The organism is Corallococcus macrosporus (assembly GCF_017302985.1).
GTDB classification, from domain to species: domain Bacteria; phylum Myxococcota; class Myxococcia; order Myxococcales; family Myxococcaceae; genus Corallococcus; species Corallococcus macrosporus_A.
Genome location: NZ_JAFIMU010000006.1, coordinates 1 through 57,671 on the forward strand (window position 1 = coordinate 1; position 57,671 = coordinate 57,671).

At 69.9% G+C, this 57,671-nt stretch carries 40 protein-coding genes and 3 tRNA genes (1 of these 43 running past the window's edge); 15 read left to right on the plus strand and 28 right to left on the minus strand.

The window, feature by feature from the left end:
- Positions 1-92 precede the first annotated feature (92 nt).
- The 10 genes from rplT to JYK02_RS10110 form a co-directional block, all read right to left on the minus strand.
- Entirely contained in the window at positions 93-440 is a 348-nt protein-coding gene (gene rplT / locus JYK02_RS10065) for a 50S ribosomal protein L20 (protein WP_207050691.1), read from the minus strand.
- A 91-nt stretch (positions 441-531) separates the two neighbouring features.
- Positions 532-738: a 50S ribosomal protein L35 gene (gene rpmI, locus JYK02_RS10070; RefSeq protein ID WP_014397248.1), complete on the minus strand. Its 207-nt coding sequence runs from the start codon at positions 736-738 to the stop codon at positions 532-534.
- Positions 739-838: 100 nt separating this feature from the next.
- A complete protein-coding gene (gene infC / locus JYK02_RS10075) occupies positions 839-1,489 on the minus strand; it encodes a translation initiation factor IF-3 (RefSeq protein WP_207051090.1) in 651 nt (216 codons plus the stop codon).
- A gap of 105 nt (positions 1,490-1,594) precedes the next feature.
- On the minus strand, positions 1,595-3,523 hold the full coding sequence (gene thrS / locus JYK02_RS10080) for a threonine--tRNA ligase (RefSeq protein ID WP_207050692.1): 1,929 nt from the start codon (positions 3,521-3,523) through the stop codon (positions 1,595-1,597).
- A gap of 88 nt (positions 3,524-3,611) precedes the next feature.
- Positions 3,612-3,683 (minus strand) — tRNA-Val (locus JYK02_RS10085).
- Between the two features lie 83 nt (positions 3,684-3,766).
- On the minus strand, positions 3,767-4,447 hold the full coding sequence (locus JYK02_RS10090) for a uracil-DNA glycosylase family protein (RefSeq protein ID WP_207050693.1): 681 nt from the start codon (positions 4,445-4,447) through the stop codon (positions 3,767-3,769).
- A complete protein-coding gene (locus JYK02_RS10095) occupies positions 4,444-5,628 on the minus strand; it encodes an AI-2E family transporter (RefSeq protein ID WP_207050694.1) in 1,185 nt (394 codons plus the stop codon). The genes JYK02_RS10090 and JYK02_RS10095 overlap by 4 nt, the downstream gene beginning before the upstream one ends.
- A gap of 153 nt (positions 5,629-5,781) precedes the next feature.
- Positions 5,782-6,165, minus strand: a complete 384-nt coding sequence (locus tag JYK02_RS10100) for a hypothetical protein (RefSeq protein ID WP_242588628.1) — start codon at positions 6,163-6,165, stop codon at positions 5,782-5,784.
- A 5-nt stretch (positions 6,166-6,170) separates the two neighbouring features.
- Positions 6,171-6,974, minus strand: a complete 804-nt coding sequence (locus JYK02_RS10105) for a hypothetical protein (RefSeq protein WP_207050695.1) — start codon at positions 6,972-6,974, stop codon at positions 6,171-6,173.
- 200 nt (positions 6,975-7,174) lie between these two features.
- Positions 7,175-7,507: a PilZ domain-containing protein gene (locus tag JYK02_RS10110; protein WP_120547027.1), complete on the minus strand. Its 333-nt coding sequence runs from the start codon at positions 7,505-7,507 to the stop codon at positions 7,175-7,177.
- 124 nt (positions 7,508-7,631) lie between these two features.
- On the opposite strand from JYK02_RS10110, the gene JYK02_RS10115 reads away from it, so the two are divergent.
- Positions 7,632-8,270, plus strand: coding sequence for a hypothetical protein (locus JYK02_RS10115; protein ID WP_207050696.1), 639 nt, complete (start codon positions 7,632-7,634; stop codon positions 8,268-8,270).
- A 9-nt stretch (positions 8,271-8,279) separates the two neighbouring features.
- Here JYK02_RS10115 and JYK02_RS10120 read toward each other — a convergent pair whose 3' ends face one another.
- The gene (locus JYK02_RS10120; protein WP_207050697.1) at positions 8,280-10,739 is read right to left on the minus strand and encodes a hypothetical protein; all 2,460 of its coding nucleotides are present in this window, start codon (positions 10,737-10,739) and stop codon (positions 8,280-8,282) included.
- A gap of 42 nt (positions 10,740-10,781) precedes the next feature.
- Here JYK02_RS10120 and JYK02_RS10125 point away from each other — a divergent pair, with 42 nt between their 5' ends.
- On the plus strand, positions 10,782-11,525 hold the full coding sequence (locus JYK02_RS10125) for an FKBP-type peptidyl-prolyl cis-trans isomerase (protein WP_207050698.1): 744 nt from the start codon (positions 10,782-10,784) through the stop codon (positions 11,523-11,525).
- A gap of 53 nt (positions 11,526-11,578) precedes the next feature.
- On the opposite strand, the gene JYK02_RS10130 is transcribed toward JYK02_RS10125, so the two are convergent.
- The 6 genes from JYK02_RS10130 to uvsE form a co-directional block, all read right to left on the minus strand.
- A complete protein-coding gene (locus tag JYK02_RS10130) occupies positions 11,579-11,818 on the minus strand; it encodes a hypothetical protein (RefSeq protein ID WP_207050699.1) in 240 nt (79 codons plus the stop codon).
- Complete coding sequence (locus JYK02_RS10135; RefSeq protein WP_207050700.1) at positions 11,815-12,465, minus strand: hypothetical protein; 651 nt, start codon at positions 12,463-12,465, stop codon at positions 11,815-11,817. The genes JYK02_RS10130 and JYK02_RS10135 overlap by 4 nt, the downstream gene beginning before the upstream one ends.
- A gap of 41 nt (positions 12,466-12,506) precedes the next feature.
- Complete coding sequence (locus JYK02_RS10140; protein WP_207050701.1) at positions 12,507-14,618, minus strand: hypothetical protein; 2,112 nt, start codon at positions 14,616-14,618, stop codon at positions 12,507-12,509.
- Between the two features lie 75 nt (positions 14,619-14,693).
- Entirely contained in the window at positions 14,694-14,897 is a 204-nt protein-coding gene (locus JYK02_RS10145; RefSeq protein WP_014397260.1) for a cold-shock protein, read from the minus strand.
- A gap of 134 nt (positions 14,898-15,031) precedes the next feature.
- Complete coding sequence (locus JYK02_RS10150; protein WP_207050702.1) at positions 15,032-16,882, minus strand: M2 family metallopeptidase; 1,851 nt, start codon at positions 16,880-16,882, stop codon at positions 15,032-15,034.
- 45 nt (positions 16,883-16,927) lie between these two features.
- On the minus strand, positions 16,928-17,863 hold the full coding sequence (uvsE, locus tag JYK02_RS10155) for a UV DNA damage repair endonuclease UvsE (RefSeq protein ID WP_242588630.1): 936 nt from the start codon (positions 17,861-17,863) through the stop codon (positions 16,928-16,930).
- 169 nt (positions 17,864-18,032) lie between these two features.
- On the opposite strand from uvsE, the gene JYK02_RS10160 reads away from it, so the two are divergent.
- The 5 genes from JYK02_RS10160 to JYK02_RS10180 all read left to right on the plus strand — a co-directional run bounded on the left by JYK02_RS10160 (position 18,033) and on the right by JYK02_RS10180 (position 35,193).
- Positions 18,033-19,079 carry a DHH family phosphoesterase gene (locus tag JYK02_RS10160; protein ID WP_242588631.1) on the plus strand — a complete coding sequence of 349 codons (1,047 nt, stop codon included), beginning with the start codon at positions 18,033-18,035 and terminating at the stop codon, positions 19,077-19,079.
- A gap of 60 nt (positions 19,080-19,139) precedes the next feature.
- On the plus strand, positions 19,140-19,682 hold the full coding sequence (locus tag JYK02_RS10165) for a DUF3105 domain-containing protein (protein WP_242588632.1): 543 nt from the start codon (positions 19,140-19,142) through the stop codon (positions 19,680-19,682).
- 210 nt (positions 19,683-19,892) lie between these two features.
- Complete coding sequence (locus tag JYK02_RS10170) at positions 19,893-31,991, plus strand: non-ribosomal peptide synthase/polyketide synthase (protein WP_207050706.1); 12,099 nt, start codon at positions 19,893-19,895, stop codon at positions 31,989-31,991.
- Between the two features lie 103 nt (positions 31,992-32,094).
- Positions 32,095-33,990 (plus strand): carbohydrate binding domain-containing protein, encoded by a 1,896-nt coding sequence (locus tag JYK02_RS10175; protein WP_207050707.1) that lies wholly within the window; start codon positions 32,095-32,097, stop codon positions 33,988-33,990.
- Between the two features lie 75 nt (positions 33,991-34,065).
- Positions 34,066-35,193, plus strand: a complete 1,128-nt coding sequence (locus JYK02_RS10180; RefSeq protein WP_207050708.1) for a heparan-alpha-glucosaminide N-acetyltransferase domain-containing protein — start codon at positions 34,066-34,068, stop codon at positions 35,191-35,193.
- Here the strand turns inward: JYK02_RS10180 and JYK02_RS10185 are convergent.
- Entirely contained in the window at positions 35,150-35,641 is a 492-nt protein-coding gene (locus tag JYK02_RS10185; protein WP_207050709.1) for a VOC family protein, read from the minus strand. The genes JYK02_RS10180 and JYK02_RS10185 overlap by 44 nt on opposite strands.
- 144 nt (positions 35,642-35,785) lie before the next feature.
- On the opposite strand from JYK02_RS10185, the gene JYK02_RS10190 reads away from it, so the two are divergent.
- Positions 35,786-37,642, plus strand: coding sequence for a vWA domain-containing protein (locus tag JYK02_RS10190; RefSeq protein WP_207050710.1), 1,857 nt, complete (start codon positions 35,786-35,788; stop codon positions 37,640-37,642).
- A gap of 99 nt (positions 37,643-37,741) precedes the next feature.
- On the opposite strand, the gene JYK02_RS10195 is transcribed toward JYK02_RS10190, so the two are convergent.
- Complete coding sequence (locus tag JYK02_RS10195; protein WP_207050711.1) at positions 37,742-38,338, minus strand: hypothetical protein; 597 nt, start codon at positions 38,336-38,338, stop codon at positions 37,742-37,744.
- 215 nt (positions 38,339-38,553) lie between these two features.
- On the opposite strand from JYK02_RS10195, the gene JYK02_RS10200 reads away from it, so the two are divergent.
- Positions 38,554-39,153, plus strand: a complete 600-nt coding sequence (locus tag JYK02_RS10200; RefSeq protein ID WP_347402463.1) for an expansin EXLX1 family cellulose-binding protein — start codon at positions 38,554-38,556, stop codon at positions 39,151-39,153.
- A 31-nt stretch (positions 39,154-39,184) separates the two neighbouring features.
- On the opposite strand, the gene JYK02_RS10205 is transcribed toward JYK02_RS10200, so the two are convergent.
- From JYK02_RS10205 to JYK02_RS10215, 3 genes are all read right to left on the minus strand, one after another.
- Complete coding sequence (locus JYK02_RS10205; protein ID WP_207050713.1) at positions 39,185-44,728, minus strand: DNA repair ATPase; 5,544 nt, start codon at positions 44,726-44,728, stop codon at positions 39,185-39,187.
- Between the two features lie 40 nt (positions 44,729-44,768).
- Positions 44,769-46,931, minus strand: coding sequence for a hypothetical protein (locus JYK02_RS10210; protein ID WP_207050714.1), 2,163 nt, complete (start codon positions 46,929-46,931; stop codon positions 44,769-44,771).
- 117 nt (positions 46,932-47,048) lie between these two features.
- On the minus strand, positions 47,049-47,861 hold the full coding sequence (locus tag JYK02_RS10215) for a hypothetical protein (protein ID WP_207050715.1): 813 nt from the start codon (positions 47,859-47,861) through the stop codon (positions 47,049-47,051).
- 220 nt (positions 47,862-48,081) lie between these two features.
- Here JYK02_RS10215 and JYK02_RS10220 point away from each other — a divergent pair, with 220 nt between their 5' ends.
- From JYK02_RS10220 to JYK02_RS10240, 5 genes are all read left to right on the plus strand, one after another.
- Positions 48,082-49,140, plus strand: coding sequence for a DNA topoisomerase IB (locus JYK02_RS10220; protein WP_207050716.1), 1,059 nt, complete (start codon positions 48,082-48,084; stop codon positions 49,138-49,140).
- Between the two features lie 101 nt (positions 49,141-49,241).
- Positions 49,242-49,496, plus strand: coding sequence for a hypothetical protein (locus tag JYK02_RS10225; protein WP_207050717.1), 255 nt, complete (start codon positions 49,242-49,244; stop codon positions 49,494-49,496).
- Between the two features lie 12 nt (positions 49,497-49,508).
- Positions 49,509-50,240 carry a 2OG-Fe(II) oxygenase gene (locus tag JYK02_RS10230; RefSeq protein WP_207050718.1) on the plus strand — a complete coding sequence of 244 codons (732 nt, stop codon included), beginning with the start codon at positions 49,509-49,511 and terminating at the stop codon, positions 50,238-50,240.
- Between the two features lie 113 nt (positions 50,241-50,353).
- Positions 50,354-50,551, plus strand: a complete 198-nt coding sequence (locus JYK02_RS10235) for a hypothetical protein (protein ID WP_207050719.1) — start codon at positions 50,354-50,356, stop codon at positions 50,549-50,551.
- Positions 50,552-50,590: 39 nt separating this feature from the next.
- Positions 50,591-51,655 (plus strand): patatin-like phospholipase family protein, encoded by a 1,065-nt coding sequence (locus JYK02_RS10240; RefSeq protein ID WP_207050720.1) that lies wholly within the window; start codon positions 50,591-50,593, stop codon positions 51,653-51,655.
- 12 nt (positions 51,656-51,667) lie between these two features.
- Here the strand turns inward: JYK02_RS10240 and JYK02_RS10245 are convergent, their stop codons facing one another.
- Both JYK02_RS10245 and JYK02_RS10250 read right to left on the minus strand, forming a co-directional pair.
- The gene (locus JYK02_RS10245; RefSeq protein ID WP_207050721.1) at positions 51,668-52,879 is read right to left on the minus strand and encodes a lipase family alpha/beta hydrolase; all 1,212 of its coding nucleotides are present in this window, start codon (positions 52,877-52,879) and stop codon (positions 51,668-51,670) included.
- Positions 52,880-52,940: 61 nt separating this feature from the next.
- Positions 52,941-53,576, minus strand: coding sequence for a pyridoxamine 5'-phosphate oxidase family protein (locus JYK02_RS10250; protein WP_207050722.1), 636 nt, complete (start codon positions 53,574-53,576; stop codon positions 52,941-52,943).
- A 78-nt stretch (positions 53,577-53,654) separates the two neighbouring features.
- Here JYK02_RS10250 and JYK02_RS10255 point away from each other — a divergent pair, with 78 nt between their 5' ends.
- On the plus strand, positions 53,655-54,596 hold the full coding sequence (locus JYK02_RS10255) for a LysR family transcriptional regulator (RefSeq protein WP_207050723.1): 942 nt from the start codon (positions 53,655-53,657) through the stop codon (positions 54,594-54,596).
- A gap of 49 nt (positions 54,597-54,645) precedes the next feature.
- Here JYK02_RS10255 and JYK02_RS10260 read toward each other — a convergent pair.
- The 4 genes from JYK02_RS10260 to murJ all read right to left on the minus strand — a co-directional run.
- Positions 54,646-54,719: transfer RNA gene (locus JYK02_RS10260), tRNA-Met, on the minus strand.
- 78 nt (positions 54,720-54,797) lie between these two features.
- Positions 54,798-54,871 (minus strand) — tRNA-Met (locus JYK02_RS10265).
- Between the two features lie 47 nt (positions 54,872-54,918).
- Positions 54,919-56,931, minus strand: a complete 2,013-nt coding sequence (locus JYK02_RS10270) for a S1 RNA-binding domain-containing protein (RefSeq protein ID WP_207050724.1) — start codon at positions 56,929-56,931, stop codon at positions 54,919-54,921.
- Between the two features lie 227 nt (positions 56,932-57,158).
- Positions 57,159-57,671 carry the 3' portion of a murein biosynthesis integral membrane protein MurJ gene (gene murJ / locus JYK02_RS10275; RefSeq protein ID WP_242588633.1) on the minus strand. 1,125 nt of this gene lie beyond the right edge of the window, so the window shows 513 of its 1,638 coding nt (coding positions 1,126-1,638); its start codon lies off the right edge, out of view; its stop codon occupies positions 57,159-57,161.

The following is a 57,671-nucleotide window of genomic DNA, read 5'->3' on the forward strand; positions in this document are numbered from 1 at the left end:
GACGCCTCAAGCGCCGGGCAAAAAAAAGGGCCGCCCCCTGGTGGAGGCAGCCCGTTTCAGCTTCGGGGGCCGGCGTCACCGCCGGCCGTGTCTCAGGCTGCCTTCGCGATGTTGGCGATGGCGGCAAAGCCCGCGGGGTCCGCGATGGCCAGGTCGGACAGGACCTTGCGGTCCAGGCCGATCTTCGCCTTCGCCAGGCCGGCGATCAGCTTCGAGTAGGACAGGCCCACGGTGCGGGCGGCCGCGTTGATGCGGACGATCCACAGCGAGCGGAAGTTACGCTTGCGCACCGCGCGGTCGCGGGTGGCGTAGTCCAGGGCGCGCTCGACGGCCTGGTTCGCACGGCGGTAGCAGTTCTTGCGACGGCCGCGGAAGCCCTTCGCAAGCTTGAGAATGCGATTACGACGACGACGAGCCTTGAATCCCTTTTTGACGCGCATGACACACTCCTGACTTCTGGAAGGTGGCCCCGGGGCGCTGGCTTCACGCCGCTCCGCCAGGACTCACGGTTGGTTCAAACCCGAGGACGACTCAGGCGCCGTAGGGGAACAGCTCCTTGATGACCTTCTTGGCGTCCATGTCGCGCAGGTGGCCCGTGCCACGGTTGCCGCGCTTCTGCTTGGGCGTCTTGGAGAAGGTGAACAGGTGCTTGCTGAACGCCTTGCCGAACTTCACCTGGCCGCTCTTCTTCACGTGGAAGCGCTTCTTCGCGGCGCTGCGGGTCTTCAACTTGGGCATGATCCCAAACCTTCCTTCTGCTTCCTGTCGGCCGGCAGTCTTCGTGACTGACGGCGGACCGGGGCGCACGGTCCCCGGACGCTTTGGGCGGAAGCCTCTATCACTCTTTTGAGACGACGGGGGTAGGATTTCCTACAGCCGTCGCGGAAACGACCGCGGCGGCGACCGCCGGCCTGCCTTCCTGCTTCTTCCCGGCCGCTTCCACCTGCTGGCGGGCAAGCTCCCGGGCGCGCTGGGCCACCTTCGGGTTGGGGGCCAGGATCATGAACATCTGGCGCCCTTCCATCCGGGGGTTCTGTTCCACCACCGCGATTTCCTTCAGGTCCTTCACCACGTCATCCAGGATGGCGCTCCCCAGCTCCTTGTGGGTGATTTCACGACCCCGGAACTGGATGGTGATCTTCGCCTTGTTCCCCTCCTCCAGGAACCGGCGGGTGTTGCGGACCTTGAACTCGTAGTCGTGCTCCTCCGTCTTGGGGCGGAGCTTCACCTCTTTCAGGTGGACCACGACCTGCTTCTTCTTCGTTTCCGAGGCCTTCTTCTTCTCCTCGTACTTGAACTTGCCGTAGTCCATGATCTTGCAGACCGGCGGCTTCGCCATGGGGGAGATCTCGACGAGGTCGAGACCGTCCGCCTGGGCGCGCGTCAGCGCTGCTTCGAGGGACATGACTCCGAGCTGCTCGGCGTTCGGTCCGACGACGCGGACCTCCCGGGCTCGGATACGGCGATTGGTTCTCTGATCGCGGACGATGGGAGGACCCTCCGACGGCTCGGGGGATGAGGGCGTGCCTCAATCCCCGGAAGTCGCGCACGTAGTCCAGCCCGGACGGGGAGTCAAGTCTCCCCGCACTGCGGCTCAGGGCAGCGTGGCTTCCTTGGTCAGGAGGGCCTCGAAGTCGGCGTACTTCATGGTCTTCAGGTCCTCGCCGCCGTAGCGGCGGGGGGCCACGGCGCCGGACTCCACCTCGTTGTCGCCCACCACCAGGGTGAACGGCACCTTCTGCATCTGGGCCTCGCGGATCTTCGCGTTGAGCGTCATGCCACGCTCGTCCAGTTCCACCCGGAAGCCCTTGGCGCGCAAGTCGTCACGCACCTTGCGGGCGTAGTCCAGCTGACGGTCCGCCACGGTGACGAGGGTGGCCTGCACCGGGGCCAGCCAGGCCGGGAAGGCGCCGGCGAAGTGCTCGATGAGGATGGCGGTGAAGCGCTCGAAGGAGCCGAAGATGGCGCGGTGGAGGACGACCGGGCGGTGCTCGGCGTTGTCCTCGCCCACGTAGGTGAGGTCGAAGCGCTCCGGGGCCAGGTAGTCCAGCTGCATGGTGCCCAGTTGCCACTTGCGGCCGATGCTGTCGGACACGGCGAAGTCGATCTTCGGGCCGTAGAAGGCGCCGTCACCGGGAGCCAGCTCGTACGGGAGCCCCAGCGACTCCAGCGCCGCCTTGAGACCGCCCTCCGCGCGGTCCCAGAGCGAGTCGTCGCCCAGGCGCTGCTCGGGGCGCGTGGACAGCTTCACCGCGTAGGTGAGGCCCACCGCCTTGTAGACGCGGTCCAGGAGCTGCACGAAGCGCCGCACCTCGTCGGTGATCTGGCTCTCCATGCAGTAGATGTGCGCGTCGTCCTGCGCGAACTGGCGCACGCGGGTGAGGCCGCCCAGGGAGCCCGCGGCCTCGTTGCGGTGGAGCACGTCCTGGGTGTGCAGGCGCAGGGGCAGGTCGCGGTAGCTGTGCTTCTTGAAGCCGAAGTACAGGTGGTGCGACGGGCAGTTCATCGGCTTGAGGGAGAAGTCGTGCTCGCCGGACTCGCTGTCGAGCACCAGGAACATGTTCTCCTTGTACTTGCCCCAGTGGCCGCTCGTCTCCCAGAGGCCCTTGTTGAACATCAGGGGCGTCTTGATCTCCACGTAGCCGTCACCGGCCGTCAGCGCGCGCATCCAGTTGGACAGCGTCTGGTAGAGCGCGGTGCCCTTGGGCGTCCAGAAGGCCGCGCCCGGCGAGTACGGGTGGAAGTGGAAGAGGTCCAGCTCCTTGCCCAGCTTGCGGTGGTCGCGCTTGCGCGCCTCTTCAATGCGCGTGAGGTACGCGTCCAGGGCCTTCTTGTCGAAGAAGGCCGTGCCGTAGACGCGCTGGAGCATCGGGTTGCGGTGGTCACCGCGCCAGTACGCGCCGCTGGAGGAGAGGATCTTGATGACGCCGATCTTCCCGGTGCTGGGCGCGTGGGGCCCCAGGCAGAAGTCCACCCAGTCGCCGTGGGTGTAGAGCGTCAGCGTCTTGGCGCCCTTGGCGGCGATGTCCTTGACGATCTCCACCTTGAACTTCTCGCCCTTCTCCTCGAAGAGCTTGATGGCGTCCTCCATGGAGATCTCGGTGCGGACGAACGGCATGTCCTGCTTGAGCTCCGCGTTGGCGGCCGCTTCGATCTTCTCCAGCTCCTCCGGCGTGAAGGGCTTCTCGCGGAAGAAGTCGTAGTAGAATCCTTCTTCCGTCGCGGGACCGATGGTCACCTGCGTGCCGGGGAACAGCTTCTGCACGGCGCTGGCCACCACGTGCGCGGCGTCGTGGCGGATGAGGTCCAGGCCTTCCGGGCTCTTGGACGTGAAGATCTGCAGCTTCGCGTCCTCGTCGAGCGTGCGGGCCAGGTCCATGTCCTGGCCGTTGACCCGGGCGAACAGGGCCGCCTTCGCGAGCCCCACGCCGATGCTCCCCTTCACGAAGTCCGCGATGGTCGTGCCCCGGGCGGTCTGCTTCTGGCTGCCGTCGGGGAGCGTCACCGTGATGGATTCGGACATGGCGGATAAACCCCTGCGCTGGAAAAAACCGCGGGCGGCAGGCTTTTGAGAAAGCCGGCCGCCCGCGAGATGGATCACTTACTGATGATGGGTCGTAGTGGGATCGAACCACTGACCCCTACCGTGTCAAGGTAGTGCTCTACCGCTGAGCTAACGACCCGTCGTGCGGATGGGCGCGGGGAATAACAGCGGGCTCCCGCACCTGTCAAGGAACATGAGCGCGGGGCCTGATCTTCCCCACGTTCACGTCTCCAACAACGCGCGGACGCGTTTCAACACCGCGTCGAACATGGCGGGGGTGAGCCTCCCCGTCTGGGTGTTCTGCTGGCTGACGTGGTAGCTGCCCACGAGCCACAGGCCGTCCGGCAGCCGGAACTCGGCGCCGTGGCCGAAGGCGGGCCGGGGCGTGGGGAGGGCCCCACCCGTCCGGGCCACCGAGGCCAGCGCGGCGTTCCACCCGATGGCCCCCAGGGCGAGCAGCACCCGGCCGGGCAACAGCGCCATCTCCCGGTCCAGGAACGGGGCGCAGCGGGCGATCTCCTCCGGCAGGGGCTTGTTGTCCGGCGGCGCGCACCGGCCGGCGGCGACGATGAAGGCGTCCGTCAGCTTCAGCCCGTCGTCCCGGCGCTCGCTCCGGGCCTGGTTCGCGAAGCCCGCCCGGTGCAGGCCCGCGAAGAGGAAGTCGCCGGAGCGGTCCCCGGTGAACATCCGCCCCGTCCGGTTGGCCCCGTGCGCGGCGGGCGCCAGACCCACGATGATCAGCCGGGCCCTGGGGTCTCCAAAGCCGGGGACGGGCTTCCCCCAGTAGTCCCAGTCGCGGTAGGCGCGCCGCTTCACGCGGGCCACCTCCTCGCGCCAGGCCACCAGCCGGGGGCAGGCCCTGCAGGCGATGATCTCCTGGTGCAGCTTCTCCAGCTTCGTCACGGCGCGCGTGCGCTCCCCTTGTAGAGCTCCGTGCGGCGGTAGCGCTGGAGGACGACGCTCAGGACGACCTTGAGGATGGCGCTGGCCGGGACCGCGAGGAGGATGCCCACGAACCCGAACAGCTCACCGAAGGCGAGCACGGCGATGATGACCGCCACGGGGGCCAGGCCCACCTTCTCCCCTACGACGCGCGGGGTGATGACGAAGCCCTCGGCCAGTTGCCCGATGATGAAGGTCGCGGCCACCACGGCCAGCTGCCACGGCCCCTGCCACGACAGGAGCACGCCCAGCAGCGCCAGCACCACGCCGATGCCCGTGCCCAGGTAGGGCACCATGTTGCCGAAGCCCGCGATGAGGCCAATGGCGATGGCCAGGTCGATGCGCGCCACGGACAGCCCCACCGCGTAGAGCACCGACAGGATGGCGCCCACGGTGAGCTGGCCCTGCACGAAGGCGGACAGCACCTCGTCCACCTCGCGGAAGCGCTGGCTCACCAGCGCCACGGAGCGGCGCGGCAGCAGGTCCTGGATGCGGCCCATGAGGCGCGGGTAGTCCTGGAGGAAGAAGAACGCCAGCACCGGCACCACCGACAGGCCCAGCAGCGTGGCCGCGAAGCGCGCGGTGTTGCCAGCGAAGCTCGCGACGAGCCGCGCCGCCGTGGGGCCCGCGCTCTGGAGCAGCTCGGAGGCCTTCTCTCCCAGCTCCGCGGTGCGCTGGCTCACCAGGTCCGGCAGCGACACGCCCAAGAGCGACTCCACCTGCGGCACCACCTGGGTGCTGGCGCGCTGGAAGAAGCCGGGCAGCTTCGCCGCCTCGTCGCGGAACACCGGCACCAGGTACAGGCCCGCGCCCACCATCAGCAGCGTGCCCGCGAAGAAGAGGATGGACGTGCCCCAGGTGCGGTCCACGCCGCGCTTCTCCAGCAGGGTGACGAGCGGGTTGAACGCGTACGCGCCCGTCAGGGCCAGCAGCACCGGCACCGCCACCCCGCCGAACACGGACAGGAGCGCGAACACCAGCGCCAGTGAGCCCACCATCACGCCGGACCAGACGAAGTCGACCCGGCGGGCCTCCGCCTCATCCAGGGCCGAGGGGTCACCGGCCGGGGGCACGGGCTCCGGGTGCACGACGTGCAGCACCGGGGAGACTTCCGGGGGCTCGGCGGGCTGGGGAACCTTCACCGCGCGCTCACTGCCTCTCTTGCGACGTCCGATGACCGCCTCCTGTCCCCGCCCATCCTACGGCGTCTTCGGCCCCTGATTGCGGTCCATGAATGGGCCCGGGGCGTCGCCTGCCACCTCGTGGTCCAGGGCGCCAGCCGTGACGCGGTTCCCTCAGGGAGACGCGCTGCCGCCTTCGGGGGCCAGGGGCCGGAGCTTGACCTTCAACGTCACCCGCGCCTTCCCGGGCTCGTAGTAGGTCGTGTACGGGTAGAACCCGCGCTTCTTGACCTCCACCTGGTGGAAGCCCGAGTCGGCCAGCCGCAGGCTCCGGGACACGCCGGCGAAGTCGGTGCACGTCCCCTGCTCCACGCCATCCAGCAGCACCTGGGCGTCCGAGGGTTCGCACCGGAGCACCAGGTCGCCGCGCTTGGCCGAGCTGGACGCCATCAGCGATTCCGCGCGGGCGACCGAAGCGGGCTGCTCCTGCTTCGCCGCGCAGCCGCCCATCAGCATGACCGCCACCGCGAGCACCGCGTTGTTCCGCACGCGAGCCATGGGCGCTACTGCGTGACGATGGCGACCCGGCCCTCGGCCAGGAAGCGCGTGTTCGCCTCGGTGAGCGCGCGGGCGCCTTCCGCGCTCAGCACCAGGTCCGAGCCTTGAAGCTGCGCGGCCTTCACCACCAGCGGCTTGTCGCCCACGCGCGCGGCCTTCCTCGCGGCGTCCAGGCTGTCGAACCAGGCCGCGACGCCCGCCGTGCCGCGCGCCTCTTCCGTGAGGACCGTCGCGCCGTAGAGCGCCTTGCCCGACGCGTCCACCAGCCGGGGCGCGAGCACCGGCGTCACGCCCAGTCCGCGCGCGTCCACCACGAGGCCCGTGTACTTCGCGGCGCCATCGTTGAGCACGATGGCCGGCTCCTGCGCGGACGTCAGCGCCGCGGTGAGCACCGCGAGCGGCACCTCCACGTCCATCTCCACGCCGCTGTCGGAGAAGTAGCGCGTGGCCACGACCTTGTAGCCGCGGAGGGCGCCTTCGACGCGGCCCTTCACCTCGTCGCGCGCCAGCTCGTCGCCCACGGTGCGGCCCGCGCTGACGTGGATGCCCTTGGCCTGCTCCAGCAGGTTGCGGAACGCGTCCAGCTTCGCGGCGCGCTCGGCGCCCAGCCGGGCCTGCCCGGGGTTGGCGGCCTTGAAGTCCGGGGCCCCGGCGCCCGTGGCGCGCAGGACCTGGCCCTCCCAGTTGATGCCCGGAGCGCCCACGCCGCGCACGGCTTCAGCGGCGGGTGCGGCGGCCTTCGCGTCCTTGCCCTGGCCCAGCGCCGTCAGCGGCACGACCAGCAACAATCCCCACAGCGAACGCGTCACGGAGCACTCCTCCCGTTGTCGCCGCGAAAGGTCGGCGAGCGCACAGGGAACCTCTCCGGTCATTCAACGGGGTCACTTCGCGCGAAGTCAAGGCGACCCGGGAGACGCACGGATCCGCCAGACGACCTCGGTGCTGCTACCGCGAACCGCCGGTGGCACCGCGCAATCGCGGTGGCACACCTGGAGGGTAATGCTCCGCGTCAGTTGCCGTTGCTGTGGCGGTCCACGTAGGCGTCGATCATCTTGCGGTGCCGCTCGGTGAGCAGCGTGAAGCGCACGCCGGACTGCTCCTTGCGGCCCAGTTCCTTCCACTCGCGTACGACTTCACCCTCGGCGTAGATGATCTCCTCGGAGCCGGGGAGCTGGAACTGGAGGCCCACGCGGCGCGCGTCGTGCTGGGGCTCGATGAGGCGCGAGAGGCTGACGCCTTCCTGGCTGATGTCCGCGGCGCGGGTCATGTACGGCACGCCGCCCATGTACTTGTTGAGGTAGATGTCCAGGGGCGCCCGATTGGCCTTCCGCTTCTCGCTCATTGGCTCATGACCTCCGGCTGCTGCAACAGGCTGCTGCGGGGGTGCAGCGACCTGAAGGCACACTACGTTCAGACGTCATGCGCGCAAGAAAACGGCGCCCTTCAAGCGCGCTAGGCTGGCCTGCATGCGCCGTGTTTTTCCGCTCGCTGGATTCTTCGCGTTGGCCTGTGCCTGCGGACTGCCGGCGCACGTGCGGCCGGTGCCCGCGGGCTCGCTCGCGCTGGAGGCGGGCGTGGGAGGACCGGCCGTCCGGCTGGAGGGCACGCCCGTTCCCCTGCCCCTGTCCACATTGGGCGCGAGCTACGGGTTGAACGACCGGTGGGACGTGAGCGCCCATGCGCACCTCACGCCGCTGCTCCTGGGTGTCGCGGGGATGGATGTAGGGACGACGTGGCTCGCGCTGGAGCAGGACGGCGCGAGGCCAGCGGTGGCGCTCACGGGGCGGGGCTACGTGTTCAGCGACCTGGACACGGGAGCGCTCTTCCACGGCGAAGCGACGGCCGCGGCGAGCTGGCTCCTGCGCGAGCGCTTCCTCACGTACGTCTCCGGATCCGCGCTGTACGACGTGGTGGAGTCGGACGTGCTGTGGTCCCTGGCCGCCGGGACACGGGTGCCCTTCGGTCGCTTCGCGCTCCAGCTCGAGCTGGGCTGGTATGGGCCTGACTACGACGCGTCGGTCGCGGGCGCGGAATGGCTCACGCCGGGAGGCCACGGGGCGTTGGGATTGGTGCTGGGAGGCAGCTATCGCTTCGGCGGTCCGTGAGGGCGCGCATCACAGCGGCGCTGTCACTCGCACGCGGCTGAAGCCCTCCCGGTCGTCCTCGAAGAGCACGACGCCCGCGCTGCCATCCGGACGCGCGACCACACGGGGCCGCGTGAGCTGGTTGGGGGATGCGCCCGTGTCATCGAGCCGCGCCGCTTCGACGATGGCCGTGCTGGAGACCGGTGACATGCGCGCGGCGCCGAGCCCGCTCTTGCCCGGTGACAGGTCCTGGAACACGACGCGCCATTCTCCGTGAACCCAGGCCGCGGAGGGACGGAAGCGGCTGAGGAAGGCACCGGTGTCCGCGCCTCCGGCCACGAGCGGCAGTGGCTCCCAGCCGCCCTGCACCCGCCGCGCACCGCGCACGTCGTGGTGGCCGCGCCGTTCGCGAAGGTCGTCCCAGACGAGCACCGCGCTTCCATCCGGCGCGGAGGTGAGGCGGGGATCGCTCGCCAGGGTTTCCGCTTCGCAGGGCGGTGACACCTGCGTCGCGGCCGGGAACCCCTCCCCTGCCGACACCGCCGCGTACACCTCCCAGTCCCGCTCGCGGTAGTCGATCCACGCCACCGCCCAGCCTTCCGCGGTCCACGTCACCGAGGGTTGAAGCTGCGAACCTTCGTGCCGGTCGGTCACGGTGTTGCCCGAATCCACGCGCGTTGACGCGGTCCACGTGCGGCCACCGTCCTCCGAGCGGGCAAGACGCACCTTGGGCGCGAGCCCTTCACGGAAGTCCGTCCAGGCCAGTGCCACGCGCGCGGTCCCTGGCTGCCATGCGAGCGCCGCCTCCCACTGGGACGCGCTCGTCGCCTCTACCCGTGAGGCCGTGCCGAAGCTCACGGCGCCGTCCGTGGAGGCCGCCGTCCACAGCACTTCCCTCTCCCCTTCACGCGCCTCCTGCCACGCGACGACCACGCTGCCCGAGGGCCCGGCGGCGATCGCCGGACGCAGCTGCCTGCCCGGGCCCGGTGACACCGGATGCGCGGGCGTGAACGTGCGACCATCGTCATCACTGGTCGCGACGTACACCTGGGGCCTTCCCTCCCGCGCATCGCTGAAGACCACGTAGAGCCGTCCCGCGGCGTCGTACGCACCCTCGGGATTCGTCTGCGCGCCCACGTCCACGGGAGCCACCTCCTGCGACGGCAGCCCTTCACCCGCGGGCGTCACCGTCAGCTTCGGCCCGGGCCCCTCCCCCGCGAGCGACAGGTCCGCCGCGATGACGCTTCGCGCATACTTTCCTTCGCGCTTGTCCCCTGAACCCGGCGCCAGCGCATCGCCTGCTTCGCGCAGCCGAGCCTGCCGTGCCTCCAGGGACAGCGACGCGTCCGACTCCGCTGGATCCGCGAACGTCCACGGCCCCACGTCCACCCAGCCCGTCAATGGCCGGCTGCCCACGAAGGCACGCGGCTCCTGATCCGGCGTGCCCTTGCGCGTCACCCAGACCTGACCGTCGAACACGAGGTCGAAGAGGTTTCCGCTCAGCATCGGCGCCGCGCTGTACCGGAAGCCCCGGTACTTCTGCGTGTGGCTCCACCCCGACGAAAGGATGGTGTCCGGCAACCAGCCGCCCTGCGAGTCCTCGATGGTCCAGCCGCTCCAGGCCTCCGGCTGCGTCACCAGCTCCGTGCCCACGTCCTCCAGCCGCTGCAGGAACGGCGCATAGAACGCATCGCGCGAGATGGCCGCGCCCACCTTTCCGAACGGCAGCGTGAACGTCCCTAGCCGCTCCAGCGACGCGGGGCTCAGGTCCAGGTCCTCCTCCTCCGTCTCCGTGAGGTAGACCTTGTCGCTCCGGCCCGCGAGCGTCCCGTCCGGCGCGTACAGCAGCGCCGCGTTGAAGCACTCCGGCCCGGTGGCCACGTACGCGGGCTCGTCCCCGTCCGCGTCCACGTCGCGGAACAGGTCCACCGAGTCCGAGTCGCGGCGCGCATCCACGTACGGCACGTTCGCGGACGTCATCACCCACACGCCGTAGCGCTTCGCGATGCCGCCGAACGTGCGCTCCATGGCCCGCCACGCCGGGTCCCCCAGCGCGAGCGTCAGCGACCGGGCCGCGGAGATGCCCGGGAAGCGCCGCCGGTATTCGTCCGCCGCTCGGAACCACCCCGAGTACATCGCGTTGAACGCCAGCTCCGTGTCGCCCGCCCCCCGCGCCAGCATCGCGCGGCGCCCGGTGAACCAGGCGAGGAGCCCCGCGTCCTCCGGGAACAGCAGGAGATTCGGCCGCGTCGCGGACAGGCACGGCGCGATGCGCACCACGTCCTCGCGGAAGGACGCGTCGAAGTGCTCCAGCGAGGCCGCGTCGTCCAGCGTGAAGGCGTGCCCCACCACGAAGACGCGCACGTTGCCCGTGTCCGTGAAGGACAGGCCGCACACCGTGTCGTCCTCCGGCACGGTCGGCCCGCCACAGGCCAGGGTGGCGAGGGTTCCCAGCAGCACCGCGAACGCGAAGGATGACCGGCAGCGCATGAGCGGCCCTATAGTCCCCCCATTCTCGTGAAAGGCGGAAGCATGCGTATGCAGTGGAAGGCGGCCCTGGTCCTGATGCTCGGTGCTCCGGGTCTGGCCCTGGCCCAGGCCCCGACGAAGCCCTCCAAGCCGGCCGCCGCGCCGGAGGCCCCCGCGAAGGCCGCCCCTGCCCAGGCGCCCCTGGAGCTCAAGACGGATGAGCAGAAGGCCATCTATTCGGTCGGCATCTCGCTGGGCCAAAGCGTGACGGCGCTCGCGCTCACCCTGGAAGAGGTGCAGCTGCTCCAGCGCGGCCTCCAGGACTCGCTCAGCGGCACCGCGCCCGCGGTGGATCCGAAGGAGTACGGCCCGAAGATTCAAGCGCTCGCCAAGGAGCGCATGGCCAAGGTCAACGTCGCCACGCTGGACCGCGCCTCCAAGGAGCCCGGCGCCACGCGGCTGCCTTCCGGCGTCATCTACCGGGAGCTCAAGGCCGGCACCGGCAAGTCCCCCCGCGCCATCGACACCGTGAAGGTGCACTACCAGGGCACGCTGGTGGACGGCACGGAGTTCGACAGCTCCTACAAGCGCGGCATGGCGGTGGAGTTCCCGCTCAACGGCGTCATCCCCTGCTGGACCCAGGGCGTGCAGAAGATGAAGGTCGGCGGCAAGGCGAAGCTCACCTGCCCCGGGAGCACCGCCTACGGCGAGCGTCCGCCCACGGGCTCGCGCATCCCGCCCAACGCCGTGCTCACCTTCGAGGTGGAGCTGGTGGACATCCCCGGCAACACCGCCGTCACGCCGTAGTCCGCTTCCACGGGGGCCCGCATGCGGCGGGCCCCCGCGAAGGCGTCACGGCCCTACGATGGCCGCACGGACCGGCCGCCGAAGGGCGGGTCGGCCAGGATGGCCTGGGCCAGCCGGTCCGCGAAGGCGCGGCCCTCCCGGTGGAAGGACCCGGTCTCCTCCGCGTTCAGGCGCACGCGCACCTCGAACTGGACGATGCCTCCCACCACGACCTCGATGGACAGCGCTCCGCCCTTCTCGCGCAGCACGCGGTACAGGAGCGGACTCTGGAGGAGCACCTCCTCGTCGCTCACGGGATCTCCGCCACCTGCGTGTCCGCCACCGGCGCGTTGATGACCATGACCTCCGGCACGCCGCCGGACGTGTAGCCGCCGAACTTGAAGCAGTCCTTCTCGTCAGGCGTGGTGCACTTCCACACGCCCGGATCCGCGTCCACCGGCAGGCGCGTGCAGACCTTCTGCGCCGCCAGGTCCAGCGTCATCATCCGCAGCGGACCCTCGAAGTTCGCCGCCGGCAGGCCCAGCGCCTGGCCCAGCATCGCGGGGTCATGCTTGCCGTCCGCCGTCTTCGCCTTCTCCACCGCGCCCTGGATGGTGCCGGACGGCGCCGCGAACAGGTAGCAGGCCACGTCGTTGCAGCGGCCGAAGTTCTTCGCGCCCGTCTGCACCACGAACTTCTGGTACGCGCTGTCCGTCATCAGCCACGACACCTTGCGGTCCGGGAAGTTCTTGTCGATGTGCTGATCAATCCCGTAGGGGGCGGCCATCCCGTCCGCCTCCTTGGAGATGGCCTTCTGCGTGTCGTCACAGTTGTCCACCAGCGACGCGGTCGCGGGCGGAGGCGTCGTCGTGTCCGAGGGCTTCGCGCCGCCCTTCGTCGTCGCACAGCCCACCACGGTCGACAGGGAGCCGAGCACCAGCACACGAGAGATGAAATTCACGGTCAATCCTCCAGATAAGCGAAATGGGGAATGGCCGGATATCACAGTGAGGCTTCGGTGGCCCGCAACAAAGCCTCCGCGCTGACGGGGGCGCCGGTGGCGTGCCGCATCCATTCATCCGGGGTGACGGAGCCGAAGGTGGCCATGCGCTCGAACTCCGCGCCCAGCGGGCCGTGCTGCTTCAGGTGCTCTTCAATCTGGAACGCGATGAGGTGCCCCAGCGGGTAGTCCGGCAGGTAGAGCGGGTAGCTGATCATGTGGCTGTAGATGCCCAGCAGCGGGCTGTCCTTCCGGCCCAGCACCGGCGCGTAGTAGCGGTTCCACACGTCGCGGGACACCTGGGCCACGGCGTCGCGCAGCTGGGCGGGCGTGGCGTCCGGGTGTTCGTACATCCAGTGCCACGTGGCCATGTCCACCAGCGCCACGCCGGCGATCTCCCACGCCTGCCAGAAGTCGTTGAGCACGCGCTCGCGCTCGCTGGCCGCGTCCGGCTTGCCCAGGCCCAGCAGCTCCAGGTCACGCGCCTGGAAGACGAAGGCCAGGGCCTCCGTGAAGGCGTTGTTGGGGACGCCGGACAGGAGCGTGTGGTCCACCTGGTACAGGCTGAAGACCTGCTCCACGTTGTGCCCCAGCTCGTGCACCGCGATGTTGTAGCCCTTGTAGTCCATGCCCCCCTTCTCCACGCGCGTGCGCAGGCGGGGGAAGTCCCCCCGGCGCAGCGCCTGCTGGGCATGGCCCGCGCCGCGCGACGCGTCCACGCGGATGTGCGACGCGAGCACGGCCGCCTTCTCCCGCGTGAAGCCCAGGCCCTGGAGGATGCGCGGGATGTCGCGCGCGAAGGCATCCGCCGTGGGGTAGCGCTGGCGCGTCATCGCGTCCAGCTGCGCCTCCGGCACCTTGGAGCCCGGACGGAAGCCAGGATACCAGAGGTCCTGCGGCTCCAGCGGGCGGCCCAGGCGCGTCTGGATCAGCTTCGCCACGCGCGGCACCAGCGGGGACTCCAAAAGCTGCGTGAGCAGCGCGCGCACGCGCTCCTCCGGCAGGCCTCGGTCCAGCTCGAAGGCGCGAGCGATGCGCGTGGGCGCCACCGGCGAGTAGGGATCCACCTTACGAGAGGCCTGGAACGTGGCCAGCAGCCGCGCGTAGCGCGTGTCCGGCTCCGGCGCGGTGTCCGCCTTCGCGGCCCGCTGGGGCGCGTTCGCCTCCACCGACTCCGGCGGCGCGACGGTGACCTTGTTGGTGAAGGGATCCCAGTCCACGCGCGGGTTGTCGATGACGGCGGTGGGGATCGTCTGGGTGACGATGCGCTCCATCACCTGGACGATGGTCCGCTGCTTCGCCAGGCCCTTCGGGTCCGTGTAGTCGCCCTTCAGTTCGTCGCGCAGGTTCCAGTGGCTGATGAGCCGCAGGCCCTGGGGGAACAGGCGCTGGCCCTTCGCGTCCACCAGGTGGTGCATCCAGATGTTGTACTCGGCGATGTAGAGGTTCGCGTCCGCGATGGCCTGCGACACCTTCTGCTCCACCGCCGCGGGCACGCGCCGGTTGAAGCGCGACGCCAGCTTCGCCTCCGCCCACTGCCGGCGCGTCCAGGTGGGCCCCTCCTTCACGCGCTCGGCCAGGGTGGTGAGCGGGAAGTTGAGCAGCACGGCGAAGCCGGGCTTCGCCTGGAACAGGTCCGACGTGACGTTGGAGGACGGGTCATACGCCGCGAGCAGCGGCTCCACCGGCAACAGCGGCCCCAGGTCCAGGTCCGTGAACCACTGGAGCTCGCGCCCCAGCTCGTTCATGTGCCCGTCGAACTGCTCGAACAGGCCTTCAAGGCGCGTGAACGTCGCGTCCAGCCGCGGGCCCGTGGGCAGGAACTGCTCGCGCGCGAAGGCCGCCAGGTCCCCGTCCTCCGGCCGCCACAGCGCGGCCACCTGGTCCACGCCACGCTCGATGCGCGCGCGCTGGGACTCGCCGTGCTGCTTCACCAGCTCCTGCTTGAGCGCGGCCAGGGCCTCCTTCGACACCGGGGCGGCCGGTGTGGACGCGGCGGTGGAGGCGATGGCCGGAGGCGTGGGGGCCGTGGAGGTGGAGGACGTGGCACAACCGGCGCAGCCCAGGGCGGCGACGAGGGGGAGGAAGCGCAGGCGGAAGGTGGGGGCGGACATGCGGGCTCCGGAAAATACAGAAGGCCCGACCCGTGAGAGTCGGACCTTCTTGGGTGAATCAGGAAACGGTCAGGCTCAGGCGGCGCGAACGTTCTGCGCCTGCAGGCCCTTGGGGCCCTTGGTGACTTCGAACTCCACCTTCTGGCCCTCGGCCAGGGTGCGGAAGCCGTCCATGTTGATGGCGGTGTGGTGGCAGAACACGTCCTCGCCGCCGCCGTCCTGCGTGATGAAGCCGAAGCCCTTCGCGTCGTTGAACCACTTCACGGTACCAGTCGCCATTTGCTGTTCTTCTTTCATCGCGGACAGGAAGAGTCGCCGTCCGGTCCTACAGAGGTCAACCCTACAAGACGGGCGCCAGCCTAAGCGCCCGTCCCGGGCGAAGTCCACTCCCTGGATACGTCAGGCGTGAAACGTCACCATCCGCACTTCTGGCCCTTGTTCTGCTCCTGGAGCCAACGACGCAGCGGGGCGAAGTACTCCAGCATGGGCGTGGCATCCATCTGGCGGGTGCCCGTCATCGCCGCCAGGGCGTCCGGCCACGGCTTGCTCGCGCCCATCTCCAGCATGGCCTGCAGGCGCTGGCCGGCGGCCTTGTTGCCGTAGATGGAGCACTCGTTGAGCGCGCCCTTGTGGCCCGCGGCCTCGCACAGCGCCTTGTGGAACTGGAACTGGAGGATCCGCGCGAGGAAGTAGCGCGTGTACGGCACGTTGGCGGGGACGTGGTACTTGGCGCCCGCGTCGAAGTCCTGCTCCGTGCGCGCCACCGGGGCGGCCACGCCCTGGTACTTCGTGCGCAGCGCCCACCAGCTCTTGTTGTAGTCCGCCGGCTTCACCTTCCCGCTGAACACGTCCCAGCGCCACTGGTCCACCAGCAGGCCGAAGGGCAGGAAGGCCACCTTCTCCAGCGCGTCCTTCAACTGGAGGTTGATGACGTTCTTGTCGTTCTTCTCCACCGCGTTGAGCAGGCCCGCCTGCTGGAGGTAGGCCGGGGTGATGGAGAGCGTGAGCGCGTCGCCAATGGCCTCGTGGAAGCCGTCGTTGGCGCCCGCCTGAAAGAGGACGGGGAGCTTGTAGTAGTACGTGTAGTAGTAGTTGTGGCCCAGCTCGTGGTGGATGGTGACCAGGTCCTCCTCGGTGGGCTTGATGCACATCTTGATGCGCAGGTCGTTGTCGTACGTCACGTCCCAGGCGGACGCGTGGCAGACGACGTCGCGGTCGCGGGGCTTGGTGAACTGCGAGCGCTCCCAGAAGGTCTGCGGCAGCGGCTTGAGGCCCAGCGAGGTGAAGAACTTCTCACCCAGCTTCACCATCTTCTGCGCGTCGTAGCCCTGCTTCACCAGGGTGCTGTTCACGTCCAGGCTGGCCTGGCCGGGGAACGGCTCCACCAGCGGGTAGATGTTGTTCCACTCCTGCGCCCACATGTTGCCCAGCAGGTGCGCGGGGATGGGCTTGCCGGCGGGCACCTTCGCCTCGCCGTACTGCTTCGCCAGCCGGCCGCGCACGTAGCAGTGCAGCTCGTCGTACATGGGCTTCACCTGGCCCCAGAGCCGCTGCGCCTCCTGCTCGAACTCCGCGGGCGTCATGTCGTAGGACGACCGCCAGAGCGTGCCCAGGTCGTTGAAGCCGATGTCCTTCGCGCCCGCGTTGGAGAGGTCCACCAGCTGCGTGTAGAGCGGGCGCATGGGGCGGCTGACGGCGTGCCAGCCCGTCCACGCGTCCAGCAGCTCGTCCGCGTTGCGGCTCTCCGCCATCACGTCGGACAGCTCCTCCAGGTCGCGGCACTTCCCCTTGCCGTCCTTGCCGCAGTACTTGCCCTTGCCGTAGAGGCCCTCCAGCTTCGCGGCGGTGGCGGCCAGCTCCGCGCGCTGCTTGGCGTTCGCCGGCGCGGGCAGCGTCTGGGACACGCGCAGCAGGTGCAGCATGCGCGCGGTGTCCGCGTCCAGCTTCAGCCCGTCGAAGCGGCGCGAGTCCTTGATGGCGTTGTTGACGTAGGCCATCACCTCTTCGTTGACGGTGGCGGCGTTCCGTTCCGTATCGTCGGTGATGTACGTGCTCTTGATCCAATCGGCGGTGGCCTGACGGGTCCAGAGCTGCTTGAGGTCCGCGTTGAGCTTGTCGACGAACTGCTTCGCCTCCGCGGGCGTGGCCTTCGCGGCAGGAGCGGGCGTTGCCTTCGCGGCCGGCGTCTGCGCGCTGGCGGCGGGCGCCGCGAGCGACAGGGCGGCCAGGGCCGCGCGCATCAGGGACTGGGGTGAGCGGGTCATGGGCGCGGACACTATGGGAAGTGCCCTGCCCTCGCACCCGCGAAGTCAAGGCGCCCGCGCGCCCTGTCCTCGGGGTGAACGTCGCGCCCCCGCTTCGCGACGCAGTGCGAAAACCGCGCGGTCCTTCTCCTTCGCCTCCAGCATGAAGTCCGCGGGCCCGTCGAGCGCTGCCACCATGGCCTGGAAGTCCGCCGGGACGATGAAGTCCGAGTGCGCACCCGGCCGCCCGTCCACCTTCTGTGACGCCAGGTGGAATTTGGGCCGCAGGTCCAGTGCGCGCCAGGTCGCGGAGGCCTCGCGCACCAGCTCCTCCACGGACAGGGGCGGATCCGACGGAAGCACCGCGTTGTGCAGGTTGTCGCCCACCATGGGCACGCCGTGCTCGCGGGCCAGCGGGAGCACCTCGCGTGCGGTCCAGACCTTGTCGTCGTGCTCGATGGTGATGCGCTGCCGCAGATCCTCCGGCATCGTGTCCAGCATCCGGTGCGCGGCCTCCAGCGCCTCCGGGCGGCTGGGCGCGGCGCCGCCCACGTGGATGACGACGCGGCACTCGGGGCCTGCCTCCAGCAGGTCCAGCACGCGCGCGCTGTAGCGCAGCTCCGCGATGGCGGCGTCACGCACGCGTTCGTGGCGCGAGGACAGCGACGCGCCGGCCGGGGACGGATGCAGGGACAGCCGCTGCTGGGACTGGCGCGCGATGCGGGCTAGCGCGGCGAACTCGCGCGCGAAGGTCTTCCACCACGGCAGCGTGTTCACCGGGTGCGAGCCGAACGGGATGAGCGACGAGCCGATGCGGAACACCTGGATGCCGTGCGCCTCGTTGAAGCGCAGCAGTTGCTCCATCTCCTCCAGGTTCTGCGCGATGAGTTCCTCCAGGCGCTGCGGCGTCGCGGTGGCGAGCCGGCACGTGTGGCTGGCGCTCACGCCCAGCGTTAGGGATTGGGCCACGTAGCCCAGCCGATAGGTCGAGAGGCCTTCCATGCCTGGAAAGGTCAGCACGCTCGCGCCGGGTGACTGGACCCGGGGGGTCGTCCGGAGGGCAACCAGCCACGACGGGCGCGCCCTGCCGTGCCGCTACAGGCAGTGACAGCTTTGCTTCATGCTTCTAGGACACACCAAGGATGCGCACTGGCCCGCGCCAGAGGCGGCGATGGACCAGGCGCGTGAGTTCCTGGAAGCCTGCCGGGACAAGCACGTGCTCGTCGTGCCGCACACGGACGCGGACGGGCTCAGCTCCGGGGTGCTGATGGTCCGGGCGCTCCAATCCCTGGGCGCGCGGCCGACAGCGCGCCTGCCCGGCAAGGGAGAGGACGTCCACCAACAGGGGTTCCTGGAGCGGCTGGCGGCCTCCTCTCCTGAGGCGCTGGTGGTGCTGGACCAGGGCAGCCGCGCGGAGCCGCTGCTTCCCGGGGTGCCCACGCTGGTGGTGGACCACCATGCGTCGGAGTCCTTTCCACCCGGGGCGCAGGTGCTCACCGCCTACGGCCATGAGCCCGTGGCGAACACGAGCCTGCTCACGTACGTGCTGACGTCGTCGTTCGTCGTCCCCGGTCCGCTGGAGTGGCTGGCGGTGCTGGGGACGGTGGCGGACCTGGGCGTGGACGCGCCCATGCCGTTCCTCAAGGACGCGCTGCGGCGGGCGAAGCGTTCGTCCGTCACGGAGGCGGTGGCGCTGCTCAACGCGGCCCGCCGTTCCAGCCGCTTCGCGGCGCCGCTGGCGATGCAGGTGCTGCTGCGCGCGGGCAGCGCAGCGGACATCGCGGAGGGGCGCGTGCCCGGCGTGGACGCGCTGCGCGACTGCCGCCTGGAGGTGCAGCGCGAGGTGGCCCGGTGCGCGAAGACGCCGCCGCGCTTCGCGGGGAACCTGGCACTCCTGATGTTCAGCTCCGAGGCGCAGGTGCATCCGCTGGTGGCGATGCGCTGGGTGCAGCGGCTGCCGGACCACATCGTCGTCGCCGCCAACACGGGCTACCTGCCCGGCCGCGTGAACTTCGTGCTGCGAAGCCGCGCGCCGGTGGATCTGCTCGCGCTGCTGCGGGGGTTGGACCTGCCGCCGATGGGAGGCTCATACGCGCACGGCCATTCGCGGGCCACGGGTGGCAGCCTGCCGCCCGCGGACTTCCTGCGCCTGATGGAGGCCCTGGGCTTCCGGGGGCTGAGTGACCGGGATGTGGAGCGGCGCGGCGTCGTGCCCTGACAGGAAGGTGGGACGCGGGGGCGATGAGCGGCGCAAGCCCGTTGCGATATGACGGAGGGGATGCCTCGCGCCCTCCCTGCCCTCCTCTTCTCGCTGTGCCTCGCCTGCGGTTCGACGAACGATGATCCGCCCACGCCCGGTGGCGAGGCCTGTGAGCGGTATTCGTTCCCGCTGTCGGAGATCTCGTCGGCCAGTCACGTGAGCTCGTGCAGCAGCACCGGGTGCGGCAACGGAGAGAACCCGCCCAACTCCGGCATGCACTGCCCCACGTGGCTGTCGTGCCGCAGCTTCGACACGGAGCAGCCTCGCTGTTCGTGGATCCACAACCTGGAGCATGGCCACGCGGTGTTCCTCTACAACTGCCCGGAGGGCTGCCCGGATGACGTCGCGAAGCTGGAGGCGGCGATGGGCAAGGCCGCGGTGGGCAGCAACGGCGTGCGCCGAGCGCTCGTCACTCCGGACTCGCAGCTTCCCAAGCGCTTCGCCGCGCTGCTGTGGCGCCGCACGTACCTGATGGACTCCGTGGACCCGGACGCGCTCACGTGTCTGCTCGCGTTGCAGGACGTGGACGCCAACGAGCCGGGTCTGGTTTGCCCTCCGTGAAACAGCGCTCCGTGAAACAGTGACAAGCACGCGACGGGTAGCGCTGGCGCGAGAGGAATCCACTCCACCAGGGGTGTGGCCCGCCAGCCAACCTTGCGCGCGTTCGGTCAACGTCTCTTAATTCGACGCACGCGCCCGCCCCTGTTTCATCCGCCCTCGTGTCCCGCACGGCGGCACTGACACCCCTTTCGCCGGGGGCGGCGCGTCGCCATGACCGAGACCGTCGACGCCCCCGTGTCCCCAAAGGGGCCGGCTCCTCGCAACATCGCTGATGCCTTCGAGGCCCAGGCCTCGCTCCGCCCCCACGCTGTCGCCGTCCGCTGTGATGGACAGCAGCTCACGTACGCGGAGCTGGATGCCCGCGCGAACCGGCTGGCGGGCTGGCTGAAGGCCCAGGGCGTGGGCCGTGAGCGGCCTCAGGTGGGCGTGTGCCTGCCGCGCTCCATCGACCTCATCGTCACGCTGGTCGGCATCCTCAAGGCGGGCGGCGCGTACGTCCCGCTGGATCCGGAGTACCCGTCGGAGCGGCTCGCGTTCATGGCCACGGACTCGCGCGTGCGGATCATCGTCACGCACGCCGGGCTGGAGTCGCGGCTTCCTTCAGGGGACTGGCGCACGCTCTGTCTGGACACGCAGGCGGAGGCGCTGGCGGGCTTCGGTGACGGGCCCCTCACGCGGGACGTGGTGGAGGACGACCTGGCCTACGTCGTCTTCACGTCCGGCTCCACGGGCCGGCCCAAGGGCGTGTGCGTGCCCCACCGGGGCGTGCTGCGGCTGGTGCTGGACGCGGACTACGTGCACCTGGGGCCGGACGAGGTGCTGTTGCAACTGGCGCCCGTGGCCTTCGACGCGTCCACGTTCGAGCTCTGGGGCGCGCTGCTCAACGGCGGCCGCGTGGCGGTGTTCGCTCGCGGGGCCGCCGCGCTGGACGAGCTGGGCGACTTCCTGGGCGCCGAGCAGGTGACGACGGCGTTCCTCACCACGGGCCTGTTCAACACGCTGGTGGACCGGGGCCTGCCGGGCACGCGGACGCTGCGACAGCTCTACACGGGCGGCGAGGTGATGTCCCTGCCGCACGCGCGCCGGGCGCTGGAGGCCCTGCCCCACACGCGCATCTTCAACTGCTACGGCCCCACGGAGAACACCACCTTCACGAGCTGCCAGCTCCTGCGCGCGCCGCTCGGCTCCGAGCCCGCGCCCATTGGCCACGCCATCTCCGGCACGCGCATGTACGTGCTGGACGTGGAGGGCCGTGAGCTGCCCACGGGCGCCGTGGGCGAGCTGTACACGGGAGGCACCGGCGTCGCGTGGGGTTATTGGGAGCGCCCCGACCTCACGGCCGAGAAGTTCCTGCCGGATCCCTTCAGCACCGAACCGGGCGCGCGCATGTATCGCTCGGGGGACCTCGCGCGCAGGCTCGAGGACGGCGCGGTGGACTTCGTGGGACGCGTGGACCACCAGGTCAAGGTGCGCGGCTTCCGCATCGAACCGGGAGAGGTGGAAGCAGCGCTGCGCCTGCACGCCTCCGTGCAGGAAGCCGTGGTGATGGTGCGCGAGGACGTGCCGGGGGACCGGCGGCTCGTGGCGTACGTGACGGCCTCCGAGCCCCTGACGGCCCCGGTGCTGCGGGCCCACCTGAAGGGCCACCTGCCCGCGCACATGCTGCCGTCGGCCATCGTCGTCCTGGACACGATGCCGCTCACCGCGAACGGCAAGGTGGAGCGAAAGGCGCTTCCGGATCCGCGCCACTGCCCCGGCGCCGAGGAGGACTTCGTCGCACCGGAGACCGCGCTGGAGCGCACCGTCGCGAAGGTCTGGGCGGACGTGCTGCGCGTGGAGGCTGTCAGCGCCACGGCGGACTTCTTCGAGCTGGGCGGGCAATCCCTCCTGGCCACGCAGGCCATCGGCCGGCTGTGCGATGTGCTCGGGCGTCCCATCCCGCTCCGCTCGCTGTTCGCGTATCCCATCCTCCGCGACTTCGCCGCCGCGCTGGAGGCGGCCGCTCCCGTGGCGGAGCGTGCCGAAGCGCCCATCCCTCCGTGCGCGGACGCGGCACGGGAGCAGCTGTCGTTCGCGCAGCAGCGGCTGTGGTTCCTGGACCAGTGGATGCCGGGCTCCGCGCTGTATTCGCTGCCGTTCGCGTTCCGCCTGGAGGGCTCCCTGGATCCGGCCGTGCTGGAGCAGGCGCTCCAGACCGTGGTGGATCGGCATGAGTCCCTGCGCACCACCTTCCCCGGTGAAGGCACCGCCATCCAGCACGTCGCCGCGCACCTGCGCATGACGCTGGAGCGTGCGGAGCCCCGTTCGGAGGAGGAGACGCTGGCGTGCATGCAGCGTGAAGCGGAGCGGCCCTTCGACCTGGCCCGGGGACCGTTGTTCCGCGCACTGCTCATCCGGGAGGCGGAGCAGCGGCACGTGCTGGTGCTCAACCTTCACCACATCGTGTCCGACGGCTGGTCCTTCGGCGTGCTGTACCACGAGCTGTCCACCGCATACCGCGCTCGCGGAGCCATCACGGACCTGGCGCCGCTGCCCATCCAGTACCCCGACTACGCGGCATGGCAGCGACAGTGGCTCCAGGGCGACGTGCTCCAGCGGGAGCTGGGTTTCTGGGAGCGGCAGCTCGCGGACGTGCCGCATGTGCTGGAGCTGCCCACCGACCGGCCGCGTCCCGCCGTGCAGAAGTTCGCGGGCGCCGTCCATCGCTTCACCGTTCCCGCGCGGCTCCACCATGCACTGGATGAACTGGCCCGCCGTGAAGGGGCCACGCTGTTCATGGCGCTGCTCACCGGCTTCCAGGTGCTGCTGTCGCGCTACAGCGGGCAGCGGGACTTCGTGGTGGGCACGCCCATCGCGAATCGGACGCGGAAGGAGCTGGAAGGCCTCATCGGTTTCTTCGTCAACACGCTGCCCATCCGGGCACGCTTCGAGGGGGAACCGTCGTTCCTCCAGCTCCTCGGGCAGGTGCGCGACAACGCGCTGGGGGCCTACGCCCATCAGCACCTGCCGTTCGAGAAGCTGGTCGAAGCCCTCCAGGTCGAACGCGAACCGAGCCGCACGCCCCTCATCCAGGTGCTGTTCGCGCTCCAGAACGCGCCCACGTCACGGCTCCAGTTCCCGGACGTCACCGTCACCCCGCTGACGCTGGACACGCGCACGTCCAAGTTCGACCTGTTCCTCGCGCTGGAGGAGTCCGGTGAGGAGCTGGCGGGCACGCTCGAATACGCGACCGCGCTGTTCGATGCGGCCACCATCGAGCGCCTGATGGAGCACTACCTCCAGGTGCTGCGCTGCTTCGTGGAAGCGCCGGACCGGGCCACGGGGGACGCGGTCTTCCTGTCGGAGCTGGAGCAGCGGCGGGTGCTCCGGGACTGGAACGTGTCGGCACGCCCCTACCCTTCGGAGCTGTCCATCGTGGATGCCTTCGCGTCGCAGGTCGCACAGCGGCCCGATGCCATCGCGGTGAGCCACGGCGCGGTGACGCTCACCTACGCGGAGCTGGATGCACGCGCGGAGCACCTGGCCCGGCGGCTGCGGGCGCTCGGGGTGGGCCGGCGCACGCCGCAGGTGGGCGTGTGCCTGCCGCGCTCGGTGGACCTCATCGTGTCGCTGCTGGCCATCCTCAAGGCCGGCGGCGCGTACGTCCCGCTGGATCCGGAGCATCCCGCCGAGCGGCTCGCCTTCATGGCCACCGATGCGCGGCTGGTCGCCATCGTCACGCATGAGGCCCTGGCCTCCGGACTGCCTCCAGGCTCGTGGACGCCCGTGTGCCTGGATTCGCGCTGGCACGACGTGCCGGCCGTGCCGGCGGCCGAGGCCGTGATGCCGGTGGATCTGGCGCACATCATCTACACGTCCGGTTCCACGGGCCGGCCAAAGGGCGTGTGCATCCCGCATCAGGGCGTGGTGCGGCTGGTGCTCAACCCCGACTACGTGCACCTGGGGCCCGGCGACCGGATGGCGCAGTCAACGACCATCGCCTTCGACCTCTCTACGCTGGAGATCTGGGGCGCGCTGCTCAACGGGGCCACGCTGGTCCTGTTCACCAAGGACGAGATCATCGACCCGGAGGTCCTGACGCGCAGGCTCCAGGACGAGCGCATCACGCACATGGTGCTGGCCACGGCGCTCTTCAACCACGTCGCCCGCACGCGGCCGGAGGCCTTCCGCCACCTGTCCTGGATGATCTTCGGCGGAGAGGCCGCGGATGTCGCCAGCGTCAACGCGGTGCTCTCGCACGGCGGGCCCAAGGAGCTGATCAACGGCTATGGCCCCACGGAGAACACTTCGTTCAGCACGTGGCACCGGGTGCCGCACGCGGGCGTGGAGTCCGTGCCCATCGGTGGCCCGCTCGCCAACAGCACGACGTACGTGCTCGATGCCCGGCTCCAGTTGGTTCCTCCCGGCGTCGTGGGCGAGCTGTTCGTCGGCGGCGACGGACTGGCGCTCGGGTACTGGGACCGGACCGGCCTCACCGCGGAGAAGTTCATCCCGCATCCGTTCAGCGACGCGCCGGGCGCGCGGCTCTATCGCACCGGAGACCTGGTCCGGCAGCGCGGGGACGGCGTCCTGGAGTACATCGGCCGCCGCGACCACCAGGTGAAGCTGCGCGGCTTCCGCATCGAGCTGGGTGAAGTGGAAGCGGCCCTGCGGCAGCACCCCGCCGCTCGGGAGGCCCTGGTCCTGCTGCGCGAGGACACGCCGGGCGACCGCAGGCTCGTGGCCTACATCGCGGCATCCGGAGTCACGGACGCGGTGTTCCGCGAGTTCCTCCAGGCCCGGCTCCCGGGCCACATGGTGCCCTCCGCGTTCGTGGTGCTGGAGTCGCTGCCCCTCACGCCCAACGGGAAGATCGACCGGCGCGCACTGCCTGTTCCCGAAGCCTCCAGCACCGACGGCTTCATCGCGCCCCGCGGCCCGCTCGAAGCACGGGTCGCGGGAATCTGGGCCTCCGTGCTGGGCGGGCGCGAGGTGGGAGCGCACTCCCACTTCTTCGACCTGGGCGGCCATTCGCTGCTGGCCACGCAGGTGGTGTCCCGCGTTCGGGAGGCCCTGGGCGTGTCCCTGCCCGTGCGAGCCCTCTTCGAAGCCCCGCGCCTGGAGGCGTTCGTCCGGGTCGTGGAAGGCCTGCTCGCGGAAGGACACCGGGAGGCCTCGCGCATCCCGGTGACGCCGCATGGTTCCGGGCCGCTTCTGCTGTCCTTCGCGCAGGAGCGGCTGTGGTTCCTGGGCCGGCTCCACGACACACCGGGCGTCTACAACATGCCCATGGCGCTGCGCCTGGACGGTCCCCTGGATGTCACGGTGCTGCGCGCCAGCCTGGAAGCGCTCGTGTCGCGGCACGAGTCCCTTCGCACCACGTTCCCCGAGGGCGACCTCCCCACGCAGCACATCACCGCGGAGCCCGTGGTCACGCTGGAGGTCCAGCGGCTCGATGCCTCGGGACCGGAGGACGTGCGGGTCCAGACGCGCTTGCGGCAGGAGGCCGAGCGGTCCTTCGACCTGGTCCGAGGCCCCCTGTTCCACGCGCTCCTGCTCCAGCTCGAAGGCACGTGCTCGGTGCTGGTGCTCAACCTGCACCACATCGTGTCCGATGGCTGGTCGCTGGGCGTGCTCTACCGTGAGCTGTCTTCGGAATACAGCGCACGCCTCCAGGGCAACGCGCCGGAGCTGATCCCGCTGTCCTTGCAGTACGCGGACTACGCGGCGTGGCAGCGTCAGTGGCTCCAGGGCGACGTGCTCCAGCGGCAGCTCGACTTCTGGAAGCAGCAGCTCGCGGACGCACCGCATGTCCTGGAGCTGCCCACGGACCGCCCGCGCCCCGCGGTGCAGCGGTTCGAGGGCGCCACGTTCCGCTTCGCGTTGCCCTCCGCGCTCCGTCATTCGCTGGAGGCCGTGGCCCGTGAGGAAGGCGCCACGCTGTTCATGACGTTGATGGCGGGCTTCCAGTTGCTGCTGTCGCGCTACAGCGGCCAGCGGGACTTCATCGTCGGCACGCCCATCGCCAACCGCACGCGCGAGGAGCTGGAAGGCCTCATCGGCTTCTTCGTCAACACGCTGCCGCTGCGTGCCCACCTGCGCGACGGTGCGTCCTTCCGTGAAGTGCTGCGGCAGGTGCGTGACCGCGCCCTGGGCGCGTACGCGCATCAGGAGCTGCCGTTCGAAAAGCTCGTGGAGGAGCTGCACGTCGAGCGGGCCCTGAGCCACGGACCGCTGGTGCAGGTGATGTTCGCCTTGCAGAACGCTCCGGGCTCGTTGCCTCGGCTTCCGGGCCTCGAAGTCAAGGCGCTGGAGCTGCCGCTCCAGACCTCCAAGTTCGACCTCAGCCTCATGCTGGAGGAGACCGGCGACGGGCTCTCGGGCGTCCTCGAATACGCGAGCGCACTGTTCGAGCCCCGCACCATCGAGCGGATGGCCGGCCACTTCCAGCGTCTGCTCGAAGGCGCGCTCCGCCAGCCGGATGCCGTCAGCCACGCCCTGCCCTGGCTCTCCGAGGCCGAGCGTCGGCAGGTCCTCTTCACCTGGAACGACACCGCGCGTCCCTACCCGCGCGAGGCCTCCCTCGTGAGTGCCTTCAACGCGCAGGTGGCCGCGCGGCCGGAGGCCACCGCCGTGCGCCACGGCGCCCAGGCACTCACCTATGCGGAGCTGGACGCCCGCGCCAATCAGCTCGCGTGGGCCCTCAAGGCCCAGGGCGTCGGACGGGAGGCGCCTCGCGTGGGCGTGTGCCTGCCGCGCTCCATCGATCTCGTCGTGTCGCTCGTCGCCATCCTCAAGGCGGGTGGTGCCTACGTGCCGCTGGATCCGGACTACCCGGCGGACCGGCTCGCCTTCATGGCCACCGATGCGCGGCTCGTCGCAGTCGTCACCGAGTCCGCGCTCGTGGACCATGTCCCCGCGGGCCCCTGGACCGTCCTGCGGCTGGATGCGCTGCCGGCGGGGCTGGCACGCCACGCGCCTCCGGATGCGGGCACGGGCGATGACCTGGCGCACATCATCTACACGTCCGGCTCCACGGGCCGGCCCAAGGGCGTCTGCATCCCGCATCGAGGTGTCGCCCGCCTGGTCCTCAATCCGGACTTCATCCAGCTTCGTCCCGAGGACCGTGTGGCCCAGGCGTCCACGGTCGCCTTCGACGCCTCGACGTTCGAGCTGTGGAGCGCCCTGCTCAATGGCGCGACCCTGGTCATGCTGTCCAAGGAAGAGGTCATTGAGCCCACGGTGCTCGCGCGGCGGGTCCGCGAAGAAGGCATCACGGTCCTGTTCCTCACCACGGCGCTCCTCAACCACGTGGCGCGCACCGACCCGGCGCTCCTCAAGGGCCTGCGCTGGCTCCTGTTCGGTGGCGAGGCCGCGGACCCGACCTGCATCCGCGCACTCCTCTCCCACAGCAAGCCCGACCACCTCGTTCACGCGTACGGGCCCACTGAGAACTCGGCGTACAGCACGTGGTTCTCTCCGACACGGGTCGAACCCGATGCGGTGACGGTGCCCATTGGCCACCCGATCTCCAACAGCACGGCCTACGTGCTGGACGCGCACCTGCACCCGGTGGCGTCGGGAATCATCGGTGAGCTGTTCGTCGGCGGTGACGGCCTCGCATGGGGTTACTGGGAGCGGCCCGAGCTCACCGCGGCGGCCTTCATCCCCCACCCCTTCGCCTCCGTCCCGGGCGCTCGCCTCTACCGCACCGGAGACCTCGTCCGGCAGCGCCATGACGGAGCCTTCGACTTCGTGGGCCGCCGCGACCATCAGGTGAAGGTGCGTGGCTTCCGCATCGAGCCGGGCGAAATCGAAGCCGTGATCCGCCAGCACGCGTCCGTGCGCGAGGCCCTGGTCCTCGTGCGTGAGGACTCGCCAGGCGACAAGCGGCTGGTCGCCTACGTCACCTTCCATGACGCGGTGACCTCCAGCGACCTGCGCATCCATGTGCAGGGTTCGCTGCCTGGCCACATGGTGCCCTCCGCGTTCGTGTTGCTCGACGCGCTGCCCATGACTCCCAATGGGAAGGTGGACCGCCGCGCCCTGCCGGTCCCCGAGGGAGAAGATGCGCCGACGACGGGCACCCGGACGCTGACCGCGCTGGAGCAGACGTTGAGCGCCATCTGGTGCGCGGTGTTGCAGCGGGCCCACATCCCCGTCGATGCGAACTTCTTCGATCTGGGCGGCCACTCGCTGCTGGCCACGCAGATCGTCTCGCGGACCTCGCAGGTGCTGGGCGTGCCCGTCCCCGTGCGCACCCTCTTCGAGTACCCCACCATCGAATTGCTCGCGGGCGCACTGGAGGCACGGACGCAGGATCCGTCCCACGCGGTTCCCGTGCTCAAGGCTCACCACCGCGAAGAAGCGCCGCCGCTGTCCTTCGCGCAGGAGCGGCTCTGGTTCCTCAACCAGTTCCACTCGGACCGGGCCGCGTACAACATGCCCATGGCGCTGCGGTTGGAAGGCACGCTGGACGCGGACGTGATGGAGCATGCGCTCCAGGCGCTCGTGGACCGGCACGAATCCCTGCGCACGGTGTTCCCGGGCGAAGGCGTTCCCGTGCAGCGCATCCTGCCCCGGCTGCCGGTGTCCCTCCGCCGGGTCGACGCTTCCTCCCGGGACGAAGCCGAAGCCTTGCTGCGCGAGAACGCGGAGAAGCCCTTCGACCTCTCGGAGGGTCCGCTGTTCCGAGCCCTCCTGGTGCGCGAGGACGCGCGGCACCACGTGCTGCTGCTCAACCTGCACCACATCGTCTCCGACGGCTGGTCCCTGGGCGTGCTGTACCGGGAGCTGTCCGTCGAATACCAGGCGCGTCACGCGGGCCGGACCTCCGACCTGGCGGCGCTGCCCGTGCAGTACGCGGACTACGCGGCGTGGCAGCGACAGTGGCTCCAGGGCGACGTGCTCCAGCGGCAGCTCGACTTCTGGAAGCAGCAGCTCGCGGACGCGCCGCATGTCCTGGAGCTGCCGACCGACCATCCCCGTCCTTCCGTGCAGCAGTTCGCGGGGGCCACGCATGTGTTCACCCTCCCGCGCAGCGTGCTCGAAGCGCTGGAGGGACTGGGCCGCCAGGAAGGGGCCACGCTGTTCATGACGTTGATGGCGGGCTTCCAGTTGCTGCTGTCGCGCTACAGCGGCCAGCGGGACTTCATCGTCGGCACGCCCATCGCCAACCGCACGCGCGAGGAACTGGAAGGCCTCATCGGTTTCTTCGTCAACACGCTGCCGTTGCGCGCCCACCTGCGCGACGGTGCGTCCTTCCGCGAAGTGCTGCGGCAGGTGCGTGACCGCGCCCTGGGCGCGTACGCGCATCAGGAGCTGCCGTTCGAAAAGCTCGTGGAGGAGCTGCACGTCGAACGAGCCCTGAGCCATGGCCCGCTGGTCCAGGTGATGTTCGCCTTGCAGAACACGCCCGGCACTCCGCCCCAGTTGCCGGGCCTCCAGGTGCAGGCGCTGGAGTTGCAGACCCCGACCTCCAAGTTCGACCTCACACTGGCCCTGACCGAAGTCCCGGAAGGTCTCAGCGGCACGTTCGAGTACGCAACCTCGCTGTTCGAGCCCCACACCATCGAGCGGATGGCTGACCACTTCCGCCGCCTGCTCGAAGGCGCGCTCCGTCAACCCGATGCGGACATCCACGCCCTGCCGTGGCTCTCCGAAGCGGAGCGGCAGCAGGTCCTCACGGCGTGGAACGACACTGGCCGGCCCTATCCACAGGACCGCTCGATCACGCAGGCCTTCGAAGCCCAGGTGGCCACGCGCCCGGAGGCCATCGCCGTGCGCCTCGGCGCCCAAGCGCTCAGCTACGCGGAGCTGGATGCCCGCGCCAACCAGCTCGCGTGGGAGCTCAAGTCCCAGGGCGTTGGACCGGAGGCGCCTCGCGTGGGCGTGTGCCTGCCGCGCTCCATCGACCTCGTCGTGTCGCTCGTCGCCATCCTCAAGGCGGGCGGTGCCTACGTGCCGCTGGATCCGGACTACCCGGCGGACCGCCTGGCCCTCATGATCTCCGATGCGAAGGTGCATCGGATCATCACGGGAACGGCGACCGCGAGCCGCTTCTCTTCCGACAGCGTTGGATGCATCCGCATCGATGCGCTGGAGGCGGCCTCCCGTACCGGCTCGCCGTATGACGCGACCCGGTTCCATCCGCAGGAGCCCGCGTACCTCATCTACACGTCAGGCTCCACGGGCCGGCCCAAGGGCGTCTGCGTTCCCCATCAGGCCGTGATGCGGCTGGTGATGGATCCGGACTACATCCCCTTCGGCCCGGAGGACCGCGTGGCCCAGGCGGCGACGGTGTCCTTCGACGCCTCGACCTTCGAGGTGTGGGGTGCGCTGCTCAACGGCGCCACGCTCGTCCTGTTCTCCAAGGAGGAGATCATCGACCCCACCACGCTGGCCCGGGGTCTGCGCGACGAGCGCATCACCGCGCTGTTCCTCACCACGGCCCTGTTCAACCACGTCACGCGGATGGAGCCCACGGCCTTCAACGGCCTGTCCACGCTCCTCTTCGGTGGCGAGGCCGTGGACCCGGCCTGCGTGAACCGGCTGCTGGCCCACGGTGGGCCCCGCAGGCTGCTGCACGTCTACGGCCCCACGGAGAACACCACGTTCAGCACGTGGCACCTCGTCTCGGAGCCTGTCACGGACACGGTGCCCATCGGCCAGCCCCTCTCCAACAGCACGGCCTACGTGCTGGACGCGCACCTGCACCCGGTGGCGCCGGGAATCGTCGGTGAGCTGTTCGTCGGCGGCGACGGCCTCGCGTGGGGCTACTGGGAGCGGCCCGAGCTCACCGCGACGGCCTTCATCCCCCACCCCTTCGCCTCCGTCCCTGGCGCACGCCTCTACCGCACTGGCGACCTCGTCCGGCAGCGCCACGACGGCGCCGTCGTCTTCGTGGGCCGCCGCGACCATCAGGTGAAGGTGCGTGGCTTCCGCATCGAGCCGGGTGAAATCGAAGCCGTGATCCGCCAGCACGCGTCCGTGCGCGAGGTCCTGGTCCTCGTGCGTGAGGACTCACCGGGCGACAAGCGGCTGGTTGCCTACGTCACCTCCCGCGATGCCGTGACCGCCAGCGACCTGCGCGCCCACGTCCATGCTGCGCTCCCCAGCCACATGGTCCCCTCCGCATTCGTGCTGATGGACGCGCTGCCGCTCAACGCGAACGGCAAGGTGGACCGCCGCGCCCTGCCGCGTCCTTCGGACTCCACGGATGCGCAGGAGGACGGCGTGATGCCTCGCACGCCGCTGGAGCAGCGCATCGCGGACCTGTGGGCTGAGGTCCTGGGACGGACGGCCATCAGCGTCACCGCGAGCTTCTTCGACCTGGGCGGCCACTCCCTGCTCGCGGCGCAGCTCGTGTCCAAGCTGTCGGAGCACTTCCCGTTCAAGGTCCCGCTCCAGGTCCTCTTCCAGAGTCCGACGGTCGCGGCGCTCGCGCAGTGGATCCAGGCGAAGCTCACGCCGGATGCACCAGTGGCCGCGCAGGGGCCCACGCTCCCCGAGGGCATCGTGCAGCTCCAGCAGGGCCGATTGGACCTTCCGCCGCTGTGGTGCATGCACCCGGTGGGCGGCACGGTGTTCTGCTACCAGGACCTGGTGCGGGCGCTCGGCCCTGACCGCACGGTGTATGGCTTCCAGGCCCCGGGCGTGAACGGCGAGTGCCCTCCGCTCACGAGCATCGAACTGCTCGCGTCGCACCACCTGAGCGCCATGCTCCAGTGGCAGCCGCAAGGGCCCTACTACCTCGTCGGCCTCTCCATGGGCGGCACCATCGTCTACGAGATGGCCCAGCGCCTGCTCAAGCTGGGCGTCCCTCCCGCGCTGCTCGTCTTCCTCGACACGCCCGGCCCCGGCCAGATGCCCACGCGGTTCGAGGACGACGCCGCGCTGCTCGCGGCGATGTTCGGGGATGACACGCCCACGCTCGCCCAGCGCCTGCGTGCGCTGCCTCCGCACGAGCAGATGAAGGAGGTACTGCGTCAGGCCCGCGAAGGCGCGACCGTGCCGGACTCGTACTCGCTGCGCGACCTGGAGATCTTCCTGGACGTCTGGAAGGCCCACATGCGCGCCCTGTTCAGCTACGCGCCCGTGCCCTACGAGGGACCGGCCACGTATCTCAAGGCCCAGGTCCACGTGCCGCCCCATCCGCTGCATCCGGAACAGCCGTGGCGCGAGCTCGTGCGGCCAGGGCTGGAGGTGCTGCCGGTGCCCGGCAATCACCAGACGATGATCGAACCGCCGAACGTGGAGACCATGGCGCGGCACCTCACCGCGTGCCTGCGGCGCATCGAGGACGCAGCGCTCCAGAGCTCGGTCGCATAGCGGGCCGGAGAGCCCCCGGCGGTGTGTCCGGGGAGCGGACGGCCGGGGGGCGTTGCACTCCGAACCGGAAGGACTGGGGGCGCTGGAGCGTACTAGCGCCTCCATGACCAACACCATTCGACGCGCCTTCGCGGCGCTGCTGACGCTGACGTGTCTCGGGGCGCTGACCGCCCAGGCCGCCACGGGTGTGCAGGGGCCCGTGCCCCCGGCCTTCCAGAATCGCTTGATGGTGGGCCTCTTCGAAGAGGCCGGCCAGAACTGGATGCGAGACAGCGACGTTCCGTGGGACGCGCGCTACCGCTACTTCACCAAGGGCTGGGTGGACAACTGGGGCTACGGCGCCCGCGACGGCAGCTGGGCGGCCAGCTTCTTCACGGAGACGAAGTCGCAGGGCTTCGTCCCCGTCGTCACCTACTACCAGCTCTTCGCGGAGCCGGGCGGCGGCGAGGGAGAGACGCTGGCGAAGCTGAAGAACGCCAGCACCATGCGCAGCTACTTCGAGGACGTGAAGCTGCTCCTCCAGCGCGCGAAGACCTTCGGCAGCCCGGTCATCGTGCACGTGGAGCCGGACGCGGTCGGCCTCCTCCAGTTCCAGACGGCCTCCAACCCCAACGCGTACGCCGCCATCGCCGCGTCGGGCATGCCGGAGCTCGCGGGCCTGCCCAACACCGTCGCCGGGTGGAGCCTGGCGTTCCTCCAACTGCGCAAGGCCGTGGGCGCGAACAACGTCGTGCTGGGCCTGCACATCTCCGCGTGGGCCAGCGGCAAGGACATCGCGTTCAACTCGCTGACGGATCCGCTCCAGCCGGAGGTGGACAAGGTCGTCAACTTCCTCAAGCCGCTGGGGCTGGGCACCAACGTCACCGGCGCCACCTACGACGTCATCGTGGGCGACCCGCTGGACCGCGACGCGGACTTCTACCGGCTCACGCAGGGCGCGGATCACACCTGGGACATGAGCGATTCCGCGTCCCTCACGTCGCGCTCGTACAACCGCTATGCGGAGTGGCTGCGCCTGTGGAACCAGACGTCCGGCAAGCGCTGGGTGCTGTGGCAGATCCCGCTGGGCAACTCCAACCACCTCAACATCAACAACGGTGGCGGTGCGCGCCAGGGCTACAAGGACAACCGCACCGAGTACTTCTTCGGCACCAGCGGTGACGCGCACCGGCGCAAGTTCGCCAACGTGGGCGTCGTCGCCCTGATGTTCGGCGCGGGCGCGGGCGGTCAGAGTTCCTACCAGAACGACCAGGCCACCGACGGCCAGCCGTACCTGAAGAAGCGCGCGGGGGTGTTCCTCAACGCGGGCGGCCTCTTCCTGCCCGCGGAGGGCACCACGCTTCCGCCCCCGGGTGGCGGCTCCACCGATGGTGGCACCGTGGACGCCGGCACCCCGCCGGTGGACGGTGGCACCGACGGCGGCACCCGCCCTGACGGTGGCACTGACGGCGGCACCCGTCCGGATGGGGGCGTCGACGGCGGCGTGGACGGCGGGACGCGTCCGGATGCCGGCACCGACGCGGGCACCGGCTCCTCCGACGCGGGCACCCCGGGCGACACGTCGAAGTACGGCTTCGAGTCCAGCACGCAGGGCTGGAGCGCGGGCGGCCCCGCCCTGTCGTCCGTGAGCACGACGACGGCGAAGGCCTACGCGGGCACCCGCTCGCTGGCCGTGCCCTTCAACGGCGCGTCCGGCCAGGGCACGGTGGCCGTGGCCAACGCGGCCGTGTCGTCCGGCAAGACGGTGACGTTCCGGTTCTGGCTGCCCACGAGCAGCAAGATCACCGGCGTCCAGCCCTATGCCGTGGAAGGCGCGGCCGCGAACTGGCGCTGGACGGGCAACTGGATCGCTGTCGGCAGCCTCAAGGCCGGCGCCTGGAACACCCTCACCTTGAAGCTGCCCTCCGGCTCCACCACCCCGCTGTACCAGCTGGGCGTGGAGTTCCAGACGACGGGCACGTGGAAGGGGACGGCGTACCTCGACGCCGTCAGCTGGTAGTCCGAAGCCCAAGCAGTTCCCGGCCCCGCGGGCGCGTGCAACCGCCCGCGGGACCGGCGTAGGGTAGCGCCCCCCGTGAGCACCCTGCCCTCCGCCGCCCCCGTCTCCCGCGAGCGCGTGCGCGCCATCGACTGGCTGCGCGGCCTCTCCGTCCTCGTGATGATCCAGACCCACTCGCTCGTGCTGCTCACCCCCGAGCTGCGCAAGAGCGAGTGGACCGGCCGGCTGCTCAAGGTCGACGGGCTGGTGGCCCCCGCGTTCATCTTCTCCGCCGGGTTCGCGCTGGCGCTGCTGATGGTGCGCAGCGCCGCCGCGGGCGTGCTGCACGAGCGCGTGCCCCGCAACCTGCGCCGCATCGCGGAGGTGTTCGCCGTCGCCGCGCTCGTCAACGCCGTGTGGTTCCCCATCCGCACCGAGCCCGTGTGGCTGCTGCGCCTGGACATCCTCCACTGCGTGGGCCTGTGTCTGATCATCACCCTGCCCCTGGCCGCGCTGCTCGCCTCGCGCCCGCGCGTGCTCGCGGGCACCGCGTTCGCGCTGGCCATGGTGGCGTTCGCGCTGGCGCCCTTCAGCGACTCCGCGGGCGAGCCCTGGGCGTCCTTCCTGCGCAAGTCCTCCTGGGCGCCCTTCCCGCTGGTGCCGTGGATTGGCTTCGCGTGGCTGGGCGCCTTCGCGGGCAGCATCGCGGGCGCGTGGGGCCGCAAGGGGCTGGCGCGGGCCCTGGGCTTCCTCATCGCGCTGGGCCTGCTGGGGACGCTGCTGCCCGGCGTGCTCAACAACCTCTACCCGCCGCACCGCTTCTTCGTCACCAACCCGTCCAACTCCGCCACCCGCTTCATGTGGGTCTGCGCGGTGCTGCTGGTGATGCTCTGGGTGGAGGGACGGCTGGCACCGGACGCGAAGCCCTCACGGGCCCGCCGCTTCTTCGAGGTCTTCGGCACCTCGTCGCTGTCCGCGTACTTCTTCCACGAGATGCTGCTGTACTACCGCCTCTTCGGCGTCTTCTCGTTCCAGAAGGTGTGGGGCGACTCCAGCGGGTGGCTGAAGTACGCCGGTCTGCTCGCGCTGCTCATCGCGTGCACGTTCGTGCTGTGCGTCGCGTGGGATCCGCTGGAGCGCGCGGTGAAGAAGGGCTTCACGCGCGCGGGCCAGTGGCTGCTCAGTGCGTCGCGCTGGCAGCGGCCTGTTCGAAGGCGCGGATGATCTCCGGCGGGGCCTGCACGAGTTCAATCAGCACGCCCTCGCCGCTCAGCGGGAACTGATCACTCGCCTTGGGGTGGATGAAGCAGACGTCGAAGCCCGCCGCGCCCTTGCGGATGCCGCCGGGCGTGAAGCGCATGCCCTGCCCCTCCAGCCACTTGACGGCCACCGCCAGGTCGTCCACCCACAGGCCCACGTGGTTGAGCGCCGGGTCGTGCACCTTGGGACGGCCGTCGGGGTTGACGGGCTGCATCAAGTCCACCTCCACCTTGAAGGGGCCCGCGCCCGCCACGACGATGTCCTCGTCCACGTTCTCCTTGTCGCTGCGGTAGGTGCCATGGGCCTGGAGGCCCAGGGTGTCCACCCACAGCTTGCGCAGGGCGCCCTTGTCGAGCCCGCCAATCGCGATCTGCTGGATGCCCAGAATCCGGAACGGTCGTGTCGTCTCCATGGGCGGGGACCGTCGCAAAAGGGGTCCCCCCACGCAAGCGCGGCCCACGTAAGGACCCGGGAAAAATTCACCGGATAAACCCATTCCGGAGGTCGGTCGTTTCCAGGGGCACGCTGACTTCCTCCCGTCGTCCCGGAGCCGCCCATGTCCCCGTTCTTCTCGAAGCGCCGCGTGTCCTTCGTCAGTGGTGCCCTCCTCTGCGCCAGCCTCGTGAGCGCGTGCTCCTCCATGGAGCCGGCGCAGCAGAGCGCGACGCGCGGGGAACTGCGCCCCCAGGCCGTCGCGACCACCGAGACCGCTCCCGCTGACGAGCCCCGTGCGCTGATGGCGCCCCCGCCGCCGCCCTCCACCCCGGCCCCGGCCCCGGTCGCGGCCAAGAAGCGCCGTGACGCCAACGTCGCGTCGGCGCCCTCCCCTGAGTACGAGATGGCCGCCGAAGCCCCGGCTGCTTCCGACAGCCTCATGGCCGCGGAGCCGGCGCAGCGCCGCGCGTCGCCCGGGAAGCAGTCCATGGCCGCCATGAGCGCGGCCTCCGGCGCCCTCACCCTGGGCGGAGCCGCCGCCCCGATGACGGTCGCGCAGCCGAAGGAGAAGTCCAAGATGGAGCTGGGCGACGACAAGAGCGTCGCCGAGGGCGGCAACACCTTCGAGGCCTACAAGCCCAACGCCTTCACGGAGACGGCGAAGGACAACCTGTCCACCTTCGCGGCGGACGTGGACACGGCCTCCTATTCCATGGCGCGGCGCTACCTGCAGCAGGGCCAGCTGCCCCCCACCCAGGCGGTGCGCGTGGAGGAGTTCGTCAACTACTTCAAGTACCGCTACACGCCGCCCGAGGAAGGCGCCTTCACGGTGCACCTGGAGGGCGCGCCGTCGCCCTTCAACGCGCGCCGCCAGTTCGTGCGTGTGGGCGTGCAGGGCAAGGTCGTCTCCCGCTCGCAGCGCAAGCCCGCGCACCTGGTGTTCCTGGTGGACACCAGCGGCTCCATGGCGTCCTCGGACAAGCTGCCCCTGGCCATCGAGTCCATCAAGGTCGCGGTGAAGAACCTCAACGAGAACGACACCGTGGCGCTCGTCACCTACGCGGGCTCCACGCGGGACGTGCTGTCCCCCACGCCCGCCACGGACGTGAAGAAGATCCACGCGGCGCTGGACACGTTGGTCGCGGGCGGCGGCACGGCCATGGGCTCCGGCATGGAGACGGCCTACAAGCACGCGGTGAAGAAGGCCGCGGCCGGCGTGGTGTCCCGCGTGGTGGTGCTCACCGACGGTGACGCCAACATCGGCCCCAACCTCAGCCCCAAGGCCATGCTGGCCAGCGTGCAGAAGTACGTGTCCGAGGGCGTCACCCTCACCACGGTGGGCTTCGGCATGGGCAACTACCACGACTCGCTGATGGAGCAGCTGGCCGACAAGGGAAACGGCAACAGCTTCTACGTGGACAGCATGAAGGAAGCGCGCAAGGTCTTCGAGACGCAGCTCACCGGCACGCTGGAGGTCATCGCGAAGGACGTGAAGTTCCAGGTGGAGTTCAACCCGAAGGCCGTCAGCCGCTACCGCCTGATGGGCTACGAGAACCGGGACATCGCGGACAAGGACTTCCGCGACGACAAGGTGGACGCGGGCGAGATTGGCGCGGGCCACACCGTGACGGCGCTCTACGAGGTGGAGCTCACGGGCGACGCGCCGCAGGAGCTGGCCACGGTGCGCATCCGCGCCAAGGCGCCCAACGGCACGGAGGCGAAGGAGCAGGCCTTCCCGCTCACCCGCGCCAACCTCAAGCCGTCCATGGAGGCCGCGTCCCAGGACTTCCGCTTCGCCGTCGCCGTGGCCGCCACCGCGGACATCCTCCGCGCCGCGCCCGCCGCGGAGGGCTGGAGCCTGGCCACCACGCAGAAGCTGGCGGAGGGCGCCGTGGGCGGTGATTCCGACCGCACCGAGTTCGTCCGCCTCATCGGCCAGGCCCGCGCGCTGACCACCGCGTCCGCCAGCGGCCGCTAGGAAGTACCTGGCACGAATCACCGGGGAACGCGCAGCAAGGGGGGCTCTGCCCGCCACCGGAATCAGCCGGTGGCGGGCAGGGCTTTTTCAGGGGGTGCGTCAGATGACGGTGATGTTGGGGGGCGTGGTGCTGGTGAAGAAGTTCACGAAGCTCGCGTACCAGTAGGTCCCCGACTGGTTGTTGATCTTGCACGCCTTGGTGCCGGACGAGGCCAGGGTGGTCCCGTTGATGCTCAGGCTGCCCGTGCTGATGTTGCCCGTCCTGTAGTCGCAGTAGATGTCCGCGCTGCGGGTGGTGGAGAGCGCGGTGGGGTCCACGGCGCGCACGGCCATGACGTAGGCGGACGAGCCGCTCCACCCGTTGCGCATCACGAAGCCCACCGCGAGCCCCTCGCTGGAGCCCGCGAGCGACACCGGGCCCGGCGGATCCAGCGGCACGGTCTGGACGATATACGAAGCGCCCGTCGGCAGCGTGCAGCTGGTGCCGCCCGTGCGGGTGATGACGATGTTGTACTGAGGCGGGGACGTGGTGATCTGCACCGTGCTCGCCGAGTAGTCACAGCCCTGCGAGGACGCGGTCGTCAGCGCCGCGCTCTGCCGCGCGAGCTCCGCGCCGTCCTCCTGCTCCGGACCGCCACACGCGGAGAGTACGAGGGCAGAACCCAGACACACCACGGACGTCAGCTTGTTCATCATGGGAATTCCTTTCCGATTTTCGGGAGGGGGAAGGCCCGGACGCTAACAAGCCCATCTGACGGAACCAAGACAGGGAGTCCTGTCTGTCCTTGACGCGGAGCGACGCGTGTATAGTGCGCGGTATGAACCGACCCGCTTCCTGGAAGTCCTCGCTGGTTTTGACCCTGGCCGCGCTTGCCTGTGGGGCGTGCGGAGACTCGGCCACCGGAGGTGGCGTGAGCCTGGGCTCCGAGCAGAAAGGGATTGCGACCTTCTACGACGCGAACGGGGGCGGCAACTGCTCCTTCGAGCCCGGCGGCGACATGATGGTGGCCGCGATGAACCAGGCCCAGTACGACAACAGCGCCGTCTGCGGCGAGTGCGTGGACATCGTCGGGCCCAAGGGCACCGTGCGCGTGCGCATCGTCGACCAGTGCCCTGACTGCGACAAGGGCCACCTGGACCTGTCGCGCCAGGCCTTCGACAAGGTGGCGGAGGCGAAGGACGGCCGCGTGGACATCACCTGGACGCCCGTGTCCTGCGACGTGGCCGGCCCGGTGGAGTACCACTTCAAGAACGGCAGCAACCCGTGGTGGACGGCCATCCAGGTGCGCAACCACCGGCTGCCCATCAAGAAGCTGGAGTGGAAGCGCGACGGCGACTGGAAGGCGCTGGAGCGCCAGAGCTACAACTACTTCGTCTTCGAGGGCATCGGCGAGGGCCGATTCCAGCTGCGCGTCACCGCCAGCGACGGGCAGCAGCTGGTGGACACCGTGGAGAAGGTGCTCGACGACGACAGCGTGGACGGGGCGGAGCAGTTCGCGCCCCAGAAGTGAGAGGGATTCCGCAATCCCTCTCACCGGGCGCCTAGCGGCGCAGCATGCCGCGCAAGAGCTCCAGGGCCTCGGTGACGCCCTGCCAGACCTGGAGCGCCTTGATGCCCTCGCCCTCGCCCTGCACGTTGCGGCGGGCGGCGCGCTCCAGGGGCAGCAGCGCCCCCTCCACCAGTTCAATCTGCCGGCTGAGCTCCGCCGGTGACGGGCCGTTCGCGGCGCGCTGGAGCGACTCCGCGGGGGTGGGCAGAGACACCGACACCGGCCGGTCCGCCAGCGCCGTGATGGCCTTGGAGAGCTGCGCCATGTATGGGCCGAAGTCCGGCGCGGGCGCCTGGGGCATGGGCGCGTTGCGCAGCGTGGGCGCCTCCTCCGCCTGGGCGGCCACTCGCTCCGTGAGGGCCTTGAGCAGCTGCGCCAGGTGCTTGAGGTACGGGGCCAGGTCCGTGGCAGGAGCCTGGGGCAGCGCCGGGGGGACGACCTGCGGCGCCGGGACGGAGACCTGCACCGGCGGCTTCTGGGCGGCCTCGCGGCCCACGCGGGCCACCTCCAGGACGGCCTCGCGCAGGGCCTCCAGGTGCGGGGCCACGGGCGTCTCGTCGCTGGGGGCGTTCACCTGCGCGGCGGCCTGCACCACCGCGTCGCGCACGGAGCCCAGCTGCTCCTCGATGGCGCCCAGCTGTCCGGTGACACGCGCCACGGGGTCGTCCTCCTTGCCCCCCATGCGCTTCACGCGGGCGAAGCCCTGCTTGATCTCCTCCCAGCGCTTCGCCTTCTCCGGCGTCAGGCGCCCGCGCATCTCCTGGAGCTTGAGCAGGTTCTGCTCGGCGGCGGTGGTGAGCGTCTGGGATTCGCCCTGGTAGTGGTCATCGATGCGGCGCTCCAGCTCGTCGTCCGTCATCGCGGAGACGACCTTCTCCGCCAGCTTGCCCATGTTGCGGTAGCTGCCCTGCAGCTTGAACGGCGGCTCCGTGCGGAAGCGCTCGTCCTGCGCGGCGGACGCGATGTACTGGAGGTTGACCTTGAGCAGCACCTGCTGCACGCGGAACAGCCGCTGGAAGACGGCGATGATCTCCTGGAGCTCCGCCGCCGCGTAGCCGTGCTTCAGCTCGCCCGAGGGGACCTCCTCGCCCTTCGCCATGCGGATGAGGCGGTGCACGTCCTGCGGGTCGCGCGTGGCCAGCGGCGCGAGCACCGGGTTGGAGGTGAGCGCGTTCTCCAGGTAGCTGAGGGCGAACAGCTCCTCCTTGCCGTCCAGGATGTCACCCAGGTTGTACGTGTCCGCGCGGTTCGCGAGCATGTCCGGGATGCGGAAGCGCTCGCCCGTCTCCGTGTACGGGTTGCCCGCCATCACCACGCAGAACTTCTTGCCGCGCAGGTCATACGTGCGCGTCTGGCCATTCCAGACGCCCTCCACGCGGCGCTGGCCGTCGCACAGGGAGATGAACTTCTGGAGCAGCTCCGGGTCCGTGTGCTGGATGTCGTCGAGGTAGAGCATCACGTTGTTGCCCATCTCGAAGGACAGGTTGATGCGCTCCACCTCCTGCCGCGCGGTGGCGTTGGGCGCCTCCGACGGATCCAACGATTTCACGGAGTGGCCCAGCGCCGGCCCGTTCACCTTCACGAAGGTGAGGCCCAGGCGGCTGGCCACGTACTCCATCAGCGTCGTCTTGCCGTAGCCCGGCGGCGACATGAGCAGCAGCATGCCCATGCGGTCCGTGCGCTTGCCCTCGCCCGCCGCGCCCAGCTGCTTCGCCAGGTTCGCGCCGATGAGCGGCAGGTACACCTCGTCGATGAGCCGGTTGCGCACGAAGCTCGTGAGCACCTTGGGCGTCAGCTCCTCCAGCCGCAGCTTGCGCCGCTCGCGGTCCAGCAGGTCGCGCAGGTACGCCCGGTAGGTCACGTACATGGGCACGCGCACCTGGCGGAACTCGCCCAGCCGCGCCAGGAACTCGTCCAGGCGCAGGGACAGCTTGCGATCCTGGATGCGCGGGTGGCTGCCCAGCAGGCCCGTGGCCTCCGTGGCGGTGATGGCGCCCGCCGTCTCGCGGTCCAGCTTGCGCTCCGTGACGAGCACCACCGCCGTCTCCAGCGCGACGTGGGCCGCCTCACCCGGGCCGCCCTCGCGCTTCGCGAGGAACGCGTCCACCCAGGCGCGGGCGATGCGCAGGCGCTCCGGCAGGTTCTTCTCCAGGCCGCGCAGGTCGTCGTCGAACGCGGCGCGCGAACCGTGGCGGTCCAGGTGCGCGAGGAACGCGTCCTTCAGCGCCAGCGCCTCGCGGCTGGTGGTGAAGCGCGGGCGGTCCACCGCCAGCTCCTCCACGAGGTAGCGGCCCGCCTGCCGGCCCTCCGCGGCCGAAGCCGTGAGGCCATGCCCCTGGAGGAACGCGAGCACGCGCTCTCCCAGCTCATCCCCCAGCGCCACCAGCTCCGCGCCGGTGTCGAACGCCTGCCGCAGCCGGGCCAGGCTCCGCGCGCGCCGGTGGAACACGCCCCGGAGCGCGTCGTCCCCGTCGAAGGCCCAGTAGAGCGCGGCCCAGGCGCGAGGCACCGGGGCGAAGCGCAGCAGGCCCGCGCCCTGGTGCAGCGCGAGCAGCTTCTCCAGGATGGCCGCCGCGTCCGCGTCGTGGACGCCGCGCTCATAGCCCTCGTCGAAGCGGTCCGCCGCGTACGCTCGCACGCGCTCCAGGAGCTGCCCCTGCGCGCCAGCCTCGTATAGCGCCGCGGGCGTGAGGCCGCCCCTGCCCTCCTCCGCGTCCATCAGCAGCCCGGCGGCCAGGTACTCCGCGCGGTACACGTCGCGCGTCTCGGACACCAGGTGCTGGTCCCAGAGGTCGCGGTACTTCAGCAGCTCCGGGTCCTCCACCTTCTGGGTGTAGTCGGAGCCGGTGAGCTGGAGGTACAGCGCGCCGTCGCGCGGCACCAGCGTCAGCTCCAGCGGCTGGGTGTTGACGTGGAAGCGGTAGGGCCCCAGCTTGATGAGGCCTTCGCCGCCCTCGAACAGGTCCTGCTTGTCGCGCAGCGCGCGCAGGGCGTCCTGCTTCGCGGCCTTCACGCGCGACAGGACTTCATCCGCGCGGACGCTGTCCTGGAGCGCCAGCAGCTGTTCCGCCAGCTGCCGCAGCTTGAGGATCATCGCGTCGGACGCGAAGTAGGCGTTCAGCTCGTCGTCCGCCTTGAACGACTTCGCCCGGCGCTGCACGCCCTGGAGGATGCGCTCCGCCGCGCCGAACAGGCCCGACGCCCGGCGCTGCCGCTCGTCCACCAGCGCCTGCTTGCGCGCGCCGAAGGCCTCCAGCAGCTCCTCGCGCTTCTGGGTGATCTGCCCCAGGAACTCGTCGAACTCGCCGAAGCGGCCCTCCAGCTCCTCCAGCAGCACGGTGAGCTTGGAGAGCGCCTCGTCGCACTTCTCCGGCGAGTCCGCCTGTGACAGCGCGTTCTCGATGCTCTGGCCCAGCAGCTTGAACTGCGCGCCGAACTCCGCGCGCTTCTCCTTGCCGGACAGCTCCTTGCGCTTCGCCTGGAGCCCCGCGCGCACGCGGTTGAGGCGGCTGAACAGCTCGGAGATGCCCTCGAGGATGCGGGCGCGCGCCAGCGGGTCGCCCACCTGGAGCCCACCCACGACCTCGCCCAGCACCTCCAGGCCCTGGCCGGTGCGCTCCACGTCCTCGGCCAGCGGGGCCAGCTCCGCGGTGGTCGCCAGCGGCTCCAGCCGCTCCATCAGTCCGTCCAGCCGCGAGGCCAGGGGCTGGAGCGCTTCACCCTTCTGGAGGAAGTCCACGCACGCGGTGCTCACCGCGTCGGACGCGGCCACCACCGCCTGCTCCAGGGCGTCCACGCGCCCCAGGTCCATGTAGCGCACGTCCTTCAACGTGATCAGGTGCCCGCGGTGCCGGCGCAGGTCCGCCAGCGCGCGCATGAAGCCTTCCGCGTCGGTGAGGCCCTCCGGCTGCGCGTTGAGCAGCAGCGTCTCCTGCGCCTGCGTGGCCTGCGCGAGCGACTCCTCCGCGCGCTTGCGCAGCGCGAGGACCTTCTCGAACTCGTCGATGATGAGCTCGGAGGTGCGGCGCAGCTGCTCGATGGGCTCCTGGAGGCCGACCTCCGCGTGGGACAGCCAGTAGTAGGCGTCCAGCGCGCGCGTGGCCGCGTTGACCAGGTCCTCGTAGGTGCGGCGCGTGGGCTTGTCCGTCTTCGCCACGCGCGGCAGCGTGAGGGCGTCGCTGATGCCGCGCACCAGCTCCGCGTTGCCCACCTTGCCCAGGTAGCCCGGCGCCGGAGGCAGCTTCGCCGCGTGCTCGTCGGAGACGAACGGCGTCTGCCACACCTGCATGGGGTGCACGCGCGTGGGCTCCTGCGACGTGGCGCGGAACACCACCAGCCCGCCGTCCGCGAAGAGGCTCATGCCGTTGGACAAGAGCGGCGTCTGCACCTCCTTGCGCACCAGGTTGTACGGGAAGAGCACGTAGCTGCCCTCGTCCCGGCGGTGGAAGACGTAGAGCACGTCCTCCCCGTTGGGCGAGCGCACCGCCTGGTGGAACTCCATCCCCTCCGCCGCGCCGTCGAAGACCTTGAAGTCGCCCGTCTGGAGGTAATAGCCGCCCGGGAAGACGATGCCCTGGTCCTCGGGCAGCCGCACGCAGGACTGGCCAATGGCGTCGATGCGCACCACGTGCTGGGTGCGCGAGTTGAAGACGAGGTAGCGGTACGCCTTCTCCCGGAACGGCAGGATGCGCAGCAGGATGAGCCCGCCCACCTGCGTCCAGGCGAACTCCGCGTCATCCAGCGACTGATCCGGATCATCCACCGGCTCGCTGTAGATGCCCCGCCCGGTGGCGGTGTTGTTCTCCACCTTGACGGTGAGGTCGCCCTTCACCGTCTCCACGAAGACCTGATCCAGCACGTTGACGTGCGGGTGCTGGCCCAGCACGTACTGCTCGCGCGTGGCCACCGTCCACTCGAAGTCGTGCGACGGCGGGTAGACGTGGTCGCGCTCACCCTGGTTGTCCACGTAGGTGGCGCGGCCCTCCACGTCCACGCTGAAGCGGAAGACCTTGAGGTCGCGCGCGGACTGGCCCGTCTGGAACACCGCGAGCAGGCGCGAGTCCCGCCGCCGCAGCTGCAGCAGCTTCGCGTCCTTGTAGTACTTGTACAGCTCGCCGAAGTCCTTCACGAACCGGGGGTCCGCGAGGAAGCCGCCGGCCTCCGTGGGAGGCACGGCGGACAAGTCGAACCCCTCGGCCGTCTTCTCGAAGCGGTGCAGCGAGAAGACGTCCGAGACGTTCGTCTCCTTCTTCAGGCCGATGAAGACGTTGTAGCCGAAGAGGAGGTACTTCCCGACGCTGACGATGTCGCGGGGGACGCAGTTGTTCTCCGTGCGCACCCGCTCGTTGCCGATGACGGTGAGTTCCGTGCCGCCGAACAGCGCCTTGCGCCGGGCGTTGAGGTCGTTCGCCTGGGTCGCCAGCGCGTCCGCCTGGGAGTGGAGGCGCGCACGGATGACCTCGTAGCTGCCGCCCTCCAGCGTCGCCTCGCCCCCGGGCACCTGGGTACCCGGGGTCTTGGAGCTGTCAGTTGCCATGGATGTTCACCGAGAAGGGATTGCGATTGGCGGGAGGCTTTCAGCCCTGCTGCTTCTGCGCGAGGGCCGCGGCTTCCGACTGCACCAGCGCCTTGATGCCGGCGGCGGTGGCCTCCGTGGGGCTCACCGACATGCGGTTGAGCAGCGCCGCGACGGCCAGGTTCTGCGCGTCGTTGCTGAGGCCCGGCTTGGAGAGGATCTCCTTCAGGTCCGCCGGCAGGTCCTTCTCACCGTTGAGGTAGCCGCCGAGCGCCTTCTTCAGGGACTCGCCGTGGTCCAGCGCGCCGTCCACCGAGCTGCCGAAGGACACGGCCTTGACGAAGTTCTCGAAGAACTTGCCGTCGCCGCCGACGATCTGGAACTTCGCGTTCCCGAAGGCCTGGGCCAGGACGGTGGCCTGGGCCTGCGCGATCTCCTTGCGCACGTTGATGGCGGCCAGCTCCACGTCGCGCTCCTTGTTGAGGCGCAGGCGGTACTCCTCGTGCTCGCGGCCCACGCCGTCCAGGGCCTTCATCGCGGTGGCCTTCTCCGACAGGCCCCGCGCCTCGGCCATCAGCTTCTCCTGGATGGCGGCGGCCTCGGCGAGCAGCTTCTCGCGCGTGGCGAACGCCTCCGCCTCGCCGCGCTTGTGGATGGCGCTGGCTTCCGCCTCCTGCACGCGGGCGTGGGCCATGCCCTTCTGCTCCGCGCCGGCGGCCTCGGCGAGCAGCTTCTCGCGCACCGCGGAGGCCTGCGCCTGGCCCTGCTTCTCGATGACGGAGGCCTCGGCCTCCTTCACGCGGACCTGCGCCATGCCCAGCTTCTCCGTGGCGACCGCGTCCGCCTCACGCACGCGCACGCTGGCGAGGCCCGCCGCGGCGGACTCGGCCTGGATGCCCTCGGCCAGCCGCATCTTCGCCTTGGCCTGCTTGTCCGCGGCCTCCAGGTCTGCCTCGGCCAGGGTCAGCTTCTCCTTGGCGAGGAACACGGCGATCTTCGCGCTCGCGTCCGCGGCCTGGATGTCCTTCACGGACGCCTCTTCCGCGTGCGCCTGGGCGGTGATGATGATGGCGTCCTTGGTGCGCTTCGCGTCCGCCGTCACGCGCAGGTCCTTGATGTTCTCCTCTTCCTGGGCGACGGTCTTCTCCACCGCGATGCGGGCGCGGACGACGTCGGCGATGGCCTTCTTCTCCGACTCCAGCGCCTTCTCCTTCGCGATGCGCTGCAGCTCCGTCTCACGCTCGCGGTTGATGGCCTCCAGAGCGCGGTCCTTCTCCACGCGCTCGGTCTCCACGCCCACCACGCGCTCGCGGTTCTTCTGGGCCACCTGCACCTGGCGCTGCTTGTTCTCCTCGTTGATGGCGATCTCTTCTTCCGCCTTGATGCGCGCCAGCTGCGCCTTGGCGAACTCCTCGCTCTTCACGCGGTCGGCCTCGGCCGTCTCACGCGCCTGGATGCTGTCGATCTCACGGCGCTGCTTGGCGGCCGCCTCCTCGCGCTGACGCTCGAGGGCGAAGATGGCCTCGTCGGCCTCGACGTTGCGCTTGGTCACCGCCATGCGCTCGGACTGCTTCAGCTCGTTGGTGAAGACGTTCTGCTCGGTGGTGAGCTGGGTGATCTTCCGGATGCCCTGGGCGTCCAGGATGTTGTCCTTGTCGAGCATCTCCACCGGGGTCTGCTCGAGGAAGTCGATGGCGCAGTCCTCCAGCATGTAGCCGTTCAGGTCCCGGCCAATGGTCTCGACGACCTTGTCCTTGATCTCGTCGCGCTTGGTGTAGAGCTGCTCGAAGTTGAAGGACTTGCCCACCGTCTTGAGGGCCTCGGAGAACTTGGCCTCGAAGAGGTTCTCCAGCGTCTCCTGATCCGAGGCGCGCGCGCAGCCGATGGACTGGGCCACCTTGAGCACGTCTTCACGCGTCTTGTTCACGCGCACGAAGAAGGTGACCTTGATGTCCGCGCGGATGTTGTCCTGGCAGATGAGGCCTTCCTTGCCGCGACGGTCGATCTCCACCGTCTTCAGCGAGATGTCCATGACCTCCGCGCGGTGGACGATGGGCAGCACCACGGCGCCGGTGAAGGTGACCGTGGGCTCGACCTTCATCGTGTTGACGATGAGCACCTTGCCCTGATCAACCTGGCGGTAGAACTTGGCCACGCTGACGAAGATGCCGAAGAGGATGATGACGCCGCCGCCGATGATTGCTGCAAGGCTGATGGGATCCATGGCCTATCCTGAGAAGTCCGTTGGGCGGGCCTTGTTCCAAGCACTCGGGGTCCCCCGCGAAAGCCACCCGGTGCCGATTGTCGCGCCCGTCCGGAGGAGCCCGGCGGACGCCAATGTTCATCGCTGGGAGCGTGCGCGCGCGATGGCCGCTGCCTTCAGCGGATCCCGCAGCTGCTCCATTTCCTGGGGGAGGAGCCAGTCCACCGGCTCCACCTCATACACGCCCCGCTCCGCGTCGTAGCCAAGGATGAGCGCCGGCTGGCCACGCTTGAGCTGGTTGGGCTTGTCACAGAAGACGTTGAGGATGAGGCCCGCGGCCCCGTCGTCGAAAGTCGCGTGACCGTCCTTCGCCGTCACGCTGCCGCTGGAGATGGTGCACACGCGGCCCATCAAGGCCTCGCGGCCCGGCGCGCGCCGGGCGATGAAGACGGGGCGCAGGGGCCGCACCGCGAGCCCACCCACCACCGTGCCCACCGTCGCGCAGACGAGGCCCAGGCCCGTGCTCACGAGCCACGAAGGCAGCGCGGAGAGCGCCGCGTGCGTGGCCTGTCCGCTCAGCAGCGACAGCGACCAGGAGAGGAACACCACCAGGCTCACCGACACCGTGACGGGGATGCCGCCGAAGCCCAGCATCGCGAACAGGCCGGTGGCGGCCTCCGCGTCGTGCAGGTGCGAGTGCCCCGCGTGCCCGCCGGTGTGGCCGGAGACGGCCTTGGCGCCGCCCTCCAGCAGCCCCGACGTCGCCTTCGCGCCGCCCTCGAAGGCGCCGGAGACGGCCTTGGCGCCGCCCTCCAGGTCCACGTCGCCATCCAGCATGTCGATGCCCGCCGCGCCGGCGATCACGCAAAGCCAGTACGCCAGCACCACGCCGAGCAGGATGGTGAAGATCGCGGTCGGGAAGGCCAGCAGGGCGGCGAGGAAGGTCGTCATGCCTCGGGAATAAAATTGGAGGTGGGAGTCGCAACGAACTCTAAACGACTGCACCCCCATCCGAAAATGCCACCCGGGCTTTTCCGCCCGCCTGCCCTCCATGCCGCCAGGGGGCAACCGGATTGCCGCCCCGGCGTGGACTGCGCACTACAGGGAGGCAATGCCCTCCCATGCCGCTGTCTCAGAATCCGAGCGCCCCCGGCCCGCGAGCCGCCAGGGGATGACGCAGTTGGAGCGACTGCGGCAGGAGGGCCACCGCCGTCTGGGGACGATGAAGCGCGGCTTCCGCTACGTGGACGCGAAGGGCCGGCCGGTGTCTCACGCGGAGCGGGAGCGCATCGACGCCCTGCGGCTGCCGCCCGCCTGGACGGACGTGGCCATCTCGCCCAAGGCCTCCGCGCGCCTCCAGGCGGTGGGCAGGGACGGCGCGGGCCGCTGGCAGTACCGCTACAGCGAGGCGCACACGCAGAAGCAGCGCGATGCGAAGTACCAGCGCATCGTGGGCTTCGCGCAGGCGCTGCCCAAGATGCGCCGTCAGGTGAGCAAGGACCTGCGCAAGCGAGGCCTGGGCCGTGAGCGGGTGCTGGCGGGGATGCTGCGCATCCTGGGCACCTGCTTCATCCGTCCGGGGAGCGAGCGCTACGCGGAGGAGCACGGCAGCTTCGGGCTGGCCACGCTGCGGGCGCGGCACGTGAAGGTGCATGGCGACACGGTGGTGTTCGACTACCCGGGCAAGTCCGGCGTGCGGCAGCACCGCGAGCTCAAGGACCGGCGCGTGGCGACGCTCGTGCGGCAGCTGTTGAAGGTGCCCGGGCGTGACGTCTTCAAGTTCGTGATCGACGACGGCGCGGTGGTGGACGTGCGGCGCCGGCACATCAACGAGTACATCCAGCAGGTGATGGGCCCGGGCTACAGCGCGAAGGACTTCCGCACCTGGGCCGGCACGCTCATCTGCGCGTGCGCGCTGGCGCGGGCCCGCGAGCGCGTGAAGGAGGATGGCAAGGGCGGCCCGGTGAAGAAGACCGTGCTCAAGAAGAGCATGGTGGCCGCGGTGCGAGAGGCCTCCGAGCAGTTGGGCAACACGCCCGCGGTCGCGAAGGCGTCGTATATCTACCCGTCCGTGCTCGTCCTCTTCGAGAGGGGCCAGGTGGTGGACCGCTACTTCCACTCCGTGGACGAGCTGGCGGCGGGCGCGGGTGAAGGCATGCACTGCTCGGAGAAGGCGCTGCTGCACATGCTGGGCAAGTCGAAGGGCGGCGTGAAGCAGGCGGCTGTGTAAGAGTCACGCCCAGGAGGCATCCCCTGGCACCTTTCCTCGGCCCCACCCGCGCGATGGTCCTTCAATGGCTGAGCGCACCCGGCGCGGAGCAGCGCCTGCCCTTGACCCTGGGCAGCGGCAGCCCGACCGCCGTCATCTCCGTGAAGGAGGGACAGTGGCGGTTGGAGCCGTTGGTCCTCGACGCGGAGGCCAACGCGCGCCGGTATCAGGAATCCATGAAGGACACGGGGATGTGGATGCCCGAGATGGGGTGGCCCAGCCTGATGCCGGGGGAGCCGGTCATCGCCGCGGACTCGCGCGAGGCGTTCGTCGCGAAGCTGGAAGCGCTGCCCTGGACGTACGGCCCACTCAAGTAGGAACGTCGGCCCGTGCCCGAGTACGTCACCCACCGCGACGCCCTGCCCCGCACCGAGCTGGAGTCCCTCGCGGACGCCCTGCTCGGTTCGCGCTTCGTCGCGCGCAGTCCGCTGATGGGGACGTTCCGCGCCAGCCGGGGCTTCGCGTTCATCTTCACGCGCGAGGGCCGCGCGACGCTGGAGGCCCGCTTCCCGTTCCTGTCCGTCTACCTGCGCCGCATCCTCGACGACGACACCGCGCGCGGGCTGCTGCCCTGGACGCAGCGCTGGTTCGGTGGACGCGACCCCCGTCCGCGGCCCAATGCGTTCTATCTGAACCTGTTGCTGCTGGACGCGGGCACGCCGGTGGGACGCCACATCGACGCGACCTTGCAGGAGCCGAGCGGCGTGCCGGACGCGACGCCTGAACACGTGAGCGTCCTCTACCTGCGAGTGCCGCAGGGCGCGCAAGGGGGCGCGCTGCGGCTGCTGCGCGACAACCAGCTCCAGGGTGAAGTGCGGCCCCGGCCGGGCCTGCTGGTCCACTTCCGGGGCAACCTCCAGCACGAGGTCCAGCCCTTCACCGGCGGCCCGGAAGGCGCCCTGCGCGCGAGCCTCGTCTGCGAGCAGTACGCCTTCGCGGAGGACGTACTCGCGCGCCTCCCGGTCTTCCGCATCCAGTCCAAGGCGGGCTTCTCCGCCTACCTGGAGGCCCAGCGCGAGCGCGATGGCGCGGTCCCTTCCGTGGGAACGCTGGAGGAGTGAGTGCCGCGCGGAGCCCCGCTCCAGGAGCGTGCGGGCATCCGGGCAGACCACCGCTTGCGCCCATCGGCCATGGTCACAACCCTTGGTGTTCACCTTCACGAGGGAGCACGACCATGGCCGGCAAGAAGTTGGAGGGTTACGGCTCGACCAGCGAGCAGCGCCAGCGCCACCTCGAGAACGACGCCTTTTCCGAGCGGGCGCCGACGACGCCGGAGGAATTGGAAGAGGCGCGCAGTGATCCGGAGCACGATGGACATCAAGTGGTGACCATCCACCCGTTGGAATCGGAACCTCGGGACGACAACCGCTGAGCATCCGCTTGCGCCGGGCTGCTAGGGTCCGCGCCCGCGATGAGCCAGAGCCTGACCTTGCTTGCGGGCCCCGACGCCCTGCGCATCCTCCGGGAGCGCGGGCTGCGTGCGGAGGACGTGGACATCCTTCCGGGCGCTTCGGGAGGACCGAAGTGGCTGGGGCTGGAGGGAATCGACCGGGTCCTGTTCGGCGAGTTCCTCCAGCAGCCGCGCACCCGGCCCCTGCACCTGATTGGCAGCTCCATCGGGAGCTGGCGGCTGGCGTGCCTGGCGCAGAAGGATCCCGTGGCCGCGCTCAAGCGCTTCGCGACCGCGTACCTGGATCAGCGCTATCCGCCCAAGCCTCCGCCCAAGCTGGTCAGCGAAGTCAGCGCCACCGTTCTTGAATCGCTCCTGGGCCCGGATGGCGCGGAGCAGATCCTGACGCATCCGTGGGCGCGACTGCACGTGGTGACGACAAGGTGCAAGGGCCTGCTCGCGTCGGAGCAGTCCACCGTGCAGCTCGCGGGCTTCGTGCTGGGCGCGCTGGCGAACGCGCTGAGCCGGGGGACGCTCCGCTTCCAGATGGAGCGAGTGATCTTCCACACCGCCGGGGACGCAAGTCCCTTCGCGGGACTCAAGGACCTGCCGTCGGTCCACCGTCCCCTCACCCGCGACAACCTGCGGCCAGCGCTCATCGCGTCCGGTTCCATTCCGATGGTGCTCGCGGGCGTCCATGACATCCCGGGTGCGCCTGCCGGCACGTACCGGGATGGCGGCGTCGTCGACTACCACCTGGACGTCGACTACGGCACGGGCGACGGGCTGGTGCTCTATCCGCACTTCTACCCGTACGTCGTGCCCGGCTGGTTCGACAAGTCGCTCAAGTGGCGCCGCGCGGGGCCGCTCAACTTCCGCCGAGCGCTGATCATCACGCCGTCACCCTCGCACCTGGCGCGGCTGCCCGGCGGACGCATCCCGGACCGGTCGGACTTCACGGGCATGAAGGACGAGGACCGCATCCGCGCATGGAAGCAGGTGCTGACCGAGGGCGACCGTATGGCCGACGAGCTGCGCGAACTGCTCGCCAGCGGCCGCATCGCGGATCACGTCCAGCCGCTGTAGCGCGCGGGCCGCTCAGGAAGCGAGCCACGTGCGAAGCGTGGCGTAGACCTCCGGGTGGTCGAGCAGGTCCAGGTGGTTCGCGCCCAGGACGATGCGCTGGTTCGCTTCCGGGAACCGCAGCGTCAGCTCTGGCTGCGCATGTCGCCCGAGCGCACTGTCCACCGGGACCAGCCCGTCACCGGGCAGCCGCTGCGCCATCGTCTTCGCGGTGGTCGCCGCGACCGCGTAGCAATCCACGCCCCCCGGCAGCGTGAGGCCGCGACGGACATCCCCACCCCACCCGAAGCGCTCCCGCCCTTCCCAGTGCGCGTCGAGCACGTTGCCGAAGCGCAGGTCCGTGACTCCGGCTCCGCGGATCCGACCCAGTCGCGCGAACGGCGCGCTGTAGGGACTGACCTCCAGCAGCACTTCCACCCAGCTCCCTCCGCGCTCCAGCGGCGAACCGTGATGGGGTGAGCCAAGACAGACGAGCCGGCGCAACAAGGAACGCCAGCCATGGCCCGCCGCCTCCGCCGCGAGGCACGCACTCCGGACCACGAGCCCACCCATGCTGTGCCCCAGGAGCGTCAGCGATTCGACCGGCATGGGCCAGCAGGACACGAGCTGTTCCAGCAGCTCCGAGAACGCGCGGCCGTTCCGGGAGATGTGCAGGCCGCTGTTGTAGTGGAGGTACACCGGCGTGTAGCCGAGATCGCGCGCCAGCGCCGCGCCATGGTCGTGCCCCCGCCGGCTCCACTGCAAGTCGTTCATCGACGAGCCATGGACCAGCAGGAGCAGCCGGCCTCCGGCCTGAGGAACGGCGGCGCGCAGGGCCTCGGGCTCCAGGCGCAGCGGCTGTCCATGCACCCGCAGAGCCATCGGGATGGCGAGCGGGTTGCCCTCCGCCTCCAGCGCATCCCCCAGCACGCCGTTCAGCGCGGAGAGCAATGCCTCCCGCTGCGGACCGGGAGCGCTGTCGCCCAGCCACGGTGAGAGCTGCGCGAGCACGGCATCCAGCCCCTCCCCGACGTGCCGGGTGACACCCTGGAGCGTTCCGTAGAGCAACCCCGTCATGGCTCGCGCCGGACGCGCCAGCGGCCTGCCCAGGACGGAAGGCCCGCTGGCGATGGTGCGGTGCATCTCCTCCACGAGCCCCATCACGCCCCGGGTGGCCTGCACCGCCAGGCGGCTGGCTCCACGCAAGGCGTCGGCGTTCTTCCGCGTTCCCGGCGACCGGTTGTTCATGGCGCGTGCCTCCCGTGGCCATACCTACCGGACCGTAACCTACCCATCCGTAACCAGGGGGTCAAACCGGGGTCCGCTTCAAGCGCTCCAGCTCTTCGCGCAGGGCGCGGTTGTCGGCGCGGAGCGTTTGGAGTTCGGTCGACACCGGACGCAGCATCTGGTCCAGCTCCGCTTCGGTGAACCTGGGCGTGATGTGCTGGGGACAGTTCCAGTCAAAGGCTTCGACCTTGAGCACGAAGCCGCGCTCCACCTTCGCGTCATACCCGGGGACCTCCAGGCGCTTGAGCGTGGCGGCGTCCGTTTCGCGGGTGATGACGGACGCGCGCGCCAGGACCTTCAGTCGCGCCTGGTGCGGGTAGTCCACGAAGATGAGCGCGACCCGGTCGTTCTCGCTGACGTTGCCCGTGGAGATGTACTGCTTGTTCCCCCGGTAGTCCGCGAAGCCAAGCGTGTGCGAGTCCAGCACCCGGACGAAGCCCTGGGGCCCGCCCCGGTGCTGGATGTAGGGCCAGCCGTTGGAGCCGATGCTGGCCATGTAGAAGCTGTCGCGCTGGGAGAGGAACTCCGCCTCGTCGTCCGTGAGCACATCCGGCGCGTCTCCCGTTCGCTCGACGCGGGCATAGGCCGCGCGGCTGCCGAACTGCTCCTGGAGCGCCTTGACCGCGGGGGTGAAGGCAAGTCTTGCGAATCGTCCCATGGCCCTGTTTCTAGCCACCCAGGGCGGTGAAATAATCAGCGGGTTCAGCAATGCTTTATTGTCAGCTTCGCAAGAATCATGGACCAGCTCTTCACGCTCCGGACGTTCGTCGCCGTGGCCAGGCAGGGAAGCTTCACGGCCGCCTCGCGCAGGCTCCACATCTCCCCTTCCGTGGCGACGCGGGCCGTGGCCCAGCTCGAGGAGCGCCTGGGCCTGGCGCTCCTCACCCGCACGACCCGCTCCGTGCGCCTCACCGAACGCGGTCAGGTCTACCTGGAGAGCTGTCAGCGGCTGCTCGAGGACCTGGATGAAGCCGACCGCCGCGTGCGGGGAGAGAACGCCGAACCGCGAGGAGAGCTCAGCGTCTCCGCGCCCATCGTCTTCGGGCGGCTCCACGTCCTGCCCGTGGTCCAGAAGCTGCTCGCCGCGCATCCGTCGCTGTCCGTCCGGCTGCACCTGTCGGACCGGAACCAGCACCTCGTGGACGAGGGCATCGACGCGGCCGTGCGCCTGGGGGAGTTGAAGGACAGCGGACTGATTGCCCTCAAGGTCGGCACCGTCCGCCGCGTGCTGGTGGCCAGCCCCCAGTACGTGAAGCGGCGAGGGACGCCCCGGTCGCCCGCCGAGCTGGGCCGCCACGAGCTGATCGCCTTCGAGAACCTCGACGCGACGAACGAGTGGCGCTTCGGCGAAAAGGAGAAGCCGGTCCGCGTCCAGCCGCGCCTCATCCTCAACAGCGCCGACACGGCCATCGCGGCCGCGGAGCGGGGCATGGGCATCGCGCGCACGCTCTCGTATCAGGTGGCGGACGCGGTGCTCGCGGGACGGCTGGTCCTGCTCCTCGGGACGTTCGCGCCACCGCCGGTCCCCGTGAGCGTCATCTACCCCGGACGCCGGAGCGCCTCCGCGAACGTGGGCGCGTTCGTCCGCACGGCGCGCAGCCACTTCGAGCAGCACCCGCTGCTGCCCGTCGAAGCGTGGCGCGCGCCCAAGCGCGAACCGCCGGTGAAGCAAGGCTGACGCGGAAAAGAAAAAGGGCCCCAGTGTTTCCACCGGGGCCCTCTTGAAGTTGCGGGGGCAGGATTTGAACCTGCGACCTTCGGGTTATGAGCCCGACGAGCTACCAGGCTGCTCCACCCCGCGTCACCGTGACGCGGTACTGCTGTTCTCACTTTGAACACCCGGAGTCGAAACTTTCATTTCGACTCCGGGCTTTTCAAGTTGCGGGGGCAGGATTTGAACCTGCGACCTTCGGGTTATGAGCCCGACGAGCTACCAGGCTGCTCCACCCCGCGGCGGGAACGAGAGGCTAAGTACCGAAGCCTCTCGTCAGCGTCAACAACTACTTGCCCAACTTGCTGAGCAGATCCGCGAAGGTGCCGAAGCCCTTCTTGCCAGCACCCTGCGGCTGCTGCGTCTTCTGCCACGCCTCGACCTCGGCGCGCTCCTCCGCGCGGATCGCGGCGGGGATGGACAGGCGGATCTTCCCGGAGGCGTCGATGTCGATGATCGCCACCTTCAGCTCCTGCCCGATGCTGAAGTGCTTGCGCATGTCCGTGCCGCGGTCCGTGCCCGTCTCGCTGGCCGGGATGAGGCCCTTGCCGCCCGGGAACGCGAGGAACACGCCGTAGGGCTCCAGCCGGTCCACCTTGCCGACGACGACCGCGCCCACCTTGGGACGGGGCGCCGCGGGCTCCTTGGGAGCCGCCGCTGCCTGGGCCTGCTGCGCGGCACGCTCCTCGGGAGGACGCTGGGCCTCCTCCTCGGAGATGCGGCGCAGGCCGATGCGCTTGTCATTAGGGTCGATCTTCTCGACGGAGACCCAGATGACCTCGCCTTCCTTCACCGCGTCGCGCGGGTGCGCGATGCGCCGGTCGCTCAGCGCGGAGATGTGCACCAGGCCGTCCACGCCGGGGCGCAGCTCCACGAACGCGCCGAAGGGCTGGAGCCGGACGACCTTGCCCTGCATGCGGTCGCCCTCCTTGATCTCCTCCAGCGCCTTCTTGAACGGATCCTCCTGACGCGAACGCAGCGACAGGGTGATGCGCTCCTTCTGCTTGGCCTTGTCCGGGGAGTTGGGCTGGCCCTCCTCCATGCGGAGGATCTCCACCTCGACCTCGTCACCCTGCTTCACCACGTCGCTGGGGTGAGCGACGCGCGTGTAGCTGAGCTCGGAGACGGGGACCATGCCCTCCACGCCGCCCAGGTCCACGAACACGCCGAAGTCGCGCACGCCGGAGACCTTGCCCTTGACCGTCTTGCCCACGGCCAGGTTCTTGCGCGTCTCCGTGGCCAGCCGGCGCTGCTCGTCCTCCAGCAGGGAGCGGCGCGACAGCACCACGTTGCGGTCGCGAACCTCGGTCACGCGGAACTGGAGCTTCTCGCCGATGAACTGATCCGGCTTCTCCACGAAGCGGATGTCCAGCTGGCTGATGGGGCAGAAGGCGCGCGTCTCACCGATGGCGACTTCCACGCCGCCCTTGTTCACGCTGAGGACCAGGCCCTCCACCGGCATGCCGGAGGCGCGGGCCTCCGCGAGCATGGCGAAGGACGCGTTGCCCTTGGCCAGCGCGCGGCTGAGCATGATGCCCCGGGCGCCCATCTCCACGACGTGCGCCTCCAGGCGGTCACCCACGCCGAAGCGCAGGATGCCCTCGTCGTCCTTGAGCTCGCGCAGCTCGATCATCGCCTCGGACTTGGCCGAGCCGTCCAGCGACACGAACGCGGTATCCGCGCCCAGCTGGAAGATGGTGCCGGCGACCTTCTCGCCAATGCGCACGCCACGGCGGCCCGGAGCGCCACCGTCCTTGACCTGCGCCTCGAACATGTCCGCGAAGGACTCCGTCTCCGGGACCTCCTCGTACAGCGGGCTGGAGGGCGCGGGGGCCGGCGTCACCGGACGCGGCGCGGGAGCCGGCGTGGAGGCCGCGGAGGCCTGCGCGTCAGCGCCCGTCTGCTCCGCGGTCGCGGTCGCCTCGGCGGGCTTCTCACCCTCCAGGGCGCGCGTCTCGATGGAGCCCGAGGCGCGCTTCACGACCACCATGGGGCCGGCGGAACGGCGCTCGCCGCCTCCGCTGCCGCCACCCCGGCGCTCGCCGCCACGGCCACCGCCGCGCTCGCCGCCGCCACGGGGCGCGTCGCCCTGGGGACGGGGCTGCGACTGGGCGTCGCGCGGACCGCGCTCACCGCGGCCCGGGCCGCTCTTCTCGTCGCGGCCGCCACGGCCACCGCCGCGCTCGTTGCCCTGGCCCCCTGAAGGGATGCCCAGCATCACGTCGCCAAACGTGGCCTTCGGCTTCTTGGGACCGAAACCGCCAGGACCGCCCGAATTACCGCCGCTCTTCTCGTCGCTCACTGCCGAGACCTTCCGTTGACGATTTCGACCCGGGACTTCCGTGAAGTCAGGGCCTCTTGAAAAAGGCGGCGCACTCTACACGCGCGCCATGCCCGGAGGAAGCCGCATACGGCCATCCCCCTAAAATTCGGCCTCCTATCGCAACGCAAAGGGGCCTGTCCTGCATTCCGTTTGGGCTTCCAACCAACGCCTGGAGGGCAGCCACCCCACCGGGCGCCGCGTCGCGTCTACCGGGCGAGCCCCAGCTTCCGGCCCACCTTGCGGAAGACGGCCCCCGCCTCCGGGACACCCAGGGCGGCCGATACCGCGAAGTAGACGACCCCGAAGGGCACCGCCGTTGCCAACAGGCCCAGCACCGGGTGCAGCCGGGGCGGCACGAGCAGCGCCCCGCCCCACTCCATGCCCACCCCGGGCATGGGGCCCAGGAGGCCGGTGAGGCCCTGTTTGACGGCCAACGCCACGAGCCCGCCCACCAGCGCCGCGCCGTACAGCCGGGGCAAGAGCCCCGCCGGCAGGCCCACGGGGCCCACCATGGAGCGCAGCTTGCGGCGCAGGAGCGTGGTCTCCACCCAGGCCACGATGCCGCTGGACAGGGTGAGGAAGGCCGCGCCCAGCTCCCGGGGCAGCCCCAGCCGCTCCGGCAGCCACAGGGCCAGGAACCACGCCTTCACGGTGCCCAGCGACACGCGCACGATGGCGTAGCGCAGGGGCGTCTTCGGATCCTTCAGCGCATAGAAGGC

Coding starts and splice junctions, on each gene's coding strand:
- JYK02_RS10150 (WP_207050702.1), bottom strand. CDS start 16,882: ATGACCCGCTCACCCCAGTCCCTGATGCGCGCGGCCCTGGCCGCCCTG.
- uvsE (WP_242588630.1), bottom strand. CDS start 17,863: ATGGAAGGCCTCTCGACCTATCGGCTGGGCTACGTGGCCCAATCCCTA.
- JYK02_RS10210 (WP_207050714.1), bottom strand. CDS start 46,931: ATGGATCCCATCAGCCTTGCAGCAATCATCGGCGGCGGCGTCATCATC.
- JYK02_RS10160 (WP_242588631.1), top strand. CDS start 18,033: ATGGACCAGGCGCGTGAGTTCCTGGAAGCCTGCCGGGACAAGCACGTG.
- JYK02_RS10245 (WP_207050721.1), bottom strand. CDS start 52,879: ATGAACAACCGGTCGCCGGGAACGCGGAAGAACGCCGACGCCTTGCGT.
- JYK02_RS10140 (WP_207050701.1), bottom strand. CDS start 14,618: ATGTCCGCCCCCACCTTCCGCCTGCGCTTCCTCCCCCTCGTCGCCGCC.
- JYK02_RS10100 (WP_242588628.1), bottom strand. CDS start 6,165: ATGGCTCGCGTGCGGAACAACGCGGTGCTCGCGGTGGCGGTCATGCTG.
- JYK02_RS10220 (WP_207050716.1), top strand. CDS start 48,082: ATGACGCAGTTGGAGCGACTGCGGCAGGAGGGCCACCGCCGTCTGGGG.
- JYK02_RS10235 (WP_207050719.1), top strand. CDS start 50,354: ATGGCCGGCAAGAAGTTGGAGGGTTACGGCTCGACCAGCGAGCAGCGC.
- JYK02_RS10165 (WP_242588632.1), top strand. CDS start 19,140: ATGCCTCGCGCCCTCCCTGCCCTCCTCTTCTCGCTGTGCCTCGCCTGC.
- JYK02_RS10185 (WP_207050709.1), bottom strand. CDS start 35,641: ATGGAGACGACACGACCGTTCCGGATTCTGGGCATCCAGCAGATCGCG.
- JYK02_RS10195 (WP_207050711.1), bottom strand. CDS start 38,338: ATGATGAACAAGCTGACGTCCGTGGTGTGTCTGGGTTCTGCCCTCGTA.
- JYK02_RS10120 (WP_207050697.1), bottom strand. CDS start 10,739: ATGCGCTGCCGGTCATCCTTCGCGTTCGCGGTGCTGCTGGGAACCCTC.
- JYK02_RS10170 (WP_207050706.1), top strand. CDS start 19,893: ATGACCGAGACCGTCGACGCCCCCGTGTCCCCAAAGGGGCCGGCTCCT.
- JYK02_RS10145 (WP_014397260.1), bottom strand. CDS start 14,897: ATGGCGACTGGTACCGTGAAGTGGTTCAACGACGCGAAGGGCTTCGGC.
- rplT (WP_207050691.1), bottom strand. CDS start 440: ATGCGCGTCAAAAAGGGATTCAAGGCTCGTCGTCGTCGTAATCGCATT.
- thrS (WP_207050692.1), bottom strand. CDS start 3,523: ATGTCCGAATCCATCACGGTGACGCTCCCCGACGGCAGCCAGAAGCAG.
- JYK02_RS10125 (WP_207050698.1), top strand. CDS start 10,782: ATGCGTATGCAGTGGAAGGCGGCCCTGGTCCTGATGCTCGGTGCTCCG.
- JYK02_RS10205 (WP_207050713.1), bottom strand. CDS start 44,728: ATGGCAACTGACAGCTCCAAGACCCCGGGTACCCAGGTGCCCGGGGGC.
- rpmI (WP_014397248.1), bottom strand. CDS start 738: ATGCCCAAGTTGAAGACCCGCAGCGCCGCGAAGAAGCGCTTCCACGTG.
- JYK02_RS10110 (WP_120547027.1), bottom strand. CDS start 7,507: ATGAGCGAGAAGCGGAAGGCCAATCGGGCGCCCCTGGACATCTACCTC.
- JYK02_RS10190 (WP_207050710.1), top strand. CDS start 35,786: ATGTCCCCGTTCTTCTCGAAGCGCCGCGTGTCCTTCGTCAGTGGTGCC.
- JYK02_RS10250 (WP_207050722.1), bottom strand. CDS start 53,576: ATGGGACGATTCGCAAGACTTGCCTTCACCCCCGCGGTCAAGGCGCTC.
- JYK02_RS10115 (WP_207050696.1), top strand. CDS start 7,632: ATGCGCCGTGTTTTTCCGCTCGCTGGATTCTTCGCGTTGGCCTGTGCC.
- JYK02_RS10215 (WP_207050715.1), bottom strand. CDS start 47,861: ATGACGACCTTCCTCGCCGCCCTGCTGGCCTTCCCGACCGCGATCTTC.
- JYK02_RS10175 (WP_207050707.1), top strand. CDS start 32,095: ATGACCAACACCATTCGACGCGCCTTCGCGGCGCTGCTGACGCTGACG.
- JYK02_RS10240 (WP_207050720.1), top strand. CDS start 50,591: ATGAGCCAGAGCCTGACCTTGCTTGCGGGCCCCGACGCCCTGCGCATC.
- JYK02_RS10255 (WP_207050723.1), top strand. CDS start 53,655: ATGGACCAGCTCTTCACGCTCCGGACGTTCGTCGCCGTGGCCAGGCAG.